Below are 56050 nucleotides of genomic sequence, written 5' to 3'. Positions count from 1 at the left end.
ACAACAAGTGGAAGGAGACGCTCGGGGCCGAGTGGCGGCAGTACGAGCAGTCCTTCCCGCTGCTGCAGCAGTCGTCGATCGACATCGTCTCGCTGGAGTGCATCCACTCGCACGTGCCGCTCGAGCTCGTCGAGCTGATCCGGGGCAAGAAGGTGATGCTCGGGGCGATCGACGTCGCGACCGAGACCGTGGAGACCCGGGAGGAGGTCGCGGAGGTGCTGCGTCGGGCGCTCGAGTTCGTCGATGCGGACAAGCTCATCCCGAGCTCGAACTGCGGGATGGCTCCGCTGGCGCGGGGGGCGGCGCTGGACAAGCTCAGCGCGCTGTCCGCTGGTGCGGACATCGTGCGGGCCGAGCTCGCTCGCGTCGCGGTGCCGGCTGCGCGCTAGCGTCCCGATCCGCCCGGACGGCTCGCCTCGGCAACGGGGCGGGCCGTCTTCCATCTCACGTCCGGCAGGGGCTCGCGTCCCGGGCCGGTCTGGAGGCGCGGCTCGGTTCCGGCGATCAGGTCGCGGTCGTCATTCCTGGCCGTCGAGGCTCATCTTCTCGAAGTCCCCCGCGATGCACTGTGAGCTGCCATCGATCGTGTACCCGCGGGGATCCGCGCGGAAGTCAGAGGAGCTCACCGGGCCACCCCTGCCCCGGACGCCGAGGATCGGGTCCTCGCCGCCGGTCTGGTACCGCTCGGTCGTGACCCCGAGCTCCTCCCAGTGCTGTTCCACCGCCTCGACGTCGATCTTCGGGTCAGCGCTCGCGGAGCGGACCATGGCGTAGACGTACTGGACGCCCCCTTGCCCGAGACCCCGGCCGCACTTCCCAAGCCCCGGACCGTCGCTGACTTGCCAGCCGTCACCGACCACGTCGGACGAACCCTCGACGAACGTGACGATGGACTGCTTCGCTTCTTTCGTGTTCATGCCGAACCCTTCGCTGCAGCCGGCGAGGACGGCGACGGCAAGCAGTACGGCTGCTGCCGACCGGAGGACGATGACGGCTTTTCGCCGAGGTTGTTTCATTTGGCAGCCCCACCCTGTTCGGTTTACTTCTGCGATGTTCGCATGATCATCGCGTGAGCCGTTTGGCTGGCCCGCTACGGCGTACCCGACGCTTTGCAGCGACTGCGTGTCGTCGTCGAGGTAACCGCCGCGGGACCAGGAGCGAACTCCGGGGTCGTGGAAGGATCCGAGACTGCGCTCCGTCCGCCGCAGAAGCTCATGACATCCCTGCTTGCCCACACCGCATCGGCGTGGATCTCGTCGACTCAATGAATACTGTCCGGGGCCCCCGCCACACGAAAGACGCGGGCGATGCAAGAGGCCTCATCGGCTTCCCCACAGCGGTAGGCTCGCTATTGCGGGGGGAAACATTGGGGGATCTCGTGGGTGCGATACCGTTCGACGACGCCGTGGCCGATCGTCTGGCCCAGGCTGCGAAGACTGCGGCTGATGTCATGCGGGCGCAAGCCGGCGCTAGGCGTGGAGCTGCTGAGGACGCGGCTCAGGACTTCAAAGGTGCCTACGCGGGCCGCTTCATCGAATCCGTGGGTGTAGAAGCCGGGGACCGTCTGAAGCTCGCTTCTGTCTTGGACGGCCTCAGCGAAGCCGTGACCGCCGCCAAGGCTGATGCCGAGAAAGAGCGCACACGTCTTCACGACCTCAAGGCTTGGCAGAAGCGGCAGGACGAACGACACGCAGCCGAAGCCGCCGCCCCGCTCGGCCCGATCAGCCTTCCTCCTGCGCGGCCGTTCGACATCAAACCTTCAGAGATTCCCGTTCGACCTGTCCCGATCGAAGCATCCTTCACTCCGCGCGGGCGTGTTCGCACTGGTCTGGGCACGGGGCACGGCAGAAGCTCCGCCGTCCCATCCACGCTGCGGTCCTTCGCGACGATGACCAGAGCAAAGGACACGGCGTTGGCGACTCAGGCTGTCTCGGTGAAGAACGCTTGGTCGGCGTTCACTGGCGCCTGCACTTGGGTACCGGTTACAAGCGCGACCTTCGCTGGTGGTTTCGAGCGTCTGCTCGAGGAGAACGAGGCAGACGCCGCGTGGGTGGAACGAATCGCGCAAGCGTTCGAACGTGCGGGCGGAGACGGCTTGCTGTCCAACGTGTCGCTTGACGCCGCGGACGCAAACGATCTACCCGCGCGGTTCCGGGACCTGTTCCGGGAGGGAGCCACTCCCGCAGAAGTCGCAGCGTTCTGGGCGAGGCTCGGCTACACGAAAGCGGACGAGCGCGACCTCGCCGCTCTCCCAACGAGCGCGCTGAGCAAGCTCGGCAACCTTGAGGGGGTTCCGTACTGGGCGCGAAACACCGCGAACGTCGCCGTACTTGATCAACGTATTGCCGACGCTCGGAACTTCCTCAACGGGCTCAACCAGCCCTCGAACCAAGACCAACCAGCTCGCGCTGCAAATGCTCGGGACCTTCGCGCACTCGAGAACATCAAGACCTCACTGGTCCAGGGGCGACGTGCCGGAGAGCGCTCCCTCATCTCTCTGACGGGCGATCACCCTCCGCTCGCTGCGGTGTCGATCGGTGACCTCGACACCGCCAAGAACGTCACTCTCGCCGTTCCCGGCATGGCGTCGAGTTCCGAGAAGATGACCGGCTGGGCCGATGCCTCCCAGCGGATCTTCGACGAGCAAGGGCGGGTGCACGGCGAACCCGAGAGGGCCGTTGTTGCCTGGATGGGTTACGACTCTCCCCCCATTCCGGGTGCTGGCAATGTCGACCCCGGTGTCTGGCAGAGCGACTACGCGAAGGCGGGTGGCAAGAATCTCGCAAACACACTGCGAGGGCTTGAGGCCGTCCGCGCTGGAAGCGCGCCGACCACGAACGTCGTCGCGCACTCTTACGGCACGACGACCGCCGCCTTCGCATTGACCGAGGAGGGCGTCCACGTCGACTCGCTGGTCACGCTAGCTTCCGCTGGGCTTCCTGACTCAGTACCGAACGCCTCGACCCTCCATGCCGATGAGGTGTACGCCGGTCAGGCCGAGTACGTCAACCCCATCACTGATGGCACCATCCCGCGGCTCCGCGAGGGGAAAGGTGACCAGTGGGCCTCGGTCGGACGAGAGTTCAGTGACGATCATCATGTCGATCCCAGTACGCCCGGGTTCGGTGCTCACACCTTCGGCGCGGACGGCGATGGCCCGCTCGTGGGTGTGACGGACCACGGCGTGCATACGTCCCACGACACCGGCTATCTCGACCGCGACACACAGTCGCTCCGTAACGTCGCTTACGCCACGACCAATCAAGAAGGGAAGCTCACGAAGTGAACCCTCAGCATCAGCAACCACCACGAATCCGCCGATCACGAGTAGCGACTTGGCTCGACGCATGATTCAACGAACTCCCCAGCTGTTGGCGGTTCGACTGTCGGCCACCATCGCCGTGGTCGTCGCAGCAGCATTGTCATTGACCGGATGCAACGGAGGAACCACCGTGGAGAACGAGCAGACCCCGACGGACGCAAAAGAAGCCATCGTGGCGATCGTCGACGACACCGCGAACGCGGTCGGCGGCGCGTGGTCGGTGGCGAGCGGACCGGCAGTTCAAGGATGCAATCGCGACAACGGCGGACGCGGCGCTGCGTACTTCTACACGAAGATGCGGGAACAGCGCAGTGGCGATCCCGCCGAAGATGTAGCGAACGTCGAACGGCTCTGGAAGGAGAAGGGGATCAAGACCGAGCGCTACAAGAGTGGCGGCGCGGATCCGACGCTCGGCCTGCGAGGTGTCGGTGGCCCGATGAAGAGCATCGACTTCCTCGCCGACGAACGCGGGTACAGTCTCGACGCCGTCTCTTCCTGCACCGCCGGCGACGCGGAGGAACTCCAGCGCAACGGGGAGTGAACCAGGAAGCGCATGAACTCGAGGCCGCTGGCGTCGACATCATCCAGTTCGACGAGCCCGCCTTCACCGTCTTCCACGACGAGGTGCAGGACTGGGGCGTCGCCGCACTCGAACCCGCTACCGAAGGCCTGCGCGCCGAGACCGCCGTGCACATCTGTTACGGCTACGGCATCGACGCCAACAACAAGTGGAAGGAAACGCTCGGGGCGGAGTGGCGGCAGTACGAGCAGTCGTTCCCGTTGCTGCAGCAGTCATCCATCGACATCGTCTCGCTGGAGTGCACCCACTCGCACGTGCCGCTCGAGCTCGTCGAGCTGATCCGGGGCAAGAAGGTCATGCTCGGGGCGATCGACGTTGCGACCGAGACCGTGGAGACCCCGGAGGAGGTCGCGGAGGTGCTGCGTCGGGCGCTCGAGTTCGTCGATGCGGACAAGCTCATCCCGAGCTCGAACTGCGGGATGGCGCCGTTGGCGCGGGGCGCGGCGCTCGGGAAGCTCAGTGCGCTGTCCGCGGGTGCGGACATCGTGCGGGCCGAGCTGGCGAACTTCGCGGTGCCGGCAGCGCGGTAACGGCGCGGCTCCGGACCGGCCTGGAGGCACGGCTCGGCTCCGGCAGGCGGGTCACGTCCGTGAGTCCTGGCTGTCCAGGCTCATCCGGTCGAAGTTCCCCACGAAGCACTGCGAGCTGCCGTCGATGGTGTACCCGCGGGGATCGGCCCGGAAGTCCGAAGACTGTACTGGGCCACCGCCACCTCGGACGCCGAGGATCGGGTCCTCGCCGCCGGTCTGGTAGCGCTCGGTCGTGACCCCGAGGTCCTTCCAGTGCTGCTCCACCGCCTCGACGTCGGCCTTCGGGTCAGCGCTCGCGGACCGGACCATGGCGTAGGAGTACTCGACGCCGCGGACGCCCGGGGCGAGGCCGCACTTCCCGAGCCCAGGGCCCTCACTGACCTCCCAGCCGTCCCCCACCACGTCAGTCGAGCCCTCGACGAACGTGACGATGGACTCCTTCGCCTGCTCGGGAGTCTTCCCGATGCCGGCGCTGCAGCCGGTGAGGACGACCACCATGAACAGTGCGGCTGCGGTCGCCCGGAGGCCGGCGACGGCCCCCCACCGAGTGGGTGCCACGCGGAAGTTCCTCGCAGACCGGTCGGCGTCTGCGAGGCGCACCCTCGTCCGGAGATCAGCGCTGCCGGACAGGATCGCTCCACTTCGGGAACGGCTCCGAGACACCCGGCTCGGATTCATCGGGGAAGTCGGCGGGGTCGCGCAGTGCGATCGCCTTGATGAGCTCCGGAGCATCGTGTGCCCAGAACGCCTTGCTGTACACACCGAGCGAGTACTGCCCGTTCGGCCGCACGTTCCAGGTCACCCACCATCCGTCACCGGTGTCGGCCCGGACCTCGTGATCCGTACCGACCTTCGCGTTGCTCCAGCGCCACCCTTCTTCATCGAAGTAGCGCTGCATCGGATCGAGGTCCTCCACCGCGCCGGTCGCACCCTCCGGTTCGATGATCCGTACGGCACGGAACGCGTAGGAGTTCTCCTTGGTCGCACCCTCCGGCGCCTTTCCAAACGCGTCGTCGCCTGCGGGCAGAGGACGGACGTCTCCGCCGTTCCAGTACCACGTGCCGTCCGAGATCTGTCGTTGTGCGGCTGCGAGCACGGCCTGCCCGTGCTCGTACCGCTCGCCAGCCAGCTCGAACTCGTCCTGCAACGAGAGATCGGCTACCTGCGCCTGGGTCTTACCTGCTGCGTCTTGCGCGTCCTGTCCGGTCACGTCGCCTCCTCTGCCTGCGCCGCCTGAGACGCATCCGGTCGTCACGAGCACCACGGCCGCGAGCATGGTCACGATCGCGCCGCGCAGTCGGGGACGAAACTTGACGCTCATGGCCCCATCTTCCCGTCTGCGACGATCTGCGCCAGCGTGCGGAGCGTGGTCGAGTCGTTCGAGAGGTACCCGACGTCGTCCGAATCGGAGTCGTGCCGCATGTCGTGGCCCGTCACCCCTCTCGTACCCTCGGCTGCTTCCGAGGAGAACTCCTGCACGCCGTCGAACCCGAGCGGATATGCCCGGGTTGCCACGCCCAGCCGCCGACCGACCGGCGCGAGCGGATCGTCCTTCGCGTACACGTTCGCGGCGTGGACGTCGTCGATCTCGGTCCCGCGCGGGAAACCGACGGACCCGTACGACACGAACGAGTCGCCCTAGCAGTGGTGTCCGCACTCGCCCTCGAGATCGGCAGCGCGGTCCTCGTGATGTGGTTGACGTGGAGAGCTGCGACCGGGCAGCTCGGCCGGAACGACCTCGCCGACGTCCGGACGCGCGTCACGATGTCCAGCGACGACGCCTGGCGGACCGGGCACCGAGCGGCGCTGCCTCCGACGCTGGTCTCGAGCGTGATCAGCGTCCTCTGGTGCGCGGTGTGCATCATCGCGCCCGCGCTCCGCACCCCTGCACCGGTGATCTTCTCGTCGGTCATCCTCGTGGGCGGCGCAGTACTCTCCATTCCTGCTGCCTACCTCGCGGTCCGCCGAGCGGCGTTCGAGGATCAGACCGGTCACGGGGACGCGCAGACTGACACACCGGCGTCAGGCCGAGGGCGTTGACTGCAGACATGATCACGAAGGACCAGATCCACGAAGTGGAGCACGCGACCGTCCGGGACCGCGACGGCGCAACAGTCGGCAAGGTCGCGCAGGTGTTCCCCTCCGACGAGGACGGCAGCGCCGCGTTCGTCAGCGTCGCGACCGGACTCCTCGGGGGTTACACCGCGCTCGTCCCGGTCGAGGACGCCACGTTCGACGGCACGGACCTGCACGTCGGGTACACGAAGAGCGCGATCAAGGGGGCGCCCTCCCCGGGAGCCGGGAACACCTTGTCCGTCACCGAGGCGAACGCCGTCCGCAAGCACTTCGGGCTGTCGCCCGCAGGCAAGACGACCGGCGACATGGGCGACCCTCACGAGAACCTCGACCAGGCCGGTACCGGTCCGGCTGGCGCGGACGACACCGAGGGCGCAGGGACGACCCCACCGGCGTGATCGTGCGGAGCGCGGAGCGCGGAGGCTAGCACGCTGGACGGGGCACCTCGGGGTGGACAAGAGGCCGAGGAGCCCCGCCGCGTCAGCCCTTGACCGCGCCCGCCGTGAGGCCCTGCACGATCCACCGACTCGCGAACGCGAACAGCACCATGGTCGGGATGACGGTCAGGACCGCGGCCGCCGACATGGGTCCCCAGTCGATGTTGAAGCTGCTGATGAAGCCGTTGATCGCGGTCGGGAGGGTCTTGTTCGCGTCGCTGTTCATCAGGGTCGTCGACAGGAACAGCTCGTTCCAGCAGTTGACGAAGTTGAAGATGAACGCGGCGACGATCCCCGGCTTCATCACGGGCACGATCACGCGGAAGAGCGCGCCGAACCGCGAGCAGCCGTCGATCATGGCCGCTTCCTCGAGTGCGGCGGGGACGTTCGCGAAGAACCCGCGGAGCATGACGGTGCTGAACGGGATGCACACGGCGATGTAGATGAGGACGAGCCCGACCCGGTTGTCGACCAGCTCGAGGCGCGTCATGAGTAGGTACAACGGCCCCAGCGCGATGAACGATGGGATCATCTGGGTCACGAAGAACGCCGTCAGCAGCGCGCCTTTCGTCCGGAACTCGAAGCGGGAGAGCACGTAGCCGGACAGCAACGAGATCACCGTCGCGGTGACTGCGGCCGCCAGGCTGACGACCAGGCTGTTGACCACGTAGACGCCGAACTGCGACTTGGCGAACAACCCGATGTAGTTCTGCAGCGAGAACTCCGTCGGCCAGTACGTGAGCGGCCGACTGAAGATCGAGCCGGGCGCCTTCAGCGACGTGATGGTGATCCAGTACAGCGGGAACAGTGTGATGAGGAGCCACAGCCCGAGGAATCCGAATCGGACGAACCGGGCTGAGCGGGTCTCGTGGTCGATCATCGGGTCTTGGGTCCCTTCTCCCGCATCGCGAGCAGGTAGAACACGGAGAACACGAGCAGCACGGCGATGACGATGAGCCCGAGCGCCGAGGCCCGTCCGTAGTCGCCGCGCTGGGTGGTCTGGATCATCCACGTGGTGATGATGTGGGTGCGGTCGGCGGGGCCGCCGCCCGTCATGCCGTAGATGATGTCGGGGAAGTTGAAGATCCAGATGACCCGCAGGAGCACCGTGAGGGCGAGCGTGACGCGGATGTACGGGATCACGATCGAGAAGAGCGTGCGGACCTTGCCGGCCCCGTCGAGCGCGGCGGCTTCGAGCATCTCGTCGGGCACGGACTGCAACGCCGCGAGGCTCATGATCGCGAAGAACGTGACGCCGTACCAGATGTTCGCGATGAGCACGGCGACCATGGCGGTCGCCGGGTCAGCGAGCCAGTTGATCGGCTCGTCGATCAGTCCGACCTTGGCGAGCAGGTCGTTGACGACACCGAACTCGCTGTTGAACATCCAGCGGAACAGGATCCCGATGAGGAACCCGGACACCGCCCACGGGAAGAACACGAGCGCCTGGTACAGCCCACGGAACCGGAACTTGCGTCGCAGCCACAAGGCGAGGGCGAACCCGATCACGAACTGCGGCACGAGCGAGGCGACGACCCAGACGACCGAGTTCCGGAGCACCGTGTAGAAGACGGGGTCGGTGAGGATGTCGCGGAAGTTGCCGAGCCCCACCCACGACGTGTCGCTGAGGTTGTTGAGGTTCCAGTTGCGGAACGCCATCTGACCGCCCGCGAACAACGGGTAGTAGACGAACACCGCCACGAAGACGAGTGCGGGTGCCATGAACCCGAGGAGACTGAGCCCCTTCCGCTTCGTGAAGGTGCGGCGACCCGCGAGTGAGGAGCCGCGCCTCCTCGGGTCGTTGCCTCCGCTTCGACCGCCGGGGGCCGGACGAGTCGTGCCGGCCCCCGACACCGCGGACGGCGCGGTGGACGCGTCCTGGACCGTCACTTTGCGTCCTTCTCGGTCCAGTACTCGTCCCAGCTGGCGAGCAGTTGCTTGCTCGTCATGTCGCCGACGAGGACCCGCTGCAGCTCAGAGTCGGCCTTCTGGGTCCACTCGGTCCACCATGCGACGGTCCGCGGCTGCACGACGGGGATGTAGGTCTCCGGTGCGTCGGTCATCGTGACGTAGCTCGCCCAGGCGCCCTCGCTGTAGAACGGGTCCTCGGTGGCGCTGGTGAGGATCGGGACGAGGCTGTTCTCCTTGGTGAAGCGCGTGGAGGCGTCGCCCGACGACAGGAACTCGATCAGCTTCGCCGCCTCGGCCTTGTGCTCACTCGACTCAGCGGTGCCCCAGCCCGACGTGGCGACGGCCTGGGCGGCTTTCCCGGTCGGCCCGGTCAGCAGGGGTGCCGTGGTCCACTGGTCGGCCTCGATGGCCGTCGAGGTCCCGATCGCGCTGATGACCTCGGGGTCCTGCAGCAGGAACGCGGTCGAGCCGTTCGAGAAGCCCTCGACCATCTCCGGGTAGCCCCACGCGACGCTCGACGGCGGCGAGGCCTTCTCGAAGAGGTCGAAGTACATGTCGGCGGCGTCCTGGGCTTCCGGTGCCGAGAAGATCGTGTCGCCGTTCTCCAGTCGGAACGCGTTCTCGGTGTCGAGGTCGTCGGCCACGTAGGCCTCGATGGCGGTGACGAGGTTGGAGTTGCCGTTCATGCCACCGCGGAAGGCGTAGCCGTAGTCGCCGTCACCCGACTCCTGCACCGCCGTGGCCTGCTCGAGCAGGTCGTCCCACGAGGCGGGCGGGGCGTCGAACCCGGCGTCCTTCGTGAGGTCCGTGCGGTAGAAGAGGCTCAATCCGTAGAAGCCGTAGGGGATGTAGTAGACGGTGCCGTCGTCGTTCTTGGCGTAGTCGACGGCGTTCTCGGTCAGGTCGTCCCAGCCGGACCAGTCGTCGAGTTCGGTCGACATGTCGCTGATCCAGCCGTTCGCACTGAAGGGCCCGACCGTCGTGTCGCGGACCTCGAGCACGTCGACACCGTTGCCGGACTGCAGCATCTGCTGGATCTTCTGGTCGGCCTGGTCGGTCGGCGGCGAGATGAGCTCGACCCGGATGTCGGGGTTCTCGTCCTCGAAGTCGGCGAGGAGCTCCTTGAGGAGCGTCGTGCGCGTCGGGTTCGTCAGGCTCTCGACCATCTGCAGGGTGACGGTGCCGTCGCTGCTGCTCGGGGCGGAGCAGCCTCCTGCCAGCAGCGCGGTGGCGAGGCCCAGGCTGAGCGCCGCGATCATCTTGGTGCTTTTCACGGTTGTCCTTCGTGTCAGGTGGAGCACGTGTCGTCAGGGTCGGACGGGTGGTGCGGTCGGAGGTCCTCAGTCGGTGCGGGCCCAGTCCGCGAGGACGGGCACGCAGCGTTCGGCGAACGACTCGTAGTCGGCAGCGGTGTTGTAGACGTGGGTCGACAGCCGCAGGTAGCCCACGCCCGCGAAGGCCGTGAACGCGCACTCGACGCCGAGCTCGTCCAGGACGCGGTCGCGGAGCGCGTTGCCCTCGCCGTGTCCGGCGGCGAGCACTCCGGGCAGCCGCACGAGGCGGAGCGCACCGACGGGCATGCCGACGTCGACGCGGTGATCCTCGCCGGTGATCGCCGAGAAGGCTCCCGCCACGACGTCGACGGCGTGGTCGGCCAGATCGGACATGTACCGGCGAGCCGTGTCCCACCCCCACGTGTCGCCGATGAGGTCGAGCGACGTCGATGCCGCGAGCCAACCGGTGAGGTCGAGGGTGCCCTGGGTGTCGAAGCGCTCCGGGTAGGGGTCGGTCGCACCCCACGAGTCGATCGACGGGTTGAGCTCCTGGGCGAGCGGGCCGCGGGCGACCAGGACGCCGGTCCCCCGGGGCGCACAGGTGAACTTGTGCAGGTTGCCGACCCAGAAGTCGCACTCGAGGTCGGCGAGCGGATCGGCGAGCAGTCCGGGCGCGTGCGCACCGTCGACCAGGACGGGTACCCCGAGCTGCGCGGCGTGCCGTGCCACCGCCCCGACCGGCAGGCGCCGCGCCGTGGGGGACGTCACCTGGTCGATGACGACGAGGGACGTCGCGTCGGTGATGCTGTCCGTGATGATCCCGGCTGCCGTGTCGTGGTCGGCGTCGAGCGGGACCGAGACGGTGCGGACGCGGCCGTTCCAGCGCCGGGCGAGTCGCTCGGCACCCATCGTGACCGCTCCGTAGCCGTGGTCGGTGACGAGGATCTCGACCCGGCGGCCCACCGGCAGGCTCGAGTAGACGACACTCGCGCCGGCACTCGCGTTCGCGACGAACGCCGTGTCCCGGACGTCGGTGCCGAGGAACTCGGCGACGCCGCCGCGCGCCTGCGCGACGAGCCCGGGCAACGGCGGGAACCACGCGACCGGGGCTGCTTCCATCACGTCACGGAGGCGCTGCTGCTCGACCTGCGTGGCGCGGGGCACAGCGCCGAACGAGCCGTGGTTGAGGTGGCCGAGGTGCGGGTCGAGCGTGAACGCAGCAGCCGCCGGCCGCCCGTCCTGGAGCGTCAGCGGCTCGGGGCCGACCGCGGGATCGGTTCGAGCGGCGTCGGTGGTCGTCGCGAATGCCATGCCGGCAACACTAGGAAGTCATCAGATGACTCCGGTTTCGACTGCGTTACGAACGTGTCAACAGCCCGATCAAGTGCAAGGACATCAGATGAGTCGCTTGTCGAAGCGCGTTGATGGGGCGTCTTCATGCCGGTAGGCTCGCCCGGAAGAGAGGGGCACGATGTCCGCGGTCGACGATGCCTTCCACGGCCTGCGTCACATGATCAGCTCGGGGCGCCTCGGCGCCGGGCAGCGGTTCCCGCCCGAGGCGGACCTCTGTCAGGAGCTCGGGGTCTCGCGTGGGTCGTTGCGCGAGGCTGTCCGCATGCTCTCCGCCCTCGGTGCCGTCGAGTCCCGCCACGGATCCGGCGTCTACGTGTCGGCGCTCCGCCCCGAGGACATCATCGGCAGCCTCGCCCTCACCGTCGGCCTGCTGCCACTGTCCGGACTCCTCGACGTGTACGAGTTGCGCCGGGTGCTCGAGAGCCACGCCGCGGCACAGGCCGCCGCACGCGCCAGCGCCGACCTGCTCGACGAGCTCGACGGCGTGCTCGACGCGCTCGAGGCCACCACGGACGTCGAGGAGTCCGCACAGCTCGACTCCGACTTCCACGAGGCGATCGCCCGGGCCGGAGGCAACCCGACCATGGTCGCGCTGCTCGGCGTGTTCCGGAGCCGCAGTCGCGCGTACCAGATGTTCGACATGCCGGACGGGCAGACCATCAAGCACACCAGCGACCAGGCGCACCGGGCCATCGCACGGGCCATCCGGCAGCGCGATCCGGTCGCGGCAGCCACGGCGGCGGCGAGCCACGTCGCACAGACGGAGCAGTGGCTGCGGCACTACCGTCCCGACCCGACGCGCTGACACGCACGGCGGAACAGGTTGTCTGCAACCAGCGGAGCGGCCGTGGGGTGGGCGACCCGAACGAGGACCCCGACCAGGCCGGCACCAGCCCGGCGGGCGCAGACGACACCGAGGGTGTGCGGACGACGCCACCTGGGTGAGCGCTTCTGGAACCCGCACCGTCGCGCCCGCTGGATGCGCGCCTCCAGACCCGGACAGGAGGCGCGGCGGCACCCCGCCCCGCCGGTCACGTCGCCGCAGCGCCACCCCAGCACGCGCCGACGTTCAGTCCCAGGGATCGTCCGCGGTCCCGAGGCGCTCCTTGCCAAGCGGCGTGATCGGCAGGGCCGCGAGGCTCGCGATCCCCACTTGCAGGAGCGCCGCTCGCGAGGTCCCGACGCGTCCGATCGCCACCATCCCCTCGATGACCGCGCAGAAGTAGGTGCCGAGCGCCTCGGCGTCGGCATCGGCCTCGACCTCGCCTGCCGTCTGCGCGTCGACGATGCAGGCCGTGTAGCCCGCGCGGATGGTGTCGAAGGCTTCAGAGACGGTCGCGGCGACCTCCGCGTCACGGGCCGACAGCTCCACCGCCGCGCGGAGCAGCAGCGAGGGCGCCCCCTGTGCTGCACCGTGCTCGACCGCAACGGACACCAGCTGCGTCCGGATCCGCGCGATGGGGTGCTCGGAACTCCGCATGACGGACTGGACAACCTCGACTGCCTCCGCGGTGTCGCTGAGGCAGGCGCGCATGAAGAGTTCCTTCTTGCCTCCGAACGTGTTGTAGAGGCTCTGCCGCCCGAGTCCGGTTGCCGCGAGCAGGTCGTCGAGGGATGTGCCGTCGAAGCCGGACTCCGCGAACGTGCGTCGTGCGCGCTCGACCACGTCGGCCTCGTCGAACTTGCGCGGTCTGGGCATGTGGACTCCTCGAAACTCGTTGTTGACTGATCAGTCAAGCACGGCGTACTGTTCTGGACCAAGCAGTCAACAACAACTCCAGGAGGACACCATGGTCGGAGCACTGCAAGACAAGACCGCACTCGTCACGGGCGGAACCTCGGGCATCGGACTCGCGGTCGTGCGCCGGTTCGTCGCCGAGGGGGCGCACGTCTTCGTCACCGGGCGGCGGCAGGAGGCGCTCGACGCCGTGCGCGACGAGCTCGGCGACGCGGTCACGACGATCCGCGCCGACGCCGCCCGAGCGGAGGACATCGCAACCGTCTTCGCCGCGGTCGCCGAGCGCGGTCGCGGGCTGGACGCCGTGCACGCGAACGCCGGCGGCGGGGAGTTCAGGTCGCTCGACGCCGTCACCGCTGAGGACTTCGAAGCGACGTTCGGCACCAACGTCCGCGGGACCACCCTGACCGTCCAGGGCGCCTTGCCGTTCCTGCACGAGGGGTCCGCCGTCGTCGTCACCGGATCGACGGCAGCGTCCGGCTCCGAGCCGTCGTTCGGCCTGTACGGGGCGTCGAAGGCCGCGATCGCTGCCCTCACCCGCACGTGGGCAGCCGAGCTCGCGCCGCGCGGTGTCCGGATCAACACGGTCGTCCCCGGGCCCACCGAGACCCCGGGTCTCGCCGGCCTCGCTCCGGGCAACCCGAACGCGATGCTCGAGCAGATGGCGAGCGGGATGCCGTTCGGCCGCCTCCTGCATCCAGAGGAGGTCGCCGCCACGGTGCTGTTCCTCGTGTCCGACCAGAGTTCGGGGATGACCGGTAGCGAGCTCCTCGTCGACGGGGGCAGCGGCATCGCCTGATCGCGTCAGCCGCCCGGCGGGTCTGCATGAAGCTACCTGCACGCCGCCGGCACCTCGTGGGGTCTCGGATTCTTCCCCCCTCCCAGCAGCGCAACCTCTCCTTGCGTCCGCCGCCCGTCCCGCCGATCGGCTGCCGGCGCTGTCTCGACAGCCGATCCCTTGCTGAGGGGGGGTGCTCGTCAATCGGCGAGGACGAGACGGGCACCGGTGTTGGTGGTCAGCTGCGCATGGAGACACGGCGCTGCATCACCTGGCGAGTAGTGACGAACACCGCACCGGCAAGCACGATGTGCACCAGGACGAGGGCGATGGCGTCGGGCTCGACCCACGTGATCGTCCAGCCCGACTCCAACCAGCCCGTGCCGCCGAGCACGGTGCGGGTCACGCTGAGTTGTGTCCAGTGGAAGGCGACCGCGACCAGGAGTGCGCCCTCCATGGGTAGGCGCCGGGCGGCGACGAGGGCGAGTCCGAACAGTGCCAGTTGCACTACGTAGACGACGGGCTCGTTCCCGGCGGGGAACACCGACAGCTCGTTGCCCGTGTCGCCCAGCGCGGTCGTTATGAGCCACCGCACGGGCCCGACCACGAGTCCGACGAATGGGAAGAGCGCTGTCGTGGCGAGGGTAGCGACGACGAGGCCCCACCCATCGCGAAGGTTCGTCCACATGTACCCGCGCAGCGCGAGTTCCTCCGGCAGCGCTTCGAAGAGGGCAAGGACGATTCCGTTCACGAGGACGAATCGTGCGAACGCGACGGGGTCGAGGTCATCGACTCGGATCCATCCAGCGAGCCATGCGGGCACCCAGACGACGAGGCCAGTCCCGACCCCGACTGCGATGCCCGTGGTCAGGGGACGCACGATGCGAGCGCTGAGTCCGAGGCTCCCCAGGCTGCGATGATCTACCCGACGGCGCAGCAGGACGATAGCGGGCACCACGAGTGCCGACATGAGGGCCGCCTGCACGAAGACCGCCGTGGACCGAGCAAGCCCGAACGCCTGGTCGAACGCCGACGCGATCCCGACCGAGAGGCCAAGGCTCGCCCCGATGAGCAGCCAGCCCGCCAGTCCCAGGAGCAGGGCACGGAGTCGCGGCTGAGGCATCTGTGCAGGCTCGCGAGCTGCAGTGCCGGACAGAGCGAAGTCCGAAGGCATGCAGCTCATCTCGTCGGCGTCCGGCGAGCGGCCTGTACCGCCGCCACCGGCCATACTTCACGGGCGTGCGCGTGCGCGTCAAATACCGAAGCATGCGAACACCCTCTGGCGCACCCTCCGAATGATGCGGGGGTCACCGGTGATCAGAGGAGGCGTCCGGAAAAGGATCGGCTACCGGTCGATCCGTGCGAGCCAGTCGTGGATCAGGGCGGCGGTGATCTCGGGTTGCTCGAGGTGCACGTTGTGTCCAGCACCGTCCAGGACGACGAAGCTGCCTCGCGGGTAGTGGTCCCGGAGTGCGAGCCCGTCCTCGTAGCCGACGACGTCATCCTGCCGACCGAACAGATGCAGCGCCGGCGCGGTGAACGGTTCCGGGTGTCGTTCCTCCGGAACGGCTTCCAGTGCGTAGTCGGCGGCGATGCGGTCCATCACCGCAGGGTCGGCGCCACGGAGACCGGGCAGCACGTACCGCTCGAACGCGGTGAACGCGGCGGCGTCCTGGATGACGCTGACCTCCTCGAATGCTGCTCGCGCGTCGCCGGCGGCTTCGAGGACGGCCGGTTCGGTGTGCAGCACGGTGCGCTCGGGGACGGCGCGGTCTGTGTGTGCTGGGTGCACGACGCCCGCCAGGGTCGCGACGCCGAGGACGTGGTCGCGGCGTTCGTGGGCGACGTGTCGGGCGATCATGCCGCCGAAGGAGTTCCCGATGACGGCGAAGGGCTCGTCCCCGAGGTGGTCGTCGATGTCGGCGAGTACCTCGTCGGCCACGTCGACCGCGCTCTTCGCGGTCGCGGTTGCCGCGGCGGCTTCGGCCCATGGCAGGTCGAGGAACACCATTCGCCAACGCAGATCCTGCACCGCATCCGCCAGTGGCAGCATGATCCGGTGGTCCACCCCGAAACCATGGAGGACGACAAGCGGACGACCAGACCCAAGAACTCGCGCGATCACCCACCAAGCCTACGAGCAGCCCGTACCGATGGCCGATCCGCTACCGGGCAGCCTTCGGCTCAGGCCCGCACTGCGATTCGGTCGAGTGCTTGTGTCAGCTCGGCGCTTTGGCGGGGTCCGCCGTGTCCTTCGTCCTCCACGATGGTGAGTGCGCTCTGCGGCAGACCTCGGTGGAGACGCCAGGCTGTCGCTGCTGGGCCGCTGATGTCCCTTCGGCCGTGCACGAGGGCGGTGGGGATGTGTTGGATGCGGTCCAGCCGAGCAAGGATCGCGTTGTCTCCAGGCATGAAGGCGTCATTGCTCCAGTAGCGCGTCACCAGCCGAGCGAACTCCTCGCGGTGATCAGGACCAACGTGTCCTTCGTTCCGAAGCTCGGGATGGTCCAAGGAGACGTGCACGTTCTCCCATCTGTCCCAAGCCGCAGCTGCCGCTTCGCGAGTCGAGGCATCCGACGACGCGAGGAGACGGGCATACGCGTCAACAACCCGCTCGCCGGGATGTCGCTGGCTGGCGCGTTCGAACTCGTCCCATTCGGCAGGGAACAATCGACCAACGCCCTCCGTGATCCACTCGACCTCGCTCCGGCTAGTCGTGGTGACGGCCATGAGTGCAAGGGCTCGAACGCGTTGCGGGTGTTGTTGTGCGTACGCCAACGCGAGCGTGGTTCCCCAGGAGATCCCGGTGACGACCCAAGTGTCGATCCCGAGGGCTCGGCGGACGGTCTCGATGTCGTTGATGAGCTGCTGAGTGTTCTGTCGATCCATCTCGCCGGTCTGACGGCCGGCAGAACGGCTCTTGCCGGTGCCGCGTTGGTCGATCCCGATGAGTCGGTACCGTGCCGGGTCGAAGTGGGTGCGGTACCAGCCGCTGCCGAGTGATCCTCCGGGGCCTCCGTGGAGCCAGAGGGCAGGGATGCCGGCGGGGTTGCCCGACTCTTCACAGTAGATCGCGGCCTCTCCCTCCGCGTCGACCGCGCTCATCCGAAAGGGCTCGTACCGCTCGTAAGTCACCGCTTCACGCTATAGACGACCGCACCGCGTGTCGTCCCTTCGGACGATCGGCTATCGGACACGCTCCTCGGGCCTCGGGTACGTGTTCGTGCTTGACGTCGTTGGCGCCCTTGCGCTGCGAGCGGCGTCGATCCCCAGTGGCGTGCCCTACCGCGGCTGGCTGCGGAGGGCGGGTGTCTCGGCGAGGTGTTCGTTTGATCCTCGGATGACCCACCAGACAGCGATGAGAGCGAATGCTCCGATGAGGAGCTCGAGTCCGCCCATGTCGGTGAACGAGGCGGGGTGGCCTTTCCCGGTGGCGAAGACGGCGAAGTCCCAGAGCGCGTGGAGCACCATCGCCCAGACGAGCGTTCCGGTGATGCGACGGAGGATGTACAGGACGGTGCCGAACAGGAATGCGGAGAGCACCTGGAAGCTGGTCCGGCCGAAGTCTTGGCCGCTGAGGACGTTGACGTAGTGCATGAGGCCGAACGCGAGGGAGGAGAGGAACCAGACCCAGCCCTCGCCGAGTCTGGAGCGGAGCGCTGTGATGAGCAGTCCGCGCGTGGCGATCTCCTCGGTGAACCCGACGAGCAGGAGCACCAGTGAGGCGACGAAGAAGCCGACGTCGTAGGCATCCCAGTCAGTGCCGATCAGGTTGAGCAACATGAGGACGGTCATCAGCGCCGGCGCGATCACGGGCCACCGGGACGTTGACCGGTGCTGTTCGCGTATCGCTGGCCGCCACCAGCCGAGCAGAGTCGTGACGACGGTGAGGGCGATGGCGCCGAGGATCAGTGAGATGCCGACGCCGCGGAACAGAGTGCTGCCGTTGTCGCCGAGGTCCGGGTAGGGAACGCCGGAGAGGTGTTGGGTGATCGAAACGAGGGCGACGTAGCCGACGACGACGGCGACGCCGATCCAGATCCGAGGTCGGACGCGAAGATCCGACCGATCAGCGGGTGAGTGCATGGTGCCCCATTTCAGACGGCGGCGTGCGTCCCCTGCGGCGCTCGACCACTCGGTAGTCATCCTATGAACAACCGTCGCGGACTGTCCGGAGCTGGTGTTCACGGGATGCTGCATCGCTGCTTCGCTGCTTCGCTGCATGCTGTCGGCGCGGAAGGACTCCGCCGTCCCGCCGGACCGCGCGGCACGGCCGTCGGAGCGAATTGAGCTCCCTCGATGGGTCAGCGGGTTGGCGGCAGGGCGTGGGTGACGAGCCTGGACACTTCCTCGGCCGCTCGGCTCGCGGCCTCGGGGCCGGCAGCGCCGGTGACGACGAGTGCGAGTACGACGGGCGCTGCGTCCCCCGAGGTGCGGTAGGGCACTTCGAGAGTGCTGACCTCGACGAGGGTGCCGGCTTGGCTCCTGTCGCTGACCCCGGCTACTTCCCACAGTGCGTCGGTGCCGGCTGCGGTCGCAGGGGATCCCGCACTGTTGAGCAGGATGTTCCGCAGCGTGCCGCGACGGTCAGGGGCAAGCGTCTTGCCGTAGATGGCGTCGTCGAGCAGGGTCGCGAAGCTCCGCGCTGACGGCGCGGCAGACGAGGGACCAAGGATCGCGTCAGCGCGACGATGAAGAGCATCCTCGCCGCCGAGCCACGTCACGAGCGTCTGCTGAGCTTCCGGCGCGCTGGTCTGCAGGGCAGCGGCGACGGCATCCAGGAGCGTCGCGGAGGCTCCGGTTTCGGCCGTGGCCTCGGAGGTGGCAGGGGACGCTGCGAGTTGATCGTCGGAGGCATTGGCGAGCACGAGCACGCCCGCGGTGAGGGCGCGCATGTCGAGCGGTACTGCCTCGGTGGCACGGAAGCCCAGGTGGTGGTCGTTACCGGTGTCGATGGCGTCGACCCGTACACGGAGGTCGTGCTTCCGCTCGTAGGCGGCCAGACGCTCGGAGAGCGCTGCGGCCGTGATCGCCTGCGGAGTCCGAGAGGCTGCCGGGATCGTGTGAGGTGCGGCCGGTTCTGGGGCCGCGGAACAGCCCGCGAGGGACACGCTCGTGGTGACCAGCACCGCCAGGGAGGTGACCAAACGGGCTGTGGGGCGGTGGAGCAGGCGGGGCACGGAATAACGATACGGTGACTCAAATGACTGGCTGCACGCGTGGGTACCTGTATCGCGTGATCAGTCGGGCGCTTGCCGTCGCGGTGTCGGGCCTGATCTTGAGCGGTTGCGCCCCGGCGTCGACCACCGCAGCGGACACACCCAGCAAGACGGCAGAGCCGAGTGCAGCTGCGTCACCTGACGAGGCGCCGGTCCTTGCAGCGCCATCGTCGAGCGTCCGTCCTACGACGACCATGGAGAGCGCGTTGGTTGCCTTGGAACAGGCCGAGCAGGCAGCCGTCAGCACCTGCGTGATGAGCGGCGCGACTGGCGCAGTCTCGACCTACGATGGCGAAAGCGACATGCCAGCGGACGCTCTTCTCGCAGTGGTCCTTCCCGCGATCGCTCCCCGGATCGACCCGAGTGCGACGATGCTGCCGGTCGCGCAGGACCGCTCTGGTGTCGACGCACAGATCCGTCGACTCGGTGGTGGTAGCAGTGTCGCCGCCGGTCTCGCCGCACTGGACGACCGCGTGACAACGACGCGCACGACGACTGCCCGGCAGGCCTGCAGCGACATCAACACTGCGCTCCAAGGCGATCTGCTCGACGGGCGGGCGAACAGCACGTACCGAGAAGCGCTCCTCTCAGCAGCCAGCCGCGAGACCGCCAGATCCTTCCGCGCATCGGTGCCGGATGGATGGACCGCCGCGGGGACCGTCCTCGTGAACGGATCGACCGCAGGAGCAGTTGCGGTACTCAGCGGCGTCCACTGGTCCACGGTCATCACGATCTTCGTCACCGGTGCAGCGGACCCGCTCGACGTGATCGCCCGCGCGACCGAGATCGCCCTCACCGCCTGATACTGCGTCCCGCAATCCTGCCGCCTCCCAATGTCCGATGGCCGGTCCTTCACCGAGCCGGACCTGACCGAAGGCCTGCCCGGCGGCCGCCTGTCTCACATCACCCGTCCGGATCGATCCTCTCTGGAGGGGCGCCATCCGGACACGTCCATGGGCCCCGGAGCACGAGAACGCCCCGCCAGCCGAAGCCAGCGGGGCGTTCCCTCGTGTCAGACCAGGATCAGAAGTCCCAGTCCTCGTCCTCGGTCTTCTCCGCCTTGCCGATGACGTACGACGACCCCGACCCCGAGAAGAAGTCGTGGTTCTCGTCCGCGTTCGGCGACAGCGCCGACAGGATCGCCGGGTTCACGTCCGTCGTCTCCTTGGGGAACATCGGCTCGTAGCCCAGGTTCATCAGCGCCTTGTTGGCGTTGTAGTGCAGGAACTTCTTGACGTCCTCGGTCAGCCCGACGCCGTCGTAGAGGTCCTGCGTGTACTGCACCTCGTTCTCGTAGAGCTCGAACAGCAGGTTGAACGTGTAGTCCTTGATCTCCTGCTTGCGCTCTTCCGAGGCGCCCTCGAGGCCCTTCTGGAACTTGTACCCGATGTAGTACCCGTGGACGGCTTCGTCGCGGATGATCAGGCGGATCAGGTCGGCGGTGTTCGTGAGCTTGGCGCGCGAGGACCAGTACATCGGCAGGTAGAAGCCGGAGTAGAACAGGAACGACTCGAGCAGCGTCGAGGCGACCTTGCGCTTCAGGGGATCGTCGCCGGTGTAGTAGTCGAGGACGATCTGGGCCTTCTTCTGCAGGTTCACGTTCTCGGTGGACCAGCGGAAGGCGTCGTCGATCTCGGGCGTCGAGGCCAGCGTCGAGAAGATCGACGAGTAGCTCTTCGCGTGCACCGACTCCATGAACGCGATGTTCGTGTAGACGGCCTCTTCGTGCGGGGTGATCGCGTCGGGGATCAGGCTGATCGCGCCGACGGTGCCCTGGATGGTGTCGAGCAGCGTCAGGCCGGTGAAGACCCGCATGGTGAGCTGCTGCTCCTCCGGCGTCAGGGTGTTCCACGACTGCACGTCGTTCGACAGCGGCACCTTCTCGGGCAGCCAGAAGTTGTTGACCAGCCGGTTCCAGACCTCGACGTCCTTGTCGTCCTGGATGCGGTTCCAGTTGATGGCACTGACCGCACTGATCAGCGGGATGGACTTGCCCGTGGCGTGGACCGGGTCGGTGAGGGTCATGGGATTGTCTTCCGGATTCGAGATGGTGATCTGATGACGGACTGGAGGCGCGGGGCGGGGCCCGCCCCGCGCCTCCAGGAAGAGAGCAGCAGCTCTACAGCATGCAGCTGACGCAGCCCTCGACCTCGGTGCCCTCGAGGGCGAGCTGGCGCAGACGGATGTAGTAGATCGTCTTGATGCCCTTGCGCCATGCGTAGATCTGCGCCTTGTTGATGTCACGCGTGGTGGCGGTGTCCTTGAAGAACAGCGTCAGGGACAGGCCCTGGTCCACGTGCTGCGTCGCCGCGGCGTACGTGTCGATGATCTTCTCCGGGCCGATCTCGTACGCGTCCTGGTAGTAGTCCAGGTTGTCGTTCGTCATGAACGGCGCCGGGTAGTAGACGCGGCCGAGCTTGCCTTCCTTGCGGATCTCGATCTTCGACGCGATCGGGTGGATCGACGACGTCGAGTGGTTGATGTACGAGATCGAACCGGTCGGCGGGACAGCCTGCAGGTTCTGGTTGTAGATGCCGTGCTCCTGGATGGACGCCTTCAGCGCCTTCCAGTCGTCCTGCGTCGGGATCGTGATGTTCGCGTTGTCGAACAGCGATGCCACGCGGGAGGTCGCCGGCGTCCAGAGCTGGTCGGTGTACTTGTCGAAGAACTCACCCGACGCGTACTTCGAGTCGCGGAAGCCGTCGAAGGTCTCGCCGGTCTCGATCGCGATCTTGTTCGACGCACGAAGGGCGTGGAACAGCACCGTGTAGAAGTAGATGTTCGTGAAGTCGATGCCCTCTTCGGAGCCGTAGTAGACGCGCTCACGAGCCAGGTAGCCGTGCAGGTTCATCTGGCCGAGGCCGATGGCGTGCGACTTGTCGTTGCCGTCCTCGACGCTCCGCACCGAGGTGATGTGCGACATCTGCGAGACCGAGGTCAGGCCGCGGATGGCGGTCTCGATGGTCTTGCCGAAGTCCGGCGAGTCCATCGTCAGCGCGATGTTCAGCGAGCCGAGGTTGCAGGAGATGTCCTTGCCGATCTCCTTGTAGGACAGGTCCTCGTTGAAGGTCGTCGGGGTGTTGACCTGCAGGATCTCCGAGCACAGGTTGGACATGTTGATCCGACCCTTGATCGGGTTGGCCTTGTTCACCGTGTCCTCGAACACGATGTACGGGTAGCCCGACTCGAACTGGATCTCGGCGATGGTCGTGAAGAAGTCACGCGCCTTGATCTTCGTCTTCTTGATGCGCGAGTCGTCGACCATCGCGCGGTAGTTCTCGGAGATCGGGACGTCGCCGAAGGGCACGCCGTAGACCTTCTCGACGTCGTACGGCGAGAACAGGTACATGTCCTCGTTGTTCTTCGCGAGTTCGAACGTGATGTCCGGCACGACGACGCCGAGCGACAGCGTCTTGATGCGGATCTTCTCGTCGGCGTTCTCGCGCTTGGTGTCGAGGAACTTCATGATGTCCGGGTGGTGGGCGCTGAGGTAGACCGCGCCGGCACCCTGACGCGCACCGAGCTGGTTCGCGTACGAGAAGGAGTCTTCCAGCAGCTTCATCACGGGGATGATGCCCGAGGACTGGTTCTCGATCTGCTTGATCGGGGCGCCGGCCTCGCGGATGTTCGACAGCAGCAGGGCCACGCCGCCGCCGCGCTTCGAGAGCTGCAGCGAGGAGTTGATGCCGCGCGAGATCGACTCCATGTTGTCCTCGATGCGGAGCAGGAAGCAGGAGACGAGCTCGCCGCGCTGTGCCTTCGCCGTGTTGAGGAACGTGGGGGTCGCGGGCTGGAAGCGGCCGGCGACGATCTCTTCGACCAGGTCGATGGCGAGCTGCTCGTTGCCCTGGGCCAGGCCGAGGGCGGTCATGACGACGCGGTCCTCGAAGCGCTCGAGGTAGCGCTTGCCGTCGAACGTCTTGAGCGTGTAGCTCGTGTAGTACTTGAACGCGCCGAGGAACGTCTGGAACCGGAACTTCTTCGAGTACGCCAGGTCGTTGAGTCGCTGGATGAAGTCCAGCGAGTACATGTCGATCGTGGCTTTTTCGTAGTACTCGTTCTCGACCAGGTAGTCGAGCCGCTCCTTCAGGTTGTGGAAGAAGACGGTGTTCTGGTTGACGTGCTGCAGGAAGAACTGCTTGGCGGCCTCACGATCCTTGTCGAACTGGATGTTCCCGTCCGCGTCGTAGAGGTTGAGCATCGCGTTGAGGGAGTGGTAGTCCATCCCCGTCTGCGGCGACGTCAGATCGACGTCTGCAACTGCTGCGTCCAAAATGCATCCAATCCTGAGTTGACCGCCGACACGTCGTCAGGGGTCCCGAAGAGTTCGAATCGATAGAGAAGGGGGACGTTGCACTTCCGTGCGACGACGTCCCCTGCCAGGCCGTACGCCTCGCCGAAGTTCGTGTTGCCGCCCACGACCACGCCGCGGATGAGCGAGCGGTTGTGGGCGTCGTTGAGGAACTTGATGACCTGCTTGGGGACTGCACCCTCGCCGTTGCCGCCACCGTAGGTGGGCAGGACCAGGACGTAGGGCTCGTCGACGTGCAGGAAGGGATCGCTCGGGTAGAGCGGGATCCGGTCCGCGTCGCGGCCGAGCTTCTCGACGAAGCGCGCGGTGTACCCGGACACGCTCGAGAAGTAGACCAATCGGCTCATGGTGCGCTCCTCTGGAGAAGGTGCGGACGGACGGACCGGGGCGACCTGGCGGAGGCGGGTCGCGCCTCCAGGCCGGCGGTGGGTGGTGCGGGCCCGACGGGACCCGCACCGACTCACGCCAGTTCGGCGCTGAGCGTCGCGATCTTGTCGGGGCGGAAGCCCGACCAGTGGTCGTCGTCCGTGACGACGACGGGGGCCTGCATGTAGCCGAGGCTCTTGACGTGCTCGAGCGCTGCCTCGTCCGTGGAGACGTCGTGCACTTCGTACTCGATGCCCTTGTTGTCGAGGGCGCGGTACGTCGCGGTGCACTGGACGCAGGACGGCTTGGTGTAGACGGTGACGGCCATGATCTCCCCTAGTTCCTACTGGTTTCTGCTGTGCTGTGGAGGTGGTGCTGATGTCTGTCCGCAGTCGTGTCCGGGAGGGGCCGCTGCGATGCCTCCACACTACATCTAGTGGCCGGCCGCGACACCGACCACAAGAGGAAGTGTTACAGCCGTGTAGTTCTCCACAACGTCCTCCACAGTCTGTGGATTCCCGAGAGGCCCGAGTTTCCGCCAGTCTCCGGCCGACCACCGACACTTCCCCACACCGGTGGACAGCCACGATCCACATGTGTGGAATCAGCGCTTCGGCGTGTCGTGTCAGCCCCCTCCCCAGGACGGGGGACAGCCCGATCCGTCCGGTCCGTACACTCGTCTCGTGAGTACGTACGGGCCCCTCCTGAAGACCCCTGGCGTGGGTCGTGTCATCGCCGCACAGCTCACCGCACGGTTCCCGTTCGGCATGCTGTCGCTGGCGTACCTGCTGCACGTCGAGCACGTGTTCGGCTCCTACGGGGCCGCCGGACTGGTGCTCGCGACGACGAGCATCGGGCAGGCGCTGGCCGGTCCGCTGACGAGCCGGTGGATGGGCAGCTGGGGCATGCGTCCCGTCCTCATCCTGACGAGCATCGTCGCGCTGATCAGCATGGTGGTCATCGCGTTCGTGATCATGCCGCTCTGGGGCTACGTGGTGGTCGGGTTCCTCGGCGGCCTGGCGGTCCCGCCCGTGCAGCCGGCGGTGCGCACCATCTACCCGAAGATGGTGACCTCGGCGCAGCTCACACCCCTCTTCTCCCTCGACGCCAGCGCGCAGGAGCTCATCTGGGTCGCCGGCCCGGTGATCACCACGTTCGTCGCGACGCAGATCGGCACGGTCGAGGCGATCGTCGTCGCGATGGTCTTCCTGGTCGTCGGCGGCACGTGGTTCATCGCCTCCCCCGAGCTCGGACGCGTCCGCATCCCCCGGTCCAAGCGCGCGTTCGGCGTCGTGCTGAAGCGTCCCTCGGTCGTCGTCGCCACCCTGACCGGCCTGCTCCTGATCGGGGCCTGCGCCGCGGTCGAGGCCAGCGTCACCAGCGTCTTCGGCGAGGGCAGCCCGAACGCCGGCATCGTCCTCGCGGTGTTCGCGGTCGGGTCGCTCGTCGGCGGCCTGGCGTTCGGCCACCGCCCGATCTCGCGCAACACGCTGTGGACGCGCATGGCCGTGGTCTTCGTCGGCCTCACCCTGGCCCTCGGCGGCACGAACTTCTGGTGGCTGTGCCTGGCCCTCGTCATCGCGGGTGTGGGCATCGCCCCGGCCCTCGCGGTGATGTTCGGATCCGTCTCCGCCACGGTCAAGTTCTCCGACACCGCCGAGGCCTACGGCTGGATGGGCACCGGCCAGCTGATCGGTGCCGCTGGCGGATCGGCGATCGCCGGCTTCCTCATCGACAGCAACGGTCCGGTCGGCGGCTTCACCGTCGGCGCCGTGATGGCCGGACTGGGCGTGCTGCTCCCCCTGGCGATGCGCAGCTGGCTGCCCGACCTGCGCGGCCGTGACGCCAGCCCCCTCCCCGACACCGAGCCGGTGCACCTGCCGACCTGAGCGGGGGCGCGGGCGCTTTCGGCGTGCCTGGTCGATTCGGGCGTACCTGGTCGGGAGTTCTGACCAGGTACGCCCGTTTCCACTCCCCATCGCGGCCGGCATGGGAAGGAACGGGCGTCCGGCAGGCGGGTCGCGTTCTCCACAGTTGGCCGGGAGGCCCGGCGCCCGCCCGCCACGCACCGGCAGGATGGGCGCATGGTCAGTTCACTTCCCCTCCGCGACGGCGCCGCGATCCCCGCGATCGGCTTCGGCGTCTACAAGGTCGACGATGCCGGAGCAGAGACGGCGGTCGGTCTCGCGCTCGACGCCGGCTACCGGCACGTCGACACCGCCGAGATGTACGGCAACGAGACCGGCGTCGGCAAGGCGATCCGGGCCTCCGGGCTGGACCGTGACGACGTCTTCGTGACGACCAAGGTGTGGAACGACCACCAGGGGCGCGACGCGACCCTGCGGGCGTTCGACGGCAGCCTCGAGCGGCTGGGGCTCGACGCCGTCGACCTCTACCTGATCCACTGGCCGGCCGCCGCGAACGACCGCTACGTCGAGACCTGGCAGGCGCTGGTGGAACTGCGCGAGTCGGGGCGGGCGCGGAGCATCGGCGTCTCGAACTTCCAGGTGCCGCACCTGCAGCGGCTCATCGACGAGACCGGCGAGGTGCCGGCACTGAACCAGGTCGAACGGCACCCCTGGCTGCCGCAGCGCGAACTCATCGCGTTCCACGAGCAGCACGACATCGTGACCGGGGCGTGGTCGCCGCTCGGTCGTGGGCGCCTGATCGACGAGCCGGTACTGACGGGCATCGCGGACGCGCACGGCGTGAGCGTGGCGCAGGTGCTCGTCCGGTGGAACGTGCAGCACGGCGTCGTGGTGCTGCCGAAGTCGGTGACGCCGTCCCGGATCCGGTCGAACCTCGACGTCGACGGCTTCGAGCTCACCGACGACGAGCTCGGGGCGATCGCGACGCTCGAGTCGGGGCAGCGGACGGGCTCCCACCCGGACTCGGTGTCGTAGCCGAGCGGGGTACGCACTGTTCAGCCACAGCGAGTGACGGGCCGTACTGTCGAGGGGTGATCGATCCTCAACAGACCGCCCGTGAACACCTGCGCCCCGATGAGCACTTGTACTGGGCCGGCACGAGCGACCCGGCCAAGCTCCTCTCGGGCCGCGACGGGTTCCTCATCCCGTTCTCGCTGCTCTGGTGCGGATTCGTGGCGTTCTGGACCGCCTCGGCCGTGACCAGCGGTGCGCCACCCTTCTTCTTGCTCGTCGGGTCGCTGTTCACACTGATGGGCCTGCACCTGCTGGTCGGACGGTTCCTCGTGAAGCGGTACCGCAAGCGGACGTCCGTCTACGCCGTGACCGATCGCCGGGCCCTCGTGATCACCCCTCGCGGCACGCGGGAGGTCCCGATCGGCCGCACCGACCGCACCGTGAGCTGGACCGGCGACCGACGGCACTGCAACGTCGAGTGGGACGCGACGGGAGGCGGACCAGGATCGATGCTCGTCGGCCGGGGAACGAACGCGAAGGTCTACGCGAACACCGGTCTCGACGGTTTCTTCGGACCACAGCCGATGGCGTTCTGGGACGTCACCGATGGCGATGCTCTTGTGCGCGAACTCGACCGGGCGTCGAGCTAGCCTCGGCGGTCCTCCTCGGACTGCCACGGCAGGTGGAGGTCGCCTGGTTCGGGTTCGACATCGCCGGCGTCGTCCGCGCCGCCCGTCCCGGGGGCTGCGATGACCTTGGACGGGTCGATGCCGTCCTCCCGCAGGTCGGCGTCGTCGCGCTGCTTCGTCTGGGACGCGTCCATCTCGCGCTCGCTCGACGGGCTGTACGAGGTGTCGGCGGCACGTTGCTCGCGCTCGCTCACGCCGTCGACGTCGTCGCTGTGTGCGGCGTCGCGGAGCGCGTCGGTGCGTGCGCGGTCGTCGGACGGCTCGGGGCCGGGGGCGTTCGGGATGCTGTCGCTCATGGTGTTTCCTCCTGCAGCGGACGCTAGTCCTCGGCCCCGTGTAACGAGTCTGGCTCGGTCCGCTCCCCGCACTCGATGACGTCCCTGGCCCCCGCTACGCTGCCGACGAGGGGGAACGATGGGAAGAACACGGACCGCGACGACCGCGGTGATCGGCTCGGCGCTGGTGGGGCTGCTGCTCGCCGGGTGCACGGCGTTCGGCGGCGACGACGCGATCCCGACGCCGACGCGACAGGCGGCCGAACGCACGGCGGAACCCGCGCCGGACCCGACGCGCGACGCCGATCCGGTCGAGACCGAGACCGAGCCCGAGCAGGCGTTGCCCACCGGCACCGTGGCGGCCGAGACCGACGTGGTCTCGCCGAGCGGCGAGACCAGCATCCACGTCCGGGTGGTCGCGAACGACCGCGGGACCTTCGACGCCCAGCTCTCCGGGTACCGGACGACCAATCCGCAGCCCATGCGGCTGGAGTTCCGACACCGGCCCGCGAAGCCGCTCGACGGCTGGGACGGCTCGGTGCGCGAGACGGTCGAGTGGGACGCCGCAGTTGCTCCTCCGACCTCGTTCACGATGGGTCAGGCGGGTCCACACCCCGATCACCTGCGCAGTGTCGTCCTCGTCCCTGCGACAGCGGCCGACGAGGACTCATCCAAGCGCCCGTGGGCGGGATCAGTGCTCGCCGCCGCTGACCTCAGGTGGAACATCCCGAACCCCTACCCCGGCCTCCCGGGTCACCGTCGGCGACGACCGACCGGGCGCCTACGGCATCGTCACCAAGGTCGACGGCCGACCGGCGAACTACCTGGTCGCGCACGGTGACGAGCTCTCGACGGTCTCGGAGCGGTTCGGCATCACGCCGGCGCAGGTGCAGTGGATGAACCCCTTCATGGAGCAGCGCGACGACGACTGGCTGCTCGAGGGCAGCACGCTCAACATCGATCCCGGGCGCCGTTGAGCGTGCCGGTCACGAGCACTCCCGACCAGCGCGCACTGATCACCGCCGAGCTCCGCGCCGGAGAGCGGCTGCTCTGGGTGGGACAGAGTGACCCGTCGAAGATGCTCGGGTTCCACGACCGGTGGCTCGTCCCCTTCAGCGTGTTGTTCGCCGCCGCCGTGACGACGGGGCTCGTCCTGGCCATCCGCGACGGAGCACATCCGCTGGTGCTGGTGCTGTTGGCCGTGTTCGTCGTGGCCAGCCTGCACATGGGCGGTGGCCGCTTCCTCGTGAAGCGCCACCGCAAGCGCACCGAGGTCTACGCCGTCACCGACCAGCGCGCGCTGATCGTCTCCGGCAGGGCGAGCCGGGAGACCGACATCCGTCGCACCGACCGCGGAACCGACCTGATGGATGAGCACGTGTCGGTCGAGTGGAACGACACCGGCGACCTCGACACCCTCTTCTGGGGCGGCACGGACGCGATCCGGCAGTACGCGAACACCGGTCTCGACGGACTGTTCGGTGTGCGGAGAGACTTCGCCTTCTACGACGTCGCCGACGTCGTCGGGCTGCTCGACGCCCTGGAAGAGATCGCCCCGCGCTGACCACGCACCGGTGCAGAACGCCGGAGCGTGAGCCGTCCGCGTGGTCCGTTACGGTGGACCAGCACCACCGCGCACCCGGCACCACCAGGAGGTCCCATCGTGACGATCGTCGCCGCCGCAGACGGCTCAGCCCTCGGCAACCCCGGCCCCGCCGGCTGGGCCTGGTACGTCGACGACGACCGGTGGGCGGCCGGCGGCTGGCCCCGTGCAACGAACAACATCGGCGAACTCACCGCCGTGCTGCAGCTGCTCCGTGCCACGAAGGACACCGGCGAGCCGCTGCACATCCTGTGCGACAGCCAGTACGCGATCAAGGCCTGCACCGAGTGGCTCGCCGGCTGGAAGCGCAAGGGATGGCGGAAGGCCGACGGCAAGCCGGTGCTCAACGTCGAGATCATCAAGGAACTCGACGCGGAACTGCAGGGCCGCAAGGTCACGTTCGAGTGGGTCCGCGGCCACGTCGGTCACGAGATGAACGAGGCCGCCGACGTGCGTGCCCGCGGTGCCGCGACCGCGTTCCAGAACGGCACCGACGTGCCGCACGGTCCGGGCTGGCCCGGCGCCGAGGTCCCCGAGCCGTCTGCGCTGCCCGACGCCACCCCGCCCGCGACTCTCTTCTGACGAACGGGGCGAGAATCCCCGCCGCGGCTCAGTAGGTGCCGTCGCGGCGGTCCTGCTGGGTGATCTGCTCCCCCGAGGCCGGGTCGACACCGGTGCGGGTGGTCGTGGTGGTGCGTCGACCGCCGAACGCGACGGCCAGGCTGATGATGAGCAGCACGACACCGGCGGCCATCAGGATGTAGCCGATCAGGCGGAGGTCGATACCGGCGAGCTGGATGTTCAGCGCGAAGGCGACGATCGCGCCGATGACGATCAGGGCGATGCTGGATCCGATGCGCATGACGCAGTCCTCTCGGGTGGGGGTGGTGCCGGAGACGGTACACGTCCGGCGAACCCAGCGCCGATCAGTCGACGTCCACCTCGGCCCACCCGTCGAACCGCCCGATCTCGGTGACCCGCACGACGGCCTCGCCGACCTCGTCCGAGGCGTCCAGGTCGATCGTCGCCGAGAACCCGAAGTCCTTGTCGCCCTCCGGGTCGGCGAAGATCTGCCGGGCCTTCCACACCCGGGGTGATGCGGTGGCACCGCTCTCGTCGAGCACCAGGTACTGCATCGACCGCGCGTCGGCGTCGGTGCCGATGGAGTCGTGCTCCTCGTAGTACTCCTCGAGCACGTTGTCCCACGCGGCCCGGTCGAAGCCCGCGGTCGCGTCGAGTTCCCCGAGCCCGTCGATGTCGTCGGCCGCGGCGAGCAGCACCCGCTGGAACAGGGCGTTGCGCACGAGCACCCGGAATGCCCGCGGGTTGCCGGTGAGCCGTGCGGGCTGCGGCGGTGCGATCTCCTCGTGCTCCTCGGAGGCCAGCAGGACGTCGCCGTTGAGCAGCGCCTCCCACTCGTCGACGAGCGACGAGTCGGTCTGCCGCACGACCTCGCCCAGCCACTCGATCAGGTCGTCGAGCTCCTGGGTCCGCTGCTCCTCGGTGATGGTCTGGCGCATCGTCCGGTACGCGTCGGACAGGTAGCGGAGCACGAGCCCCTCGGAACGGGTGAGCTGGTAGAAGCGCACGAAGTCACCGAAGGTCATCGCGCGTTCGTACATGTCTCGGACGACGGCCTTCGGGGACAGCTGGAAGTCGAGGACCCAGGGCTGTTCGGCGGCGTAGGCCTCGTACGCCGCCTCCAGCAGCTCGGACAGCGGGCGAGGCCAGGTGACCTCCTCGAGCAGCTCCATCCGCTCCTCGTACTCGATCCCCTCCTGCTTCATCCGGGCGACGGCCTCGCCGCGCTCCTTGAACTGCTGCTGCGACAGGATCGCCCGCGGGTCGTCGAGCGTGGCCTCGACGACCGACACCATGTCCAGCGCGTAGGTCGGCGACTCCGGGTCGAGCAACTCGAACGCGGCGAGCGCGAACGGTGACAGCGGCTGGTTGAGCGCGAAGTTGGGCGCGATGTCGACGGTCAGGCGGTAGGCGCCGTCGACCTTCTCGATCACCCGTGCGTTGATGAGGGTCCGGGCGATGACGAGTGCCCGCCGGGCCATCGCGAGCTGCCGCGATCGCGGTTCGTGGTTGTCGTAGACCAGCGATCGGACGTCCGCGAAGGCATCGCCGCCACGAGCGACGACCGACAGCACCATCGCGTGCGTGATCCGCATGCGCGAGACCATCGGCTCCGGCTCGGCCGCGATCAGCCGCTCGAACGACGCCTGCCCCCAGGACACGAACCCCTCGGGCGCCTTCTTCCGCTTGATCTTGTTCTTCTTCTTCGGGTCGTCACCGGCCTTGGCGACGGCGCGGGCGTTCTCGATGTCGTGTTCGGGTGCCTCGGCGACGACGTCACCCTCGGTGTCGTAGCCGGCACGTCCGGCACGACCGGCGATCTGGTGGAACTCCCGCGCGGACAGCTGGCGCATCTTCGTGCCGTCGAACTTCGTCAGTCCGGTGAACAGCACGGATCGGATCGGCACGTTGATCCCGACACCCAGGGTGTCGGTACCGCAGATGACGGGCAGCAGGCCGCGCTGGGCGAGCTGCTCGACGAGTCGTCGGTACTTCGGCAGCATGCCGGCGTGGTGCACGCCGATGCCCGCCCGGATCAGGCGGGACAGGGTCTGTCCGAACCCGGCGCTGAACCGGAAGCCGGCGATGGCGTCCGCGATCTGGTCCCGGCGTTCGCGCGAAGCGACCTTCGCCGACATCAGCGACTGCGCCCGTTCGAGTGCGGCGGCCTGGGCGAAGTGCACGATGTAGATCGGCGCCTTGCCCTCCTCGAGGAGCCGCTCCACCGTCTCCTGCACGGGCGTCATCACGTACTGGTACTCGAGCGGCACCGGCCGCGAGACACCGGTCACGCGGGCGGTGGGCCGGCCGGTCCGGCGGGACAGGTCGTCCGCGATGGTGGTGACGTCACCGAGGGTCGCCGACATGAGCAGGAACTGCGCCCGCTCGAGCACGAGCAGCGGCACCTGCCATGCCCACCCGCGGTCGGGGTCGCCGTAGAAGTGGAACTCGTCCATCACGACGACGTCGACGTCGGCGTCCGGCCCCTGGCGGAGGGCCAGGTTGGCCAGGATCTCGGCGGTGCAGCAGACGATCGGGGCGTCGGCGTTGACGCTGGAGTCACCGGTGACCATGCCGACGTTCTGCGCGCCGAACAGGTCGACGAGCTGGAAGAACTTCTCGGACACCAGCGCCTTGATCGGTGCCGTGTAGTAGCTCCGCTTGCCCTCGGCGAGCGCGGCGAAGTGCGCGCCGGCCGCCACGAGCGACTTCCCGGTGCCGGTCGGGGTGCTCAGCACGACGTTGGCACCGGACACGAGCTCGATGACCGCCTCGTCCTGCGCCGGGTACAGCGGCCGGCCGCCCTCGGCGGCCCACGCCGCGAAGGCCTCGTAGACCTCGTCGGGGTCGACGACGCCGTCCACCGCCGCCGGGATCGCGGCGACGAGCGGGGGCACGGTGGTGACGTCGGTCATGTGCCCATCCTCCCAGGTGCGCATGTGCCGGACTGGGCCCACGCCGCCGGTTCCGGTCCGACGCGCCAGCGGCGGACCGGCCGTGCCGGTGGGGGGAGGCCCGTGGCGGCGCCGCCACGGGCCTCCCGTCCGCCCCGTCGCCGACCCAGGCGGATTTCGATACGTGCGCATAGACTCGCGACATGCGCGAACTCGGCTTCCTCTCCTTCGTCCCGAACCACGGCGGCACCGACGGCGCCGCCAGCGCCCTGGAGGACGGCCTGCGCCTGTTCGAGACCGCCGAGTCGCTCGGGTACGGGACGGGCTGGGTGCGCGGACGGCACTTCGAGCCGTACCTGACGAGCCCGATGACCTTCTTCGCCGCCGCCGCCCAGCGCACCAGCACCATCGCGTTCGGCACCGCCGTGCTCGGCATGCGGTACGAAGACCCGGTGCGCCTGGCCGAGGACGCCAGCACGGTCGACCTGCTCAGCGGTGGCCGGGTGCAGCTCGGCATCAGCACGGGCATCGCCGGGTACGGTCCGATCCTCGACCCGGTGTTCGGCACGGTCGACCGCAGTTTCCGCGACGAGGCCGAGGCCCGCGCCGCACGGCTGCTCGAGGTACTGCAGGGCGAGCCCCTCGGCAGTGCCGGCAAGGGCTACGAGAGCATCCCCGCCGGGGCCGACCTGACCCTGCAGCCGCTCAGCCCTGGCCTGCGCGACCGCGTCTGGTGGGGTGGCGGCAGCATGGGCACGGCGGTCCGCACCGCCGAGAAGGGCCTCCTGCTGCACTGCTCGACCCTGAACACCGAGGACACCGGCGCGCCGTTCACGCAGGCGCAGGCCGACCAGATCGCCGCCTACCGCGAGCGGTTCGCCGAGCTGCACCCGGAGCGCGAGTCCAAGGTCGCCGTGGGCCGGATCGTGGTGCCGCTCCTCGACGACCACGACCGCGCCGTGCACGAGGAGTTCCTGACCGGGTACGCCTCGGGCATGGACGACGAGGGCCGGCCGCTCTCGGGCACCCCGCCGTTCCGGTTCAGCAAGGTCCTGTCCGGCGAACCGGCGGCGATCGTCGACGCCCTGCTCGCCGACCCGGCGGTCACCGCCACCGACGAGCTCGTCATCACCCTGCCGGCGAACGGCGACCGTGCGACGCACGAGCGGATCCTGCGCATCGTGGCCGAGGAGATCGCCCCGGCCCTGCGGGCCTGAGGGTCGGCGCTGCGGGCCTGAGGGCCGGCGCTGCGGGCCTGACAACCGGTGCCCCGAGCCGGACGCCCGCGACACCGCCGCTGCACCACCACCGAGAGTCAAGGGCATCCGGCAGGGCTCAGATCGAGTTGGTGAGGCCCGAGAGCCCGGCCGGATGACCATCTCGTCCCTGATCCACACGAGATGGTGCACTCATCGTTCCACCTACCAAGCGGTTTGTCACACCGATCCGCGCACCCGGGACGTATGAAGTTGACCAAGTGTCACTCGTTTTTCCGAACCGGGACGAAGTGCCCGAGCAGGTTCGCATCGCGGCCGGAACGACGAATGCGTCCCCGCGCGGACGCGGGGACGCATTCTGGGACGCACCGGGGAAGCCAGGGCAACAACGGCCGGATCAGGAGACCGAGTCGCTCACCCAGCGACCCCGTAGTCGGTGCGTGCGCGGACGGTAACCAGCCGACTCGCGCACGTAGATGTTACTGAACGGAGCCGGGAGCTGCGCGGAAACCGGACGACTTCGTCACTCCAGTTCGAGGGACGCGGTTCCGGCGTCGTCGACGACCGAGGCGCCGACGTGCAGCGTGAAGGTCCCCGACTCGTACTGCCACGAGCCGTCCCAGTGGGCGAAGGCTCGCGCCGGGACCTCGATCGAGACCTCCGTCGAGGCGCCCGCGGCGAGCCGGACCGGGGCGAAGCCGACCAGCCAGCGCACCGGGCGGTCCACCGCCGACTCCGCACGGGATGCGTAGACCTGCACGACGTGCTTGCCGGCACGGTCGCCCGTGTTCGCGACGGTCGCCGTGACGATGACGGCGTCACCCTCGCGCACGGTCGGGGTCGAGGACACGCCATCGATCGACCACGTCGTGTAGCCGAGGCCGTGTCCGAACGGGTACGCCGGCTCCGTGCCGGCTCGCAGCCAGGCCCGGTAGCCGACGTGGACACCCTCGTCGTAGGCGACCTTCCCGTCGACCGGGGTGACGTCGAGCACCGGGACGTCGGCCAGCGCGACGGGCCACGTGGTGGGCAGTCGGCCGCCGGGCTCCCGTGCCCCGGTCAGCACGTCGGCCAGCGCGTTGCCGTACTCCTGCCCGCCGAACCAAGTCAGCAGCACCGCGGCGACGTCGTTCCGCCACGGCATCTCGACCGGTGACCCGGCGTTCACGACGACGACCGTGTTCGGGTTCGCCGCGGCGACCGCGCGCACCAGGTCGTCCTGGTGGCCGGGGAGTGCCAGCGAGGAACGGTCGTAGCCCTCGGACTCGACCTTGGAGTTCGTGCCGACCACGACGACGGCGACGTCTGCACCACGGGCGGCGTCCACCGCGGCCTCGATGAGCACGGCGGGGTCGTCGTCCGACGGCTCGGTGCCGAACTGGTACGCCAGCACCCCGCCGAGCGTCTCGTCCTGCACGATGTCGTACTCGATGCGGATCGCGACCTGCTGGCCGGTGGTCACCGACACCGGCACCGACCGCGCCGGCGGGTTGAGGAACGCGGCGCCGAGCTGGTCGCCCTCGAACGGCACGTCCTCGTCGAGCAGCAGTTCGCCGTCGATCCACATGCGTGACCGTCCGGCCGCGCCGATACCGAACCGCACGGTCCCGGTCGACTCCGCCGTGTACGTGGTGGTGATGTCGAGCCGGTCCGCTTCACGGGTCGGGGCGTCGCCGCCGAACCAGAACAGCGCCGTCGCGCGGCGGTCCTCGACGAACAGCTCCTCGCCGTCCTTGACGAAGGCGACCCGGGCTCCGGGCTCCCCGGTGCCGGGGTTCGTGATGGTGGACAGCGGGAACTCCGCGATCCCCTCCTGCACGACGGCGCCGATCGCGTGGTCCACGCTCGCGCCGGGGAACGCCGAACGGATGCCGTCCAGCGGTGACACGACCCGCGACGGCACGACCGTGGCCGAGCCCCCGCCCTGCGTGCGGGCCTGGTCGGCGTTGTGCCCGATCACCGCGATGCGCGACACGGCGGGAGCGTCGAGCGGCAGGACACCGGTGTTGCGGACCAGGACGGTGCCCTCGGCCTCGGCCTCGCGCACGAACGCGATGCCGTCCTCGACGTGCACGGGTGACGCGGCGACGGGCTCGAAGCCCTCGAGCGCGCCGACGCGGGCTGCCAGGGTCAGGATCCGGCGGACCTTGCGGTCGATCGCCGCCATCGGCACCTCGCCGGCCTGCACTGCGGCGAGCAGCGGGCCTTCGCTCCACCACGGGTTCGGCCCGGGCATCGCGACGTCCTGCGACGCCTTCGCCGAGTCCACCGACCGAACCCCGGTCCAGTCGGACACGACGATGCCGTCGAAGCCCCACTCCGAGTTGAGCGGGGTCTCGAGCAGGTCGTTCTCCGACGCCGTGACGCCGTTGATCGCGTTGTACGAGGACATGATCGCCCAGGCGTGCGCCTCGGTCACGGCCTTCTCGAACGCCAGCAGGTACAGCTCGCGCAGCGCGCGGTCCGACACCTCGGTCGACGCGGTGAAGCGGTCGGTCTCGTAGTCGTTCGCGATGTAGTGCTTCGGGGTCGCGGCGACACCGTTCTCCTGCACGCCGTCGACGTACGACGCGGCCAGGTCGCCGGTGAGCAGCGGGTCCTCACTGAACGCCTCGAAGTGCCGGCCCCCGAGCGGGGACCGGTGCAGGTTGATGGTCGGGCCGAGCACGACGTCGACGCCCTTGCGGCGGGCCTCCACCGCGGCGGCGGCGCCGTAGCGCTTCGCGATCGCGCGGTCCCACGAGGCGCTCAGCGCCGTCGCTGACGGCAGGTTCAGGGACGGGTCGCGCTCGTCCCACACCTCGCCGCGCACCCCCGAAGGTCCGTCCGACATCAGGATCCGGCGCAGCCCGATCTTCTCGATGGGCCAGGTGGTCCAGAAGTCACGTCCGGTGAGCAGCTGCACCTTCTCGTCGGTGGTCAGCTGGCCGAGGAGCGCATCGATGCGCTCGGTCAGCGGCGTCGACGGACTGGAGGCGGTGCTCGCGTCGTTCACGGTGGTCACGGTGGTCGGTCCTCTCGTTCAGGGCCGCGGGGCGCCGCCTGGACGGCCGGGGCCTCGTCGCCCACACCCACCATCCACCGGGTTCGCCGCCCGCGCTGGCAGCTCCTGCACCGTACCACCCAAAACCAACCATTGCTTGGTTTTCTGGGTCTCCTGTGGGCGGTACAGTCTGGCCATGGCACGACGGGGTTCGTACGCAAAGGGCATCGCGAAGCGCGAGGAGATCCTCACGGTCGCGCTGGACCTCGTGGCGTCGCAGGGCTTCCGGCGGACGAGCATCAAGGACATCGCCGACGCCGTGGAGCTGACCCAGGCCGGCCTGCTGCACTACTTCGACTCGAAGGACGAGCTCTGGGTCGAGATCCTCCGCCGCCGCGACGAGCTCGACCTCGCACACGACTGGCAGGCCGCGGACCCGGCAGCCCTGCTCGCCGCGATCGTGCGGCACAACGCCGAGGTCCCCGGGCTCGTGCAGATGTTCGTCAACCTGTCCGCCGCGGCCGCCACCGACGCCGAACACCCGGCGCACGAGTACTTCCGCGAGCGCTACGAGCGCAGCCGCCGCGACCTGTCCGCGGATTTCCGGACCATGCAGCAGGACGGTCGGCTGCGCACCGACATCGACCCCGACGAACTCACGAGCGTGCTGCTCGCGGTGTCCGACGGCATGCAGATCCAGTGGCTCTTCGACCCCACCCGCGACATGGCCGAGCACGTCGAACTCGTCGCCCGCCTCGCGATCGCCCAGGTCACCCCCACCGCCTGACCACCGCCCCCGACGCTCCGGGGTACGGACAGGGCCTGGTCGCGTCAGGTGCGGCGGGGCAGGATGGTCGGTGCCCGCCAGGGTGTGTTCCGACGACGATGTGGAGTGACGCGATGACGCGTGTAGTGGTGACCGGTGGCAGCGGCAAGCTCGGACGAGCGGTGGTGCGCGACCTCGATGCGCACGGGTACGACGTGGTCCTGCTCGACCGCGTCCCCTCCCCCGACAAGCCCGAGCGTGTCCCGTTCGTGCGGATCGACCTGACCGACCACGGCCAGGTCCTGAACGCCCTGCTCGGCATCGACGACCGGTACGACCACGTCGACGCCGTCGTGCACCTCGCGGCGGTGCCGGCCCCGGGGCAGGTTCCCGACGTGGCCCTCATCACGAACAACGTGACCTCGTCGATCAACGTCTTCCACGCCGCCCGTGCCGCGAAGATCAAGAACGTCGTGTGGGCGTCGAGCGAGACCCTGCTCGGCATCCCGATGGGCGAGCACCACCCGCCCTACCTGCCGGTCGACGAGGAGTTCGCGGTCCGCCCGCAGTCGTCGTACTCCCTCGGCAAGGCGGTCGAGGAGGAGATGGCCCGCCACTTCACGCGCTGGGACCCGGAGCTGAAGATGATCGGTCTGCGCTTCTCGAACGTGATGGACGAGACCGACTACCCGGCGTTCCCGTGGGACGCCACCCCCGAGGCGAAGACGTTCAACCTGTGGTCGTACATCGACTCCCGCGACGGGGCCCAGGCCGTCCGCCGGGCACTCGAGGCCGACCTCACCGGGTTCGAGGCGTTCGTCATCGCCAGCCCCGACACGGTGATGGACACCCCGACCATCGAGCTCGTCGAGCGCTTCGTGCCGGACATCGAGCGCCGTGCGGACATCGACGGTGTCAGCTCGCTGCTGTCGTCGGAGAAGGCCCGCGAACTCCTCGGCTACACGCCCGAACACAGCTGGCGCGACCACCGCGCCTGATCGTCAGGCGGCGGGGACGAGCAGCCCGTCGAGCACCAGGTCGCGCGCCGCCGGCAGCAGGTCGGCGGCGAGCGCCTGCTCGTCCACGCCGGTGATCTGCGCGAGCGCGCCGATGATCGCGGCGACGGACAGGTCGCCGTCGCACGCACCAACGAACGCCGCGAGCGCGGTGTCCGCGTCCACCCGACGCCCGAGCCCGCCACCCTGCACCAGGGTCATCACGGTGGGGTCGTCGTTGCCCGGCCAGTAGTACCGCTCCTCGGTGACGTCACCGGCCACCGACAGGTGGGCGGTGACGAGCGCGGCATCGTCGTGCGCGGCGAGCCAGGCGGCTGCGTCGAGGACGCGGGCGACCGTCGCGCCGAGGCCCGCGGGGTTGGAGCCGAGCGTCTCGGGGACCCGCTCGAACCGGCGGAGGCCGGACGTGCCTCCAGGCAGGGGTCGACGCACCACGACGTAGCCGAAGCCGACGCCGGTGACGCGACGGTCCGCGAAGTCGTCGAGCCAGGCGCCCATCAGGGTGTCGAACTCGGCCGTGCCGGGCTTCGTCCCGCCGTCGCGGATCCAGGTCTCCGCGTAGGACGTCGGGTCCTGCCGCTCGCGCTCGATCACCCAGACGTCGAGGTCGGTGTCGGCGAACCAGCCGCGCACGCGGTCCAGGCCGTCGACGCCCCAGTGGTACTCCCAGTTGCCGAGGAGCTGGGCGGTCCCACCGGGCTCCAGGTGGTCGGACAGGCCGCGGAGCACCGTCTCGACCAGGGCGTCGCCGACCATGCCGCCGTCGCGGTACTCGTACGACGGGACACCCTCGCGACGGGGCGTGATGACGAAGGGCGGGTTCGAGACGATCCGGTCGAAGCGCTCTCCCGCGACCGGCTCGAACAGTGAGCCGAACCGGAAGTCGATGCCGTCGATGCCGTTCAACTGGGCGTTGAACCGGGCGATGTCGAGGGCACGGCGCGAGATGTCGGTGGCGACCACCTGGTCGGCGAACCGCCGTGCGTGCATGGCCTGGATGCCACAGCCGGTGCCGAGGTCGAGCACCCGCTCGACCGGCACGGGCACCTGCAGGCCGCTCAGCGTCGTGGTGGCGCCGCCGATGCCGAGGACGTGTTCCTCGCTGATGGCGTGCCCGAGGGCGAGCTCGCCGAGGTCGGAGACGATCCACCAGCTGCCGGCGCCGAGGTCGTCGACGAAGGCGTAGGGGCGCAGGTCGACGGTGGGGTGGACGAGCGCGTCGGCGCCGTCGCCGTTGCCGTCGCCTTCGCCTCCACTGCGCAGCAGGCCCGCGGCGATGACGGCGTCGAGCCCGGCGGTCGGGAACGCCACAGCGGCCTCGGCGCGCGCCACCGGCAGGCCGAGCACGAACAGCGTCGCCAGGGTGCCGAGCGGCGTGGCCTCGCGGGCGGCGAGCGCACGGAGCGCGGCAACCCGCGAACCGCGGTGCAACGATGCGGCGGCCTCGGCGCCCCACAGCGAGTCGAGCCGGTCGACGGTGAAGCCGGCCGCCGTCAGGTCCGCGGCGAGCGCCGTGGTGACAGCAGGGTCCGCGACGATCGACGGAAGTGTGTGCACAGCGTCCACGCCGGCGCTCACGATGCGATCCCCTCGCGCAGCAGGGCGGCGGGGACCTGCCAGTCGAGCACCAGGTCGAGGAGCCCGGGGAACCGCTGCTGCACGTCCTCGACGCGGACGCGGCTGACGCGGGTCAGGCCCTCCAGGTGCTGCTCGAGCAGACCGGCCTCGCGCAGGACCCGGAAGTGGTGGGTCAGCGTGGACTTCGGCCGGTCGATGCCGACCCAGCCGCAGCTGCGCTCGCCCCCGGCCGCGTCGACCAGGTAGCGGTGCAGGATCGCGAGTCGGATCGGGTCGCTCAGGGCGTCCATCACGACGGGGAGGTCCATCTCGGCCACGGACGGCTGCGGCAGCCGTTCAGGAGCATCGACGTGCGCGGGCATGGACGGGACGCTACCACCGTTCGGCTCGCTGTACGACTTGCGTCGTACTGTTCAAGTGCGGTACGAATGCAGTCGTACTGCACGGAGACGGAAAGGGGTGCGCATGCACCAGTCAGCTCGTTCGGTCGCCGGGTTCTGGATCCTGGCGGCGATGCTCCTGGTCTCGGTCGCGTCATCGGCCGTCCCGTCGCCCATCTACCCGGTCTACGCGGCCGAGTGGCACCTCACCCCGCTCATGCTCACCGGGGTCTTCGCCATCTACGTCGCCGGCCTGCTCGCGAGCCTGCTCGTCGCGGGTCGCCTGTCCGACCACGTCGGCCGCAAGCCCGTGCTGGTCGTCGGCGGCCTGGGCGTCGCACTGTCGCTCGGCCTGTTCGCGATGGCGGACGGGGTCGTCGCGCTCATCGTCGACCGGATCGTGCAGGGCGTCTCGGTCGGGCTGCTCATCGGGGCCCTCGGCGCGGCCCTCATCGACAACTCCCTCGAACGCCACCCCACCATGGCCGGCGTGCTGAACGGCGTCATCCCGCCGATCGCCCTGGCCACCGGCGCGATGTCGAGCGGCGCGCTGGTGCAGTGGGGTCCGGCGCCGGAGCAGCTCGTCTACCTGCTGTTCGGCGCACTCCTCGTGCTGCTGGTGCTCGCGCTGTTCGTCGTCCCCGAGCAGGTGCAGCGCCGCCCCGGCGCGGTCCGCTCCCTGCGGCCGACGATCAGCGTGCCGCGGTCCTCACGCCGGCTGTTCCGCGGCGTCGCCGGTTCGCTCGTCGCCAGCTGGGCCCTCGGCGGCATGTTCCTGTCGCTCGTCCCCTCGGCGCTCGGCGCGGTGTTCGGCATCACGAACCACTTCGCCGCCGGTGCGCTCATCGCCGTGGTCACCGGCGTCGGCGCCCTGACCGGCCTGGCGATCCAGCGGATGGACACCCGTCGCGCGGTCCTGCTCGGACTCGTCGCGCTCGTGCTCGGCCCGATCGTCACCGTGTCGTTCGTGTTCGCACACTCCCTGCCGGGCATGGTCGTCGGCAGCGCGATCGCCGGTGTCGGCTTCGGTGCCGGGTTCCAGGCGCCGCTGCGGATGCTGCTCGCCACCGCCGCTCCGACCCACCGCGCCGGACTGCTCTCCACGATCTACGTCGTCAGCTACCTGGCGTTCGGGGTGCCATCGGTCATCGGAGGCCTGCTCGAGCCCTCGGTCGGCCTCGTCCCGGTCATCGCCGGGTACGGCGGCTTCATCGTGCTCGCCGCGGTCGTCGCCCTCGTGCTGCAGCTGTCGTCGAAGGACGCCGCCGAGGTCGAGGAACGCGCCGCCGAGGTCATCGAGCGCACCGCAACCGGCTCGATCCAGGTCGCCTCCGCCGACTAGTGCCGCCGCGCTAGTGGCCCGGTCGCGCCGAGTTCGTACCGCGAGCCCGCGCACGCACCCCGACCGTCCGCGCCGCACCGGTGTGCGCAGCGTCGACGTCGGCCTTGCCCCGGTCCGCCGCATCGCGCAGACGCTTCGGCCCGTGCCGCTTGGCCCAGTCCCAGAAGCGGTGCAGCTGCGCCTTGAGCCACGTGATGATCTTGTGGAAGAAGTGGAACTCGCTCGCCAGCACCGTGAGGCCGATGAACACCACGAGCCACCCCGGGCCCGGCAGCGGCACCAGGATCAGCCCGATGATGACGACCAGCCCACCCACCAGACCGACCAGCACCTTGTAGAACAGGTGGACGTGCGGCCGCGCGTGGATCCAGGCGCGCAGACGGTGGAACCACTGGAAGCGCTGGCGGGGCGCGCCATCGGCCCGGGCTTCGCCGGGTCGGTCGTTCGGGTCGCCGTCCATGCCGAAAACGTAGGGTGCGCGGCTGGGAATCAGCGGCGCACGGGGTGGACGCACGGTGCGCGTGCCGGGAGGCGCGTGGCGGGGCCACACCGTGCCTCCAGACCGTCAGGCGGCACCGGTCGCGTGCCCCTCAGGCGTGCGCGACGCACGTCGCCGCCCACGGGACGGCGGCCAGGCGGGCCTCCGGGATCGGCTCACCGCCGACCGCGCAGCGGCCGTAGGTGCCGTCGTCGAGTCGCGCGAGTGCGGCGTCCACCTGACGGACCCGCAGCCGGGCGCCGTCGCGGACCGCACCGAGCGAGCCGCGCTCCCAGGCCAGGGTCGCGCCCTCGGGGTCGTGCTCGTCGTCGGAGTTGGCGTCCTGCCGGGCGTCGCTGACGTCACGCATGCTCCGCTCGACCTCGAGCAGCAGCCGTTCGTTGCGGGCGCGTTCGGCCTCGAGTGCTGGGCGGGGGTCCTCCATCCCGGCCACGGTAGTCGCGACGGAATGGCCCCGCCTCCGGATGCGTTCGCATGGACATGACGAAGATCGGGTTCCTGTCGTTCGGACACTGGCGTGACGTCCCGGGGTCGAAGGTGCGCAGCGGGCGGGAGGCCCTGGTGCAGGCGATCGACCTCGCGGTCGCAGCCGAGGAAGCCGGCGTCGACGGCGCCTACTTCCGCGTGCACCACTTCGCGCCGCAGCAGGCCGCACCGTTCCCGCTGCTCTCCGCCATCGCCGCGAAGACCAGCCGGATCGAGATCGGGACCGGCGTCATCGACATGCGCTACGAGAACCCGCTCTACATGGCGGAAGAAGCCGCGGCCACCGACCTCATCTCCGGCGGGCGACTGCAGCTCGGTGTCTCGCGGGGATCACCCGAGACCGCCCTCGCCGGCTACCAGCAGTTCGGCTACGTGCCCGATGCCGCTGACGAGAACGGCGGCGACATGGCCCGTGCGCACACGAACGTGTTCCGCCGTGCGATCGCCGGCGAGCCGATGGCCAACGCCAACCCGCAGATGACCGGTTCGGTCGGGTCCCTGCCGATCTCCCCGCTGTCGGACTCGCTCGGCGACCGCATCTGGTGGGGCGCCGGCACCCGCGCCACCGCCGAGTGGACCGCCGAGCAGGGCATGAACCTGATGTCCTCGACCCTGCTGACCGAGGACACCGGCGTGCCCTTCGACCAGCTGCAGGCCGAGCAGATCGAGCGCTTCCGCCGGGTGTGGTCCGAGTTCGGCTGGGACCGCGAACCGCGCGTGTCGGTCTCGCGCAGCATCATCCCGATCATCGACGACGAGTCCCGCCACTACTTCGGCGTGCGTGCGCAGGTCGAGGGGCAAGACCAGGTCGGGCACCTCGACGGCGGGCTGGCCCGGTTCGGCCGGTCCTACATCGGTGAGCCCGAGCAGCTCGTCGCGGAGCTCGCGGCGGACCAGGCCGTCCGTGCTGCCGACACCGTGCTCGTCACCGTGCCGAACCAGCTCGGTGTGGACTTCAACGCCCGGCTGCTCGCCGCCGTGAAGGACGTGTTCACCGAGGTCGACGCGGAGCCTGTCCCCGCCTGACCCCATCGTGGTCCCCCCTTGTGCTGACACCCGGCTGGGGACTGGGGCGAGGCCGACCGCGCTCCTAGGCTCGGGAGCGTCGATCCACCCCGCACCTCGAGGAGCAACCGTGACGCTGCCGGCCGCAGGCTGGTTCCCGGACCCGCAGGACGCCCGTCGTCTGCGCTGGTGGGACGGTCGCACCTGGGGCGCAGCCACGCGGGTCCCCGCGGCCGCTGCGGAACCGGTCACGCCGATCGTCGTCGCTCCGGCGGGGCCGTCGTTCTCGGTGCAGACCGCTGCGATCCGGACGGACGCGTGGGCGTCGGGCACCGCCGGCGACCGTCGGCTCTGCGTGTTCACGGTGCTCGCCGTGCTGCTCGCGGTGGTCTCGGTCATCGCGAACCCCTGGGGTCTGGCGGGGCTGCTCGCCGTGGCGTGCGGCGTCGTCGGCATCGTCCGTCCCGGAGCCGTCGGCGCCTGGGCTGTCCTGGCGCGGAGCGCTTCGGCGAGCGCCCTCGTCGTCGCGGTGACGACGACGGTCATCGCCGCGTCGGCCCAGTTGCACCTGTTCTGAGCTCGCAGGGCCCGCCTACCGCCGCGGTCCACGGCGCTTCGTGAGCACAAATGGTCGAGTGGGACGGCGCGACCCGACCATTTCTGCTCACGAAACGCGCCCGTCCCGCACCCGCACGGCCCATGCACCCGCACGGCCCATGCACCCGCACGGCCCGCGCTGTCCGCCTACCGCCGCGCCCGCGGGTGTGCCGTCTGGTACACGTCCCGCAGCATGTCCGCCGTGACCATCGTGTAGATCTGCGTCGTGGCGACACTCGCGTGCCCGAGCAACTCCTGCACCACGCGCACATCGGCACCGCCCTCGAGCAGGTGCGTCGCGAACGAGTGCCGGAACGTGTGCGGTGACACGTGCGCCTCCAGGTCGGCGGCAGCAGCGGCGGCCTGGATCACGAGCCAGGCACTCTGCCGCGACAGCCGCGCTCCACGGGCGCCGAGGAACAGCGCCGGGGTCGACGGCCCTCGTGCCGCGAACACCGGCCGTGCGCGCACCAGGTACGCGTCGATCGCGGCCCGGGCGAAGCTGCCGAGCGGCACGATCCGCTGCTTGTTGCCCTTGCCCGTGACCTTCACGACCGAGAGCTCGCCGTCGGCGTCCGACAGCGTCGTCACGTCGTCGACCGACAGTCCCACCGCCTCGGAGATCCGCGCGCCTGTGGCGTAGAGCAGCTCGAGCAGGGCCTTGTCCCGCAGCTGGACGGGGTCGTCAGCGTCGACGGACACCGCGCCGAGCAGCCGTTCCATGTCCTCGACGGGGATCGCCTTCGGCAGCCGCATCGGGGCCTTCGGCGGGCGGACGGCGGTGCCGGGGTCGAGCGGCAGCCAGCCCTCCCCCGCGGCGAAGGCGGTGAACGAGCGCACCGAACTGAGCATCCGCGCGATCGATCGCGGTGCGAGCGGACCTTCCGGTCGGGTGGCCAGGTGTGTCACGAACCCCGAGACGTCCGCGCGTGCCAACCGTGCCACGTCCTGCAGCGCCGAGGACCCCCCGGCCCGGCCCGCACCGTCCGACTCGACGACCGGAGCGGCCGCCAACCACGACGTGAACACGGCGAGGTCCCGCCGGTACGCGGACAACGTGTGCTGCGAGAGTCCCCGCTCGATCGCGACGTGCCGCAGGTACGTCTCCACGGCACGGTCGAGGGGCATCACCTCAGCAGGCTAACCGGCGCGGGGCCACCCGCCGTCAGTGCAACGCCTCGTCCGGCCCGTCCACGCGGAACCCGGTGAACGTCACCGTCAGCCCGGCCCGCGTCGGCCCCGCGCACAGCAGCCCCGCCGACACGACGGCGTCCGGGTCGAGGTACGCGACCCGCACCAAGCGGGACTCGTCACCCTCGGCCCACGCCCGGATCGTCACGGCGTCACCATCGCGGCTCGCGCGGACGGTCACCACCCGGCCCGCCCACTCCGGCACGGGCGACACCGACCAGTCCGAGAACCCACGCGTCACCACGGCGCCGAGCTGCGGGGTTCCGTCCGAGAACTCGACACCCGCCTTGATCCAGGTCTGTTCGTCGACGCGCAGGAACACCCCGGCCTGGTCGAACTGCTCCGTGTAGTCGAGTACGAACGACACCTCGACCGAGAACGGCCCGTCCGTCGGCTGCAGCAGCGCGTGCTCGGAGTCGTGCACGAACCCGTACGAGGTGGTCCGCCAGGCGTCACTGCCCTCGACCGCGGTGACGCGGAACACGTCGCCGTCGAACTTGGCGGCCTCCGGCTCGTGCGTCCAGGTGCCGGTGGCGACCAGGTCGCGCAGACCGTCGGCCGCGGACCCGCTCACTTGCCGCGCTGTTCGATGGCCTCGACGGCGAGCGTCGCGACGACGAGGGCCGAGTTGTTGAGCCGACCGCCCAGGATCCCCTCGAGCAGCTCCGCCCGCGGCACCCACCGCGTCACGATGTCGGCCTCTTCCGCCTCGCGCTCGAACGCGGACTCCGTCGACCGAACACCGCGCGCCCGGTAGATCTGGATGAACTCGTCGCTGCCGCCCGAGGACGTGTTGTACCGGACCAGGGGCTCCCACGTGTCGGCCTCGAGGTCGGCCTCCTCGCCCAGCTCGCGCTTCGCGGCCGTCAGGTGGTCCTCGCCCTCCATGTCGAGCAGGCCCGCGGGCAGCTCCCAGTCGCGCAGCCGCACCGGGTGACGGTACTGCTGGATGACCAGGACGCGGCCCTCGTCGTCCTCCGCGTACACGGCGACGGCACCGGTGTGGTCGATGTACTCGCGGACCATCGAGTCGCCGTTGTACGCGACGGTGTCGCGGCGCACGTCCCAGACGGCGCCCTCGTACACGACGGTGGATTCGGTGACCTCGAAGGAGGCGGACTCGTCAGCGATCGGTGCGTCTGTCACGGCTCCATCCAAGCACGCGCGCCCCTGACGCCCCCATCGGAACCAGGTTCCGGACACAGCACCGCGTCGTTCCGCGGTTCCGTGTCCGGAACCAGGTGCCGTGAACGCGACCCCGGACGGACGGGAGGCGCGGTGCCAGCTGGCACCGCGCCTCCCGTCCGATCGTGGAGACCGGCGCTTACGCGACCTGCTCCTCGGTCTGCGGGTCGAACAGGCTGGACGCCTCGTGGCGCTCGATCGCGGCCGCGACGAGTCCCGCGAACAGCGGGTGCGCATCGGTCGGGCGCGAGCGGAGCTCCGGGTGCGCCTGGGTGGCGATGTAGAACGGGTGCACGTCGCGCGGGAGCTCGACGTACTCCACCAGCGTGCCGTCGGGCGACGTGCCCGAGAAGACGAGGCCGGCGTCCGCGATCTGCTCGCGGTACTTGTTGTTCACCTCGTAACGGTGACGGTGCCGCTCGGAGGCCTCGGGAGCCCCGTACAGCTCCGCCGCCAGCGACCCCTCGGTGAACGACGCCGGGTACAGGCCCAGGCGCATCGTGCCACCCAGGTCGCCACCGGCGATGATGTCGACCTGCTCCGCCATCGTCGCGATGACCGGGGTCGAGGTCTCCGGGTCGAACTCGGTGCTCGACGCGTCGGTCAGACCGACCTCGTGGCGGGCGTACTCGATGACCATGCACTGCAGGCCGAGGCACAGGCCGAGCGTCGGGATGCCCTGCTCACGCGCGAACTGCAGCGCGCCGAGCTTGCCCTCGATGCCGCGCACGCCGAACCCGCCGGGGATGCAGATGCCGTCGACGTCGCCGAGCTGCTTCGCCGCGCCCTCGGGCGTGGTGCAGTCGTCCGACACGACCCACTTCAGCGTCACCTTGGCGTCGTGGGCGAAGCCACCCGCACGGAGTGCCTCGGTGACGGACAGGTAGGCGTCCGGCAGGTCGATGTACTTGCCGACCAGGGCGATCGTGACGTCCTTCTTCGGCTCGTGCACGGCCTTCAGCACCGGGGTCCACGCGGTCCAGTCGACCGGACCGGCGTCGAGCTTGAGCGCCTCGACGATGACCTGGTCGAGGCCCTGGTTGTTCAGCAGCGTCGGCAGGTCGTAGATCGAGGGGACGTCCACCGCGTTCACCACGGCGTCCTCGTCGACGTCGCACATCAGCGCGATCTTGCGCTTGTTCGACTCCGACACCGGACGGTCGCTGCGCAGCACGAGCGCGTCGGGCTGGATGCCGATCGAGCGGAGCGCGGCGACGGAGTGCTGCGTCGGCTTGGTCTTCTGCTCACCCGAGGCGTTCATGAACGGCACCAGCGAGACGTGCACGAAGAACACGTTGTTGCGGCCGAGCTCGTGCCGCACCTGACGGGCGGACTCGATGAACGGCTGCGACTCGATGTCGCCGACGGTGCCACCGACCTCGGTGATGATGACGTCGGGCTGCGGGTCGTTCTGCGCCTGCTCGCGCATCCGGCGCTTGATCTCGTCGGTGATGTGCGGGATGACCTGCACCGTGTCGCCGAGGTACTCGCCGCGACGCTCCTTGGCGATCACCGTCGAGTACACCTGACCGGTCGTGACGTTCGCGGCCTGCGACAGGTTGATGTCGAGGAAGCGCTCGTAGTGCCCGATGTCGAGGTCCGTCTCCGCACCGTCGTCGGTCACGAAGACCTCGCCGTGCTGGAACGGGTTCATGGTGCCCGGGTCCACGTTGAGGTACGGGTCGAGCTTCTGCATGACGACCTTGAGGCCGCGAGCCGTGAGCAGGTTGCCGAGGCTGGCCGCCGTCAGGCCCTTGCCGAGAGACGAGACGACCCCGCCGGTCACGAAGATCTGCTTCGTCACCTTCGGGGTCGAGTTCGAAGAATTGGTACCGCCGCTGAGAGTGTCCGCCACGGGATTCCATCGTACGTCAGAACTGCTGGGAGGCGCGACCTCGGTTCGCGGTGGGCGTTGCGCGGGCGGGTGGCCGGGTCCTCGGACCGTGGCCGGGTCGGCGGACAGTGCCCGCCTGCCCGATCGTCAGGCTCGCTGGCCGGCCACGTCGAGCAGCTCGCGGGCGTGCTCGATGCCGCTGGCGCTGTCACCGAGTCCGGAGAGCAGCCGTGCCATCTCCTGCAGACGGTCCTCGCCCTCGAGCCGGCGCACGCTCGACGAGGTCACGGCACCGCTGGCGTCCTTCACGACGTTGAGGTGGTTGTTCGCGAAGGCCGCGACCTGGGCCAGGTGCGTGACGACGATGACCTGCGTGCGCTCTGCGAGCTTCGCCAGCCGTCGGCCGATCTCGATGGCCGCCGCCCCACCGACACCGGCGTCGACCTCGTCGAAGACGAACGTCGGCACCGTGGTGCTGCCGGCCATGACGACCTCGATCGCGAGCATCACGCGCGACAGCTCACCGCCGGACGCCCCCTTGCCGATCGGCCGGGGGTCGGTGCCGGAGTGCGGCTGGAGCAGGATCGTCACCTGGTCGCGGCCGTGGCGGCGGTACTCGCCGGCGTCGGTGACCTCGACCACCAGGGTCGCACCACCCATCGCGAGGGTCTTCAGCTCAGCGGTCACGCGCTTCGCCAGGTCGGCGGCCGCCTTGGTGCGCGCCGTCGTGAGCGCGGCCGCGGCCGTCTCGAGCGCCTGCTCGTCCTGCTCGACCGACTGCTGCAACGCCGCGATCCGGTCGTCGTCGCCGTCGAGCTCGAGCAGCCGGTCGCTCGCGCGCTGCCCGTAGGCGATGACGTCGTCCACCGTCTCGCCGTACTTGCGGGTGAGGCCTGCCAACAGGGCACGACGTTCGTTGATGAGCTCGAGGTCGTGCCCCGCCTCGGGTTCCAGGGAACCGAGGTAGCTCGAGATGCTCGCCGAGGCCTCGGCCGCCTGGATCCCGAGCTCCGTGAGCTGCTCGAGCACCGGCTGCAGGGCAGTGTCGGACGACACCACACGCTCCACGGCACGGCGTGCGGACTCGACCAGGCCGACGACGTCGGAGACGCCGTCGAGGGACTCGCTGGACAACGCCTCGTGTGCCAGGGCCGCGGACAACCGGAGCTCCTCGAGGTTCCCCAGGCGTTCGGCGCGTTCGGCCAGCTCGACGTCCTCACCGGGCTGCGGGTCGGCGGCCTCGATCTCGTCGGAGGCCGCGCGGATCCGCTCGGCCTCGGCGACCCGGTCGTCCCGGTCCCGGACCAGCACCTCGAGTTCACCGGCGTGCTGCTGCCAGGCGTCGTACGCGGCGACGTACCGGGCGAGGGCCTTCTCGAGCGAGGCTCCCCCGAACCCGTCGAGGGCAGCCCGCTGCGCGGTGGCCGAGGTCAGGCGGATCTGGTCCGACTGCCCGTGCACGGTCACGAGCTGGTCGGCGAGCTCGCCGAGCACCGCCACGGGCGCACTGCGACCACCCACCGTGGCACGGCTGCGCCCCTCGGCGGAGACCGTGCGGGTGAGGATGAGTTCGCCGTCCTCCACGGTGCCGCCGGCGTCCTCGACGCGTTCGGCGACGGCGTCCTGCTCCGGGACGTGCCAGCGGCCTTCGACGACGGCGCTCGACGCACCGCGGCGCACCGAACCGGCATCAGCCCGCGCACCGAGCAGCAGTCCGAGCGCGGTGACGATCATCGTCTTGCCCGCACCGGTCTCCCCGGTGACCACGGTGAAGCCCGGCCCGAGTTCGAGCGTGGTCTCGCCGATGACGCCGAGGTCGCGGATCGCAATCTCCTCGATCATCGGGCGTCCTCCGGGCTCATCGGTCGTCCTCGTCGCTCTGGGGGCCGCGCCACCCGGCGACGGGCAGCTGGAACTTCGCGACCAGGCGGTCGGTGAACGGGGCGTCCTTCAGTCGGGCGACGCGCACCGGGTCCGGCGAACGCCGGACCTCGACACGGGCACCCGGGGGCAGGTCGTGGGTCCGTCGGCCGTCGCACCACAGGACACCGACGCCGCTCGTGCGCCGCAGGACCTCGATCGCGAGCGTGCAGTCGGGCCCGACGACGATCGGACGGGCGAACAGAGCATGGGCGCTCAGCGGCACCATGAGCAGCGCGTCGACGTCCGGCCACACGATGGGGCCACCGCCGGAGAACGAGTACGCCGTGGAGCCGGTCGGGGTCGACACGACCACGCCGTCGCAGCCGAAGGACGACAGCGGGCGGCCGTCGACCTCGGTCACGACCTCGAGCATCCGTTCCCGCGAAGCCTTCTCGATCGTGGCCTCGTTCAGCGCCCAGCTCGAGTAGACGATCTGGTTGCCCACGACCACGTCGACCTGCAGGGTGACGCGTTCCTCGACGTTGTACTCGCCGGACAGCGCACGCTCGACCGTCTCGGACAGACCGTCGCGCTCGCTCTCGGCCAGGAACCCGACGTGCCCGAGGTTCACCCCGATCAGTGGAGCGCCGGTGTTCCGCACGAGTTCGGCCGCGCGGAGGATCGTGCCGTCGCCACCGAGCACGATGACGATCTCGAGCTGGTTCGGCTGGACGTCGACGCCGAGGATGTCGACCTTGCCGACCGACGCTTCGGCGCGACGGATGTCGGCGTACTCGTCGAAGGGCATGACGGGCGTGAGACCGGCCGCGTGCAGGAGGTCGCAGACCTCGACCGCAGCGTCGATCGAGTCACGGCGACCCGTGTGGGACACGAGCAGGATGTGCCGTTCGTCACTCATGAAGACCCTTCCGTGAGTTCGGTCGCCCGGACTCTCCATTCTGTCGGATTGCCCCCGACACCGCGCTGGAAGCGGGCCAGGTACTCGTGGTTGCCGTGTGTCCCGACGATCGGGGACGCGGCGAGCCCACTGGTGCCGAGGCCCAGGTCCCACGCCGCCCACAGCACGTTCATGAGCGCGTCGTTCCGGAGCCCGGCGTCGTGCACGATGCCCTCCCGCACACCGCCACGACCCACTTCGAACTGGGGCTTCACCAGGAGCACGAACTCGTCCGTGGGGACGGCTTCGGCCAGCGCCGGCAGCACGAGTCGGAGCGAGATGAAGGACAGGTCCCCCACCACCAGGCTCGTCTCGCCGGCGGCGCCGTCGAGCGCCAGGTAGTCGGCGCGCGTGAGGTTCCGCGCGTTCGTCCCCTCGACCACGGCGACGCGATCGTCGAGCGCGATGGTGGGGTGCAGCTGTCCGTGGCCGACGTCGAGCGCGATGACACGGCGCGCGCCGCGTGTGAGCAGCACCTGGGTGAACCCGCCGGTGCTCGCGCCCACGTCGAGCACGACCCGGTCCTCGGGGTCGACGTCGAACGCATCGAGTGCGCCGACGAGCTTCCGGGCCGCACGCGAGACCCACTCGTCCGCGGCGTCGACCTCGATGTCCGCGTTGGGTGCGATCGGCGTCGACGGCTTCAGGACGGCACGGCCGCCCACGAGCACCCGGCCGTCCTGGATCAGCTTGCTGGCGACGGTGCGAGACCGTGCGAGCCCGCGTGCAGCGAGGAGGGCGTCGAGGCGGACCGGGGTCGCGTCGTGCACGGCTCCGTCCGGCTCAGGCACTCGCGGAGCCGCCGCTCTCGAGCCGCGTCCGCAGCTCGTCGTGCAGGGAGGAGAAGGCGTCGGCACGGTCGGCGAGCGGCAGAGCCTCGGCCTCGGCGGTGCGCGCGGCGAAGGCGCCCTGCTGCTCGGGATCGGCGGACGGCTGCTCGGGGTTCGGCACGTCCGACACGCTACTCGCCGCCGTACAGCTGCGGGTCCACGTCGAGGCCGTAGATGGCCAACCCGGACTCCCAGATGAGCGTCGCGCCGGCACGGAGCCGATCGATCTCGGTCCCGGCGTCGAGCACCCGGACGACGTGCCCGCGCATCGCCACCGTCGAGGTACCGACGCTCACGTACCGGGTGCCGTCCTCGTCCTCGCGCCGCACCGTCGCCGGGTACGGCTGGGCCAGCCCCCGGAGGTCTTCGAGCACGTAGGTGGGACGTGAGCGCTGGTCGGCCGCGAGCACCTGCTTGGCCTTGTCGATGCCGGTGAGCACGAGCACGCTCGGGATCCCGACGTCGTTCGCACCCTTGATGTCGGTGTCCAACCGGTCCCCGATGAACAGGGTCCGACCGCCGCCGAAGCGCGCGACCGCCGTGTCGAAGATCGGCCGCTCGGGCTTGCCGGCGACCACGGGCATCCGACCGACCGCCTGGTGCACGGCGGACACGAGCGTGCCGTTGCCGGGCGCGATGCCCCGCTCGACCGGGATGGACCAGTCCATGTTCGTGGCCACCCACGGCACGTCCGGGTCGGCCAGGGCGAACGAGGCCTCGGCCAGTTCCTTCCAGCCGAGGTCCGGCGAGAAGCCCTGGATCACCGCGGCCGGGGAGTCCTGGGCACTCGAGGTGACCGTGAACCCGGCAGCCTCGACGATGCTCGACAGCCCGAGGCCGCCGGTGACCAGGACGGTCGATCCGGCCGGTACCAGGGTCGCGAGCAGCTGGACGCCGGCCTGCGACGAGGTGACGACGTCACCCTCGGAGACCTCGAGCCCGTAGCGCTCGAGGTGCTCGGCGACGTCGATCGGGCGGCGGGAGGCGTTGTTCGTGATGTAGCCGACCCGCGCCGTCAGCGATGCCCGGGTCAGGGCTTCGACCGCGTGCGGGATGGCGTTGCGGCCCCGGTAGACGACGCCGTCGAGGTCGGTGAGGACCACGTCGACGCCGTCGGTCAAGGCCGCCGAGTGCTCAGTCGGCTGCGGAGCCGTCGACGTCGCGGGGGTTGTCGTCGTCGATCTCGCCGGGCTCGTCGGCTGCGGAGGTGTCGTCGTCGAGGTCGTCGAGGGCGGGTTCGTCATCGAGGTCGTCGTCGAGGCCTTCGGCGGATTCGTCGTCGCCGTCGAGTTCGTCGGTCGTGACGTCGTCGGCTCCGAGGTCATCGGTGTCGTCGTCTCCGGCGTCTCCGTCTTCTTCGAGTTCGAGCGTTTCCTCGACCACATCAACTGTCTCCCAAGCGTTGTCGTCCGCGATTTCGGCGAGGGCCGCTGCCGCGCGGTCCACCCGGGCCCACCACTCGTCGGCCTCGTCCTGTCGACCGAGCTCCTCGAGCGTGGCCGCGTAAGCACTGTAGAGCGCCGGGGACCACGTGTAGGCGGTGGACGGGTCGAGCTGTGGAATCTCCAGCTCACCGAGGGCGGCTGTGGGGTTCCCGAGGTCGAGACGAGCGCCGGACATGGCGATCGCGAGCTCGACCTGCACCGGGGTGTCGAGGGCCGAGCGCTCGACCGAGCGACCGAGCTCCAGTGCCCGCTCCGGACGGCCCAGGCCACGCTCGCAGTCCACCATCATCGGGAGCTGGTCGTTGCGACCGGAGATCCGACGGTAGGTGCGGAGCTCCCGGAGCGCGGTGGCGAAGTCGCCGAGGCGGTATGCGGTGATCGCGGCCGTCTCCCGGACGACACCGACACGACCGGCACGACGAGCAGCGCTCAGGGCGTGCTGGTTGGCCGTCTCGGGGTCGTCGTCGACGAAGAGCGCAGCTGCTACGAGGTGCCGCGCGACCCAGTCGGCGTTGTCCTTGCTGAGGGTCTTCAGCTCCATCCGGGCCGCAGGGTCGAGGTCGCGCGCCTGGATCTCCTCGGGGATCTCCGGGTCGTCGTGGCGCGGACGGATCGACTTCGTGCCGTAGGGGTCGCGGTCTTCCCAGTCGTCGCGCGCGGCTTCTCCAAATCGGGCACCGGCGTGACGTGTCCCGTCACCGAAGCGGCGACGTTCCTCACCGCCGTCGCGACCCGAGCGGTCCGACGAACCGCCGCGGAACGGACGGTCGGAGGAACCACCTCGGGCCGGGCGGTCGGACGATCCGCCACGGTACGGGCGGTCCCCGTCACGAGCGGGACGGTCCGAACCACCACGGTACGGACGGTCGCCATCTCGGGCGGGACGATCCGAACCACCACGGTACGGACGGTCCCCGTCACGAGCCGGACGGTCAGAGCCACCACGGAACGGACGGTCGCCATCACGCCGCGGACGGTCCGACGATCCGCCACGGTACGGGCGATCGCCGTCACGAGCCGGACGGTCCGAGGAGCCGCCACGGTACGGGCGATCGCCATCACGAGCCGGACGGTCCGAGGAGCCGCCACGGTACGAGCGATCGCCATCACGAGCCGGACGGTCCGAGGAGCCGCCACGGAACGGACGGTCGCCGTCACGAGCGGGACGGTCCGAGGAGCCGCCACGGTACGGGCGATCGCCATCCCGGCGCGGACGGTCCGAGCCGCCCTGGAACGGGCGGTCACCGTCACGACGCGGACGGTCAGAGCTCCCACCACGGAACGGACGGTCACCGTCACGAGCCGGGCGATCGGAGCCGCCACGGAACGGACGATCGCCATCGCGCCGCGGACGATCGGCACCGCGCGGACCATCGCCGCGCGGCGGCCGACCGGAGTCTCCACGGTCACCCTGCCACGACGGACGGTCGTTGCGGTCGCCGGACCGGAACGGACGGTCGCCGTCGCGACGCGGAGCGCTGTCCCGTCGAGGCGCGCCGTCACGGAACGGACGGTCTCCACCCTGCGGACGATCACGACGGTCGCCTTCGCGGCGCTCGAACTCGCGGGGACCGGACGACCACCGACCATCGCTCTGGCCGTCCCGACGCGGAGCGCCGTCGCGACGTGGGAACCGGTCGCCGTCCCGTCGGGGTCGATCTCCGCGGTCCCTGTCGTTCCGCCGCTGATCGTCGTCGTTCGCCACCGTTGCTCCTCATCGCGTGCCCGGTCCAGAGCCTCGGGCGTTCGTCCGCTGTGTCGTTGTGTTGGGTGCCGCGTCGGTCGCCCGACGTCGGCTTCCAGTCCATCACGAACCGGAGCCGGCGTCGAGCGAACGGCGGCAGAAACAGAAATGGCCACCGGCCCCGACCGAGAACGAGGGTTTCCCCTGCGAATTCTCGATGGAGGGCCGATGGCCACATCTTTCATACGTTAAGTCCGGCGGCGTCCTACTCTCCCACAAGGTCCCCCTTGCAGTACCATCGGCGCTGAGAGGCTTAGCTTCCGGGTTCGGAATGTGACCGGGCGTTTCCCTCTCGCTATGACCACCGGAA

58 protein-coding genes and 1 rRNA gene (1 of these 59 cut by a window edge) are annotated in these 56050 nt (G+C 69.4%); 21 read left to right on the top strand and 38 right to left on the bottom strand.

Annotated elements, in window-relative coordinates; translation table 11 throughout:
* Positions 1-389 carry the 3' end of a methionine synthase gene (locus H7A73_RS05030; RefSeq protein WP_182064941.1) on the top strand. 661 nt of this gene lie to the left of the window's left edge, so only the last 389 of its 1050 coding nucleotides appear in the window; its start codon lies beyond the left edge, outside the window; its stop codon occupies positions 387-389.
* Positions 390-518: 129 nt separating this feature from the next.
* Here H7A73_RS05030 and H7A73_RS05025 read toward each other — a convergent pair whose 3' ends face one another.
* The gene (locus H7A73_RS05025) at positions 519-1235 is read right to left on the bottom strand and encodes a hypothetical protein (protein ID WP_182064940.1); all 717 of its coding nucleotides are present in this window, start codon (positions 1233-1235) and stop codon (positions 519-521) included.
* Positions 1236-1405: 170 nt separating this feature from the next.
* Between H7A73_RS05025 and H7A73_RS05020 the strand changes: the two genes are divergently transcribed.
* From H7A73_RS05020 to H7A73_RS05010, 3 genes are all read left to right on the top strand, one after another.
* Positions 1406-3286, top strand: coding sequence for an alpha/beta hydrolase (locus H7A73_RS05020; RefSeq protein ID WP_182064939.1), 1881 nt, complete (start codon positions 1406-1408; stop codon positions 3284-3286).
* A 166-nt stretch (positions 3287-3452) separates the two neighbouring features.
* Positions 3453-3863: a hypothetical protein gene (locus H7A73_RS05015; protein ID WP_182064997.1), complete on the top strand. Its 411-nt coding sequence runs from the start codon at positions 3453-3455 to the stop codon at positions 3861-3863.
* A complete protein-coding gene (locus tag H7A73_RS05010; RefSeq protein ID WP_307804627.1) occupies positions 3860-4432 on the top strand; it encodes a hypothetical protein in 573 nt (190 codons plus the stop codon). The genes H7A73_RS05015 and H7A73_RS05010 overlap by 4 nt, the downstream gene beginning before the upstream one ends.
* A gap of 51 nt (positions 4433-4483) precedes the next feature.
* Here the strand turns inward: H7A73_RS05010 and H7A73_RS05005 are convergent, their stop codons facing one another.
* Genes H7A73_RS05005 through H7A73_RS04995 form a run of 3 tightly spaced genes read right to left on the bottom strand, consistent with a single transcriptional unit; the run spans position 4484 to position 6058 of the window.
* Positions 4484-4990 (bottom strand): hypothetical protein, encoded by a 507-nt coding sequence (locus H7A73_RS05005; protein ID WP_182064938.1) that lies wholly within the window; start codon positions 4988-4990, stop codon positions 4484-4486.
* A gap of 55 nt (positions 4991-5045) precedes the next feature.
* On the bottom strand, positions 5046-5753 hold the full coding sequence (locus H7A73_RS05000; RefSeq protein WP_182064937.1) for a hypothetical protein: 708 nt from the start codon (positions 5751-5753) through the stop codon (positions 5046-5048).
* Entirely contained in the window at positions 5750-6058 is a 309-nt protein-coding gene (locus H7A73_RS04995) for a hypothetical protein (RefSeq protein WP_182064936.1), read from the bottom strand. Before H7A73_RS04995 ends, H7A73_RS05000 begins: the two co-directional genes overlap by 4 nt.
* A gap of 21 nt (positions 6059-6079) precedes the next feature.
* Here H7A73_RS04995 and H7A73_RS04990 point away from each other — a divergent pair, with 21 nt between their 5' ends.
* Together H7A73_RS04990 and H7A73_RS04985 are read left to right on the top strand one after the other, a co-directional pair.
* Positions 6080-6472: an SdpI family protein gene (locus H7A73_RS04990; RefSeq protein ID WP_182064935.1), complete on the top strand. Its 393-nt coding sequence runs from the start codon at positions 6080-6082 to the stop codon at positions 6470-6472.
* Between the two features lie 8 nt (positions 6473-6480).
* Positions 6481-6906 (top strand): hypothetical protein, encoded by a 426-nt coding sequence (locus tag H7A73_RS04985; RefSeq protein WP_182064934.1) that lies wholly within the window; start codon positions 6481-6483, stop codon positions 6904-6906.
* An 82-nt stretch (positions 6907-6988) separates the two neighbouring features.
* Here the strand turns inward: H7A73_RS04985 and H7A73_RS04980 are convergent, their stop codons facing one another.
* From H7A73_RS04980 to H7A73_RS04965, 4 genes are all read right to left on the bottom strand, one after another.
* A complete protein-coding gene (locus H7A73_RS04980; RefSeq protein ID WP_071262777.1) occupies positions 6989-7825 on the bottom strand; it encodes a carbohydrate ABC transporter permease in 837 nt (278 codons plus the stop codon).
* On the bottom strand, positions 7822-8667 hold the full coding sequence (locus tag H7A73_RS04975) for a carbohydrate ABC transporter permease (protein ID WP_182064933.1): 846 nt from the start codon (positions 8665-8667) through the stop codon (positions 7822-7824). The genes H7A73_RS04980 and H7A73_RS04975 overlap by 4 nt, the downstream gene beginning before the upstream one ends.
* Positions 8668-8831: 164 nt before the next feature.
* The gene (locus tag H7A73_RS04970; RefSeq protein ID WP_259362713.1) at positions 8832-10130 is read right to left on the bottom strand and encodes an ABC transporter substrate-binding protein; all 1299 of its coding nucleotides are present in this window, start codon (positions 10128-10130) and stop codon (positions 8832-8834) included.
* Between the two features lie 66 nt (positions 10131-10196).
* Entirely contained in the window at positions 10197-11441 is a 1245-nt protein-coding gene (locus tag H7A73_RS04965) for an aminotransferase class V-fold PLP-dependent enzyme (protein ID WP_182064932.1), read from the bottom strand.
* Between the two features lie 160 nt (positions 11442-11601).
* On the opposite strand from H7A73_RS04965, the gene H7A73_RS04960 reads away from it, so the two are divergent.
* Complete coding sequence (locus tag H7A73_RS04960; RefSeq protein ID WP_111041431.1) at positions 11602-12288, top strand: FadR/GntR family transcriptional regulator; 687 nt, start codon at positions 11602-11604, stop codon at positions 12286-12288.
* Between the two features lie 264 nt (positions 12289-12552).
* Here the strand turns inward: H7A73_RS04960 and H7A73_RS04955 are convergent, their stop codons facing one another.
* A complete protein-coding gene (locus H7A73_RS04955) occupies positions 12553-13182 on the bottom strand; it encodes a TetR/AcrR family transcriptional regulator (protein WP_182064931.1) in 630 nt (209 codons plus the stop codon).
* 91 nt (positions 13183-13273) lie between these two features.
* On the opposite strand from H7A73_RS04955, the gene H7A73_RS04950 reads away from it, so the two are divergent.
* Positions 13274-14020 (top strand): SDR family NAD(P)-dependent oxidoreductase, encoded by a 747-nt coding sequence (locus H7A73_RS04950; RefSeq protein WP_182064930.1) that lies wholly within the window; start codon positions 13274-13276, stop codon positions 14018-14020.
* 217 nt (positions 14021-14237) lie between these two features.
* On the opposite strand, the gene H7A73_RS04945 is transcribed toward H7A73_RS04950, so the two are convergent.
* The 5 genes from H7A73_RS04945 to H7A73_RS04925 all read right to left on the bottom strand — a co-directional run bounded on the left by H7A73_RS04945 (position 14238) and on the right by H7A73_RS04925 (position 19179).
* Positions 14238-15122 (bottom strand): type II CAAX prenyl endopeptidase Rce1 family protein, encoded by an 885-nt coding sequence (locus tag H7A73_RS04945; RefSeq protein WP_259362711.1) that lies wholly within the window; start codon positions 15120-15122, stop codon positions 14238-14240.
* A gap of 222 nt (positions 15123-15344) precedes the next feature.
* Positions 15345-16124 carry an alpha/beta fold hydrolase gene (locus tag H7A73_RS04940; protein WP_182064928.1) on the bottom strand — a complete coding sequence of 260 codons (780 nt, stop codon included), beginning with the start codon at positions 16122-16124 and terminating at the stop codon, positions 15345-15347.
* A gap of 59 nt (positions 16125-16183) precedes the next feature.
* Positions 16184-17134 (bottom strand): alpha/beta fold hydrolase, encoded by a 951-nt coding sequence (locus H7A73_RS04935; protein WP_259362709.1) that lies wholly within the window; start codon positions 17132-17134, stop codon positions 16184-16186.
* Positions 17135-17281: 147 nt separating this feature from the next.
* Complete coding sequence (locus tag H7A73_RS04930; RefSeq protein WP_182064927.1) at positions 17282-18085, bottom strand: CPBP family intramembrane glutamic endopeptidase; 804 nt, start codon at positions 18083-18085, stop codon at positions 17282-17284.
* Positions 18086-18303: 218 nt separating this feature from the next.
* Positions 18304-19179: a hypothetical protein gene (locus H7A73_RS04925; RefSeq protein WP_182064926.1), complete on the bottom strand. Its 876-nt coding sequence runs from the start codon at positions 19177-19179 to the stop codon at positions 18304-18306.
* Positions 19180-19202: 23 nt separating this feature from the next.
* On the opposite strand from H7A73_RS04925, the gene H7A73_RS04920 reads away from it, so the two are divergent.
* Positions 19203-20021 (top strand): hypothetical protein, encoded by an 819-nt coding sequence (locus H7A73_RS04920; RefSeq protein ID WP_182064925.1) that lies wholly within the window; start codon positions 19203-19205, stop codon positions 20019-20021.
* A gap of 220 nt (positions 20022-20241) precedes the next feature.
* On the opposite strand, the gene nrdF is transcribed toward H7A73_RS04920, so the two are convergent.
* From nrdF to nrdH, 4 genes are all read right to left on the bottom strand, one after another.
* Positions 20242-21243: a class 1b ribonucleoside-diphosphate reductase subunit beta gene (nrdF, locus tag H7A73_RS04915; protein ID WP_232832744.1), complete on the bottom strand. Its 1002-nt coding sequence runs from the start codon at positions 21241-21243 to the stop codon at positions 20242-20244.
* 94 nt (positions 21244-21337) lie between these two features.
* Entirely contained in the window at positions 21338-23443 is a 2106-nt protein-coding gene (gene nrdE / locus H7A73_RS04910; RefSeq protein WP_182064924.1) for a class 1b ribonucleoside-diphosphate reductase subunit alpha, read from the bottom strand.
* Positions 23444-23460: 17 nt separating this feature from the next.
* Positions 23461-23877, bottom strand: a complete 417-nt coding sequence (gene nrdI / locus H7A73_RS04905; RefSeq protein ID WP_182064923.1) for a class Ib ribonucleoside-diphosphate reductase assembly flavoprotein NrdI — start codon at positions 23875-23877, stop codon at positions 23461-23463.
* Between the two features lie 113 nt (positions 23878-23990).
* The gene (nrdH, locus tag H7A73_RS04900; protein WP_017886897.1) at positions 23991-24224 is read right to left on the bottom strand and encodes a glutaredoxin-like protein NrdH; all 234 of its coding nucleotides are present in this window, start codon (positions 24222-24224) and stop codon (positions 23991-23993) included.
* 355 nt (positions 24225-24579) lie between these two features.
* Between nrdH and H7A73_RS04895 the strand changes: the two genes are divergently transcribed.
* The 3 genes from H7A73_RS04895 to H7A73_RS04885 all read left to right on the top strand — a co-directional run bounded on the left by H7A73_RS04895 (position 24580) and on the right by H7A73_RS04885 (position 27428).
* The gene (locus tag H7A73_RS04895) at positions 24580-25785 is read left to right on the top strand and encodes an MFS transporter (protein ID WP_182064922.1); all 1206 of its coding nucleotides are present in this window, start codon (positions 24580-24582) and stop codon (positions 25783-25785) included.
* Positions 25786-25980: 195 nt separating this feature from the next.
* Positions 25981-26799, top strand: a complete 819-nt coding sequence (locus H7A73_RS04890; protein WP_182064921.1) for an aldo/keto reductase — start codon at positions 25981-25983, stop codon at positions 26797-26799.
* Positions 26800-26855: 56 nt separating this feature from the next.
* A complete protein-coding gene (locus H7A73_RS04885; RefSeq protein WP_182064920.1) occupies positions 26856-27428 on the top strand; it encodes a hypothetical protein in 573 nt (190 codons plus the stop codon).
* On the opposite strand, the gene H7A73_RS04880 is transcribed toward H7A73_RS04885, so the two are convergent.
* Positions 27425-27763 carry a hypothetical protein gene (locus tag H7A73_RS04880; protein ID WP_182064919.1) on the bottom strand — a complete coding sequence of 113 codons (339 nt, stop codon included), beginning with the start codon at positions 27761-27763 and terminating at the stop codon, positions 27425-27427. The two genes, H7A73_RS04885 and H7A73_RS04880, sit on opposite strands and share 4 nt — an antisense overlap.
* A gap of 118 nt (positions 27764-27881) precedes the next feature.
* Here H7A73_RS04880 and H7A73_RS04875 point away from each other — a divergent pair, with 118 nt between their 5' ends.
* The 3 genes from H7A73_RS04875 to H7A73_RS04865 all read left to right on the top strand — a co-directional run bounded on the left by H7A73_RS04875 (position 27882) and on the right by H7A73_RS04865 (position 29927).
* Entirely contained in the window at positions 27882-28583 is a 702-nt protein-coding gene (locus tag H7A73_RS04875; protein WP_182064918.1) for a hypothetical protein, read from the top strand.
* A gap of 132 nt (positions 28584-28715) precedes the next feature.
* A complete protein-coding gene (locus tag H7A73_RS04870) occupies positions 28716-29306 on the top strand; it encodes a hypothetical protein (RefSeq protein WP_182064917.1) in 591 nt (196 codons plus the stop codon).
* A gap of 99 nt (positions 29307-29405) precedes the next feature.
* A complete protein-coding gene (locus tag H7A73_RS04865) occupies positions 29406-29927 on the top strand; it encodes a ribonuclease H (RefSeq protein WP_027465941.1) in 522 nt (173 codons plus the stop codon).
* Positions 29928-29955: 28 nt separating this feature from the next.
* Here H7A73_RS04865 and H7A73_RS04860 read toward each other — a convergent pair whose 3' ends face one another.
* Both H7A73_RS04860 and H7A73_RS04855 read right to left on the bottom strand, forming a co-directional pair.
* On the bottom strand, positions 29956-30207 hold the full coding sequence (locus H7A73_RS04860) for a DUF6458 family protein (protein WP_182064916.1): 252 nt from the start codon (positions 30205-30207) through the stop codon (positions 29956-29958).
* Between the two features lie 64 nt (positions 30208-30271).
* Positions 30272-32842, bottom strand: a complete 2571-nt coding sequence (locus H7A73_RS04855; protein WP_182064915.1) for a DEAD/DEAH box helicase — start codon at positions 32840-32842, stop codon at positions 30272-30274.
* A gap of 182 nt (positions 32843-33024) precedes the next feature.
* Between H7A73_RS04855 and H7A73_RS04850 the strand changes: the two genes are divergently transcribed.
* A complete protein-coding gene (locus tag H7A73_RS04850) occupies positions 33025-34038 on the top strand; it encodes an LLM class flavin-dependent oxidoreductase (protein WP_182064914.1) in 1014 nt (337 codons plus the stop codon).
* A gap of 523 nt (positions 34039-34561) precedes the next feature.
* Here H7A73_RS04850 and H7A73_RS04845 read toward each other — a convergent pair.
* Complete coding sequence (locus tag H7A73_RS04845) at positions 34562-37042, bottom strand: glycoside hydrolase family 3 protein (protein WP_182064913.1); 2481 nt, start codon at positions 37040-37042, stop codon at positions 34562-34564.
* Positions 37043-37217: 175 nt separating this feature from the next.
* On the opposite strand from H7A73_RS04845, the gene H7A73_RS04840 reads away from it, so the two are divergent.
* Complete coding sequence (locus H7A73_RS04840) at positions 37218-37808, top strand: TetR/AcrR family transcriptional regulator (RefSeq protein WP_084741272.1); 591 nt, start codon at positions 37218-37220, stop codon at positions 37806-37808.
* Positions 37809-37921: 113 nt separating this feature from the next.
* A complete protein-coding gene (locus tag H7A73_RS04835; protein ID WP_071245140.1) occupies positions 37922-38785 on the top strand; it encodes an NAD-dependent epimerase/dehydratase family protein in 864 nt (287 codons plus the stop codon).
* A 3-nt stretch (positions 38786-38788) separates the two neighbouring features.
* On the opposite strand, the gene H7A73_RS04830 is transcribed toward H7A73_RS04835, so the two are convergent.
* A complete protein-coding gene (locus H7A73_RS04830; RefSeq protein ID WP_259362708.1) occupies positions 38789-40381 on the bottom strand; it encodes a methyltransferase in 1593 nt (530 codons plus the stop codon).
* Complete coding sequence (locus tag H7A73_RS04825; protein WP_071245119.1) at positions 40378-40743, bottom strand: ArsR/SmtB family transcription factor; 366 nt, start codon at positions 40741-40743, stop codon at positions 40378-40380. Before H7A73_RS04825 ends, H7A73_RS04830 begins: the two co-directional genes overlap by 4 nt.
* A 103-nt stretch (positions 40744-40846) precedes the next feature.
* Between H7A73_RS04825 and H7A73_RS04820 the strand changes: the two genes are divergently transcribed.
* Positions 40847-42103: an MFS transporter gene (locus H7A73_RS04820; RefSeq protein WP_182064912.1), complete on the top strand. Its 1257-nt coding sequence runs from the start codon at positions 40847-40849 to the stop codon at positions 42101-42103.
* Between the two features lie 10 nt (positions 42104-42113).
* Here the strand turns inward: H7A73_RS04820 and H7A73_RS04815 are convergent, their stop codons facing one another.
* Together H7A73_RS04815 and H7A73_RS04810 are read right to left on the bottom strand one after the other, a co-directional pair.
* Positions 42114-42563, bottom strand: a complete 450-nt coding sequence (locus tag H7A73_RS04815; RefSeq protein WP_182064911.1) for a TIGR02611 family protein — start codon at positions 42561-42563, stop codon at positions 42114-42116.
* 130 nt (positions 42564-42693) lie between these two features.
* Positions 42694-43026 (bottom strand): TraR/DksA family transcriptional regulator, encoded by a 333-nt coding sequence (locus H7A73_RS04810; protein WP_182064910.1) that lies wholly within the window; start codon positions 43024-43026, stop codon positions 42694-42696.
* 50 nt (positions 43027-43076) lie between these two features.
* Between H7A73_RS04810 and H7A73_RS04805 the strand changes: the two genes are divergently transcribed.
* Entirely contained in the window at positions 43077-44114 is a 1038-nt protein-coding gene (locus tag H7A73_RS04805) for an LLM class flavin-dependent oxidoreductase (RefSeq protein ID WP_182064909.1), read from the top strand.
* Positions 44115-44223: 109 nt separating this feature from the next.
* Positions 44224-44670, top strand: coding sequence for a DUF2510 domain-containing protein (locus H7A73_RS04800; RefSeq protein ID WP_182064908.1), 447 nt, complete (start codon positions 44224-44226; stop codon positions 44668-44670).
* Between the two features lie 167 nt (positions 44671-44837).
* On the opposite strand, the gene H7A73_RS04795 is transcribed toward H7A73_RS04800, so the two are convergent.
* From H7A73_RS04795 to rrf, 12 genes are all read right to left on the bottom strand, one after another.
* Positions 44838-45818 carry a site-specific tyrosine recombinase XerD gene (locus tag H7A73_RS04795; protein WP_182064907.1) on the bottom strand — a complete coding sequence of 327 codons (981 nt, stop codon included), beginning with the start codon at positions 45816-45818 and terminating at the stop codon, positions 44838-44840.
* 37 nt (positions 45819-45855) lie between these two features.
* On the bottom strand, positions 45856-46455 hold the full coding sequence (locus tag H7A73_RS04790) for a DUF1349 domain-containing protein (RefSeq protein WP_182064906.1): 600 nt from the start codon (positions 46453-46455) through the stop codon (positions 45856-45858).
* Positions 46452-47027 carry an NUDIX domain-containing protein gene (locus H7A73_RS04785; RefSeq protein ID WP_071245128.1) on the bottom strand — a complete coding sequence of 192 codons (576 nt, stop codon included), beginning with the start codon at positions 47025-47027 and terminating at the stop codon, positions 46452-46454. The genes H7A73_RS04790 and H7A73_RS04785 overlap by 4 nt, the downstream gene beginning before the upstream one ends.
* Before the next feature lie 178 nt (positions 47028-47205).
* A complete protein-coding gene (locus H7A73_RS04780) occupies positions 47206-48921 on the bottom strand; it encodes a CTP synthase (protein WP_182064905.1) in 1716 nt (571 codons plus the stop codon).
* Between the two features lie 126 nt (positions 48922-49047).
* Entirely contained in the window at positions 49048-50742 is a 1695-nt protein-coding gene (gene recN / locus H7A73_RS04775; RefSeq protein WP_182064904.1) for a DNA repair protein RecN, read from the bottom strand.
* A gap of 16 nt (positions 50743-50758) precedes the next feature.
* Positions 50759-51682, bottom strand: a complete 924-nt coding sequence (locus H7A73_RS04770) for an NAD kinase (RefSeq protein WP_071245131.1) — start codon at positions 51680-51682, stop codon at positions 50759-50761.
* On the bottom strand, positions 51679-52512 hold the full coding sequence (locus tag H7A73_RS04765; RefSeq protein WP_182064903.1) for a TlyA family RNA methyltransferase: 834 nt from the start codon (positions 52510-52512) through the stop codon (positions 51679-51681). The genes H7A73_RS04770 and H7A73_RS04765 overlap by 4 nt, the downstream gene beginning before the upstream one ends.
* Positions 52505-52672: a hypothetical protein gene (locus H7A73_RS04760; RefSeq protein ID WP_182064902.1), complete on the bottom strand. Its 168-nt coding sequence runs from the start codon at positions 52670-52672 to the stop codon at positions 52505-52507. The genes H7A73_RS04765 and H7A73_RS04760 overlap by 8 nt, the downstream gene beginning before the upstream one ends.
* A gap of 10 nt (positions 52673-52682) precedes the next feature.
* The gene (locus H7A73_RS04755) at positions 52683-53672 is read right to left on the bottom strand and encodes an HAD-IIA family hydrolase (protein WP_182064901.1); all 990 of its coding nucleotides are present in this window, start codon (positions 53670-53672) and stop codon (positions 52683-52685) included.
* Positions 53673-53685: 13 nt separating this feature from the next.
* On the bottom strand, positions 53686-54537 hold the full coding sequence (locus H7A73_RS04750; protein ID WP_182064900.1) for a hypothetical protein: 852 nt from the start codon (positions 54535-54537) through the stop codon (positions 53686-53688).
* On the bottom strand, positions 54528-55532 hold the full coding sequence (locus H7A73_RS04745) for a hypothetical protein (protein WP_182064899.1): 1005 nt from the start codon (positions 55530-55532) through the stop codon (positions 54528-54530). The genes H7A73_RS04750 and H7A73_RS04745 overlap by 10 nt, the downstream gene beginning before the upstream one ends.
* Before the next feature lie 400 nt (positions 55533-55932).
* Positions 55933-56049 (bottom strand): 5S ribosomal RNA (gene rrf / locus H7A73_RS04740).
* Position 56050: the final 1 nt, after the last annotated feature.

It is taken from the genome of Curtobacterium sp. ME12, from assembly GCF_903970855.1.
In the GTDB taxonomy this organism is placed as follows: Bacteria; Actinomycetota; Actinomycetes; order Actinomycetales; family Microbacteriaceae; genus Curtobacterium; species Curtobacterium poinsettiae_A.
The sequence above is the reverse complement of the archived record's forward strand: the minus strand, read 5'-3'. Positions and strand labels throughout refer to the sequence as shown.

Bases quoted from the DNA above. Each gene is read 5' to 3' on its own strand.
- recN (WP_182064904.1), bottom strand. From the start codon at position 50,742: ATGATCGAGGAGATTGCGATCCGCGACCTCGGCGTCATCGGCGAGACC.
- H7A73_RS05000 (WP_182064937.1), bottom strand. From the start codon at position 5,753: ATGAGCGTCAAGTTTCGTCCCCGACTGCGCGGCGCGATCGTGACCATG.
- H7A73_RS04825 (WP_071245119.1), bottom strand. From the start codon at position 40,743: ATGCCCGCGCACGTCGATGCTCCTGAACGGCTGCCGCAGCCGTCCGTG.
- H7A73_RS04930 (WP_182064927.1), bottom strand. From the start codon at position 18,085: ATGCACTCACCCGCTGATCGGTCGGATCTTCGCGTCCGACCTCGGATC.
- H7A73_RS04980 (WP_071262777.1), bottom strand. From the start codon at position 7,825: ATGATCGACCACGAGACCCGCTCAGCCCGGTTCGTCCGATTCGGATTC.
- H7A73_RS04860 (WP_182064916.1), bottom strand. From the start codon at position 30,207: ATGCGCATCGGATCCAGCATCGCCCTGATCGTCATCGGCGCGATCGTC.
- H7A73_RS04820 (WP_182064912.1), top strand. From the start codon at position 40,847: ATGCACCAGTCAGCTCGTTCGGTCGCCGGGTTCTGGATCCTGGCGGCG.
- nrdH (WP_017886897.1), bottom strand. From the start codon at position 24,224: ATGGCCGTCACCGTCTACACCAAGCCGTCCTGCGTCCAGTGCACCGCG.
- nrdF (WP_232832744.1), bottom strand. From the start codon at position 21,243: ATGACCCTCACCGACCCGGTCCACGCCACGGGCAAGTCCATCCCGCTG.
- H7A73_RS04975 (WP_182064933.1), bottom strand. From the start codon at position 8,667: ATGGCACCCGCACTCGTCTTCGTGGCGGTGTTCGTCTACTACCCGTTG.
- H7A73_RS04965 (WP_182064932.1), bottom strand. From the start codon at position 11,441: ATGGCATTCGCGACGACCACCGACGCCGCTCGAACCGATCCCGCGGTC.
- H7A73_RS04855 (WP_182064915.1), bottom strand. From the start codon at position 32,842: ATGACCGACGTCACCACCGTGCCCCCGCTCGTCGCCGCGATCCCGGCG.
- H7A73_RS04805 (WP_182064909.1), top strand. From the start codon at position 43,077: ATGGACATGACGAAGATCGGGTTCCTGTCGTTCGGACACTGGCGTGAC.
- H7A73_RS04950 (WP_182064930.1), top strand. From the start codon at position 13,274: ATGGTCGGAGCACTGCAAGACAAGACCGCACTCGTCACGGGCGGAACC.
- H7A73_RS04795 (WP_182064907.1), bottom strand. From the start codon at position 45,818: ATGCCCCTCGACCGTGCCGTGGAGACGTACCTGCGGCACGTCGCGATC.
- H7A73_RS04890 (WP_182064921.1), top strand. From the start codon at position 25,981: ATGGTCAGTTCACTTCCCCTCCGCGACGGCGCCGCGATCCCCGCGATC.
- H7A73_RS04985 (WP_182064934.1), top strand. From the start codon at position 6,481: ATGATCACGAAGGACCAGATCCACGAAGTGGAGCACGCGACCGTCCGG.
- H7A73_RS04750 (WP_182064900.1), bottom strand. From the start codon at position 54,537: ATGGAGCTGAAGACCCTCAGCAAGGACAACGCCGACTGGGTCGCGCGG.
- H7A73_RS04960 (WP_111041431.1), top strand. From the start codon at position 11,602: ATGTCCGCGGTCGACGATGCCTTCCACGGCCTGCGTCACATGATCAGC.
- H7A73_RS04945 (WP_259362711.1), bottom strand. From the start codon at position 15,122: ATGCCTCAGCCGCGACTCCGTGCCCTGCTCCTGGGACTGGCGGGCTGG.
- H7A73_RS04815 (WP_182064911.1), bottom strand. From the start codon at position 42,563: ATGGACGGCGACCCGAACGACCGACCCGGCGAAGCCCGGGCCGATGGC.
- H7A73_RS04920 (WP_182064925.1), top strand. From the start codon at position 19,203: ATGACTGGCTGCACGCGTGGGTACCTGTATCGCGTGATCAGTCGGGCG.
- H7A73_RS04880 (WP_182064919.1), bottom strand. From the start codon at position 27,763: ATGAGCGACAGCATCCCGAACGCCCCCGGCCCCGAGCCGTCCGACGAC.
- nrdI (WP_182064923.1), bottom strand. From the start codon at position 23,877: ATGAGCCGATTGGTCTACTTCTCGAGCGTGTCCGGGTACACCGCGCGC.
- nrdE (WP_182064924.1), bottom strand. From the start codon at position 23,443: ATGGACTACCACTCCCTCAACGCGATGCTCAACCTCTACGACGCGGAC.
- H7A73_RS04840 (WP_084741272.1), top strand. From the start codon at position 37,218: ATGGCACGACGGGGTTCGTACGCAAAGGGCATCGCGAAGCGCGAGGAG.
- H7A73_RS04810 (WP_182064910.1), bottom strand. From the start codon at position 43,026: ATGGAGGACCCCCGCCCAGCACTCGAGGCCGAACGCGCCCGCAACGAA.
- H7A73_RS04770 (WP_071245131.1), bottom strand. From the start codon at position 51,682: ATGAGTGACGAACGGCACATCCTGCTCGTGTCCCACACGGGTCGCCGT.
- H7A73_RS04850 (WP_182064914.1), top strand. From the start codon at position 33,025: ATGCGCGAACTCGGCTTCCTCTCCTTCGTCCCGAACCACGGCGGCACC.
- H7A73_RS04875 (WP_182064918.1), top strand. From the start codon at position 27,882: ATGGGAAGAACACGGACCGCGACGACCGCGGTGATCGGCTCGGCGCTG.
- H7A73_RS04835 (WP_071245140.1), top strand. From the start codon at position 37,922: ATGACGCGTGTAGTGGTGACCGGTGGCAGCGGCAAGCTCGGACGAGCG.
- H7A73_RS04955 (WP_182064931.1), bottom strand. From the start codon at position 13,182: ATGCCCAGACCGCGCAAGTTCGACGAGGCCGACGTGGTCGAGCGCGCA.